General features: G+C 63.2%; 36 protein-coding genes and 2 pseudogenes. 26 read left to right on the top strand and 12 right to left on the bottom strand.

The window, feature by feature from the left end; translation table 11 throughout:
- Positions 1–84: 84 nt before the first annotated feature.
- Positions 85–1,605 (bottom strand): acetaldehyde dehydrogenase ExaC, encoded by a 1,521-nt coding sequence (gene exaC, locus CCD76_RS05415; RefSeq protein ID WP_087718498.1) that lies wholly within the window; start codon positions 1,603–1,605, stop codon positions 85–87.
- 147 nt (positions 1,606–1,752) lie between these two features.
- On the opposite strand from exaC, the gene CCD76_RS05410 reads away from it, so the two are divergent.
- Entirely contained in the window at positions 1,753–2,670 is a 918-nt protein-coding gene (locus CCD76_RS05410) for an AraC family transcriptional regulator (RefSeq protein ID WP_179208855.1), read from the top strand.
- Positions 2,671–2,701: 31 nt separating this feature from the next.
- On the opposite strand, the gene CCD76_RS05405 is transcribed toward CCD76_RS05410, so the two are convergent.
- From CCD76_RS05405 to CCD76_RS05390, 4 genes are all read right to left on the bottom strand, one after another.
- A complete protein-coding gene (locus tag CCD76_RS05405) occupies positions 2,702–3,499 on the bottom strand; it encodes an aspartyl/asparaginyl beta-hydroxylase domain-containing protein (RefSeq protein WP_087718496.1) in 798 nt (265 codons plus the stop codon).
- A gap of 100 nt (positions 3,500–3,599) precedes the next feature.
- Positions 3,600–4,571: a hypothetical protein gene (locus CCD76_RS05400; RefSeq protein WP_087718495.1), complete on the bottom strand. Its 972-nt coding sequence runs from the start codon at positions 4,569–4,571 to the stop codon at positions 3,600–3,602.
- Positions 4,572–4,597: 26 nt separating this feature from the next.
- Positions 4,598–5,590, bottom strand: coding sequence for a diacylglycerol/lipid kinase family protein (locus CCD76_RS05395; protein WP_087718494.1), 993 nt, complete (start codon positions 5,588–5,590; stop codon positions 4,598–4,600).
- Positions 5,591–5,600: 10 nt separating this feature from the next.
- On the bottom strand, positions 5,601–6,803 hold the full coding sequence (locus tag CCD76_RS05390) for a CDP-alcohol phosphatidyltransferase family protein (protein WP_071230013.1): 1,203 nt from the start codon (positions 6,801–6,803) through the stop codon (positions 5,601–5,603).
- Positions 6,804–6,849: 46 nt separating this feature from the next.
- On the opposite strand from CCD76_RS05390, the gene CCD76_RS05385 reads away from it, so the two are divergent.
- Together CCD76_RS05385 and CCD76_RS05380 are read left to right on the top strand one after the other, a co-directional pair.
- A complete protein-coding gene (locus tag CCD76_RS05385; protein WP_179208854.1) occupies positions 6,850–7,839 on the top strand; it encodes a metallophosphoesterase family protein in 990 nt (329 codons plus the stop codon).
- Between the two features lie 305 nt (positions 7,840–8,144).
- A complete protein-coding gene (locus tag CCD76_RS05380) occupies positions 8,145–8,930 on the top strand; it encodes a phosphocholine cytidylyltransferase family protein (protein WP_087718492.1) in 786 nt (261 codons plus the stop codon).
- Positions 8,931–8,990: 60 nt separating this feature from the next.
- Here CCD76_RS05380 and CCD76_RS05375 read toward each other — a convergent pair whose 3' ends face one another.
- Both CCD76_RS05375 and CCD76_RS05370 read right to left on the bottom strand, forming a co-directional pair.
- Positions 8,991–9,797, bottom strand: a complete 807-nt coding sequence (locus CCD76_RS05375; RefSeq protein WP_087718491.1) for a nucleotidyltransferase family protein — start codon at positions 9,795–9,797, stop codon at positions 8,991–8,993.
- On the bottom strand, positions 9,781–10,980 hold the full coding sequence (locus tag CCD76_RS05370; RefSeq protein ID WP_218776966.1) for a hypothetical protein: 1,200 nt from the start codon (positions 10,978–10,980) through the stop codon (positions 9,781–9,783). Before CCD76_RS05370 ends, CCD76_RS05375 begins: the two co-directional genes overlap by 17 nt.
- 351 nt (positions 10,981–11,331) lie before the next feature.
- On the opposite strand from CCD76_RS05370, the gene CCD76_RS05365 reads away from it, so the two are divergent.
- The 15 genes and pseudogenes from CCD76_RS05365 (at position 11,332) to CCD76_RS05300 (ending at position 29,580) form a co-directional block, all read left to right on the top strand.
- The gene (locus CCD76_RS05365; protein ID WP_218776965.1) at positions 11,332–11,784 is read left to right on the top strand and encodes an HIT family protein; all 453 of its coding nucleotides are present in this window, start codon (positions 11,332–11,334) and stop codon (positions 11,782–11,784) included.
- 198 nt (positions 11,785–11,982) lie between these two features.
- Positions 11,983–13,773 carry a fatty acyl-AMP ligase gene (locus CCD76_RS05360; protein WP_218776964.1) on the top strand — a complete coding sequence of 597 codons (1,791 nt, stop codon included), beginning with the start codon at positions 11,983–11,985 and terminating at the stop codon, positions 13,771–13,773.
- The gene (locus CCD76_RS05355; protein ID WP_218776963.1) at positions 13,770–14,699 is read left to right on the top strand and encodes an NAD-dependent epimerase/dehydratase family protein; all 930 of its coding nucleotides are present in this window, start codon (positions 13,770–13,772) and stop codon (positions 14,697–14,699) included. Before CCD76_RS05360 ends, CCD76_RS05355 begins: the two co-directional genes overlap by 4 nt.
- A 71-nt stretch (positions 14,700–14,770) precedes the next feature.
- Positions 14,771–15,019, top strand: a complete 249-nt coding sequence (locus CCD76_RS05350) for an acyl carrier protein (protein WP_087718489.1) — start codon at positions 14,771–14,773, stop codon at positions 15,017–15,019.
- Positions 15,019–16,218: a serine palmitoyltransferase gene (gene spt, locus CCD76_RS05345; RefSeq protein WP_087718488.1), complete on the top strand. Its 1,200-nt coding sequence runs from the start codon at positions 15,019–15,021 to the stop codon at positions 16,216–16,218. Before CCD76_RS05350 ends, spt begins: the two co-directional genes overlap by 1 nt.
- 36 nt (positions 16,219–16,254) lie before the next feature.
- Positions 16,255–17,967: an ABC transporter ATP-binding protein gene (locus CCD76_RS05340; protein WP_087718487.1), complete on the top strand. Its 1,713-nt coding sequence runs from the start codon at positions 16,255–16,257 to the stop codon at positions 17,965–17,967.
- 27 nt (positions 17,968–17,994) lie between these two features.
- Positions 17,995–20,859 (top strand): ankyrin repeat domain-containing protein, encoded by a 2,865-nt coding sequence (locus tag CCD76_RS05335; RefSeq protein WP_087718486.1) that lies wholly within the window; start codon positions 17,995–17,997, stop codon positions 20,857–20,859.
- Positions 20,860–20,890: 31 nt separating this feature from the next.
- Positions 20,891–24,415, top strand: a complete 3,525-nt coding sequence (locus tag CCD76_RS05330) for an SNF2-related protein (protein WP_179208853.1) — start codon at positions 20,891–20,893, stop codon at positions 24,413–24,415.
- Positions 24,416–24,610: 195 nt separating this feature from the next.
- Positions 24,611–25,597, top strand: coding sequence for an aldo/keto reductase (locus CCD76_RS05325; protein ID WP_087718484.1), 987 nt, complete (start codon positions 24,611–24,613; stop codon positions 25,595–25,597).
- Complete coding sequence (locus tag CCD76_RS05320) at positions 25,594–26,418, top strand: SDR family NAD(P)-dependent oxidoreductase (RefSeq protein ID WP_087718483.1); 825 nt, start codon at positions 25,594–25,596, stop codon at positions 26,416–26,418. The genes CCD76_RS05325 and CCD76_RS05320 overlap by 4 nt, the downstream gene beginning before the upstream one ends.
- Before the next feature lie 455 nt (positions 26,419–26,873).
- The gene (locus tag CCD76_RS20620) at positions 26,874–27,032 is read left to right on the top strand and encodes a lipid A-modifier LpxR family protein (protein ID WP_373419400.1); all 159 of its coding nucleotides are present in this window, start codon (positions 26,874–26,876) and stop codon (positions 27,030–27,032) included.
- Entirely contained in the window at positions 26,965–27,450 is a 486-nt protein-coding gene (locus CCD76_RS05315) for a lipid A-modifier LpxR family protein (protein ID WP_204352983.1), read from the top strand. The genes CCD76_RS20620 and CCD76_RS05315 overlap by 68 nt, the downstream gene beginning before the upstream one ends.
- Before the next feature lie 30 nt (positions 27,451–27,480).
- Positions 27,481–28,128: pseudogene (locus tag CCD76_RS05310) on the top strand (transposase); the annotation flags it as partial.
- 144 nt (positions 28,129–28,272) lie between these two features.
- Positions 28,273–28,929, top strand: a pseudogene (locus CCD76_RS05305) (glycosyltransferase); the annotation flags it as partial.
- A gap of 45 nt (positions 28,930–28,974) precedes the next feature.
- Positions 28,975–29,580: a glycosyltransferase gene (locus tag CCD76_RS05300; RefSeq protein WP_306298792.1), complete on the top strand. Its 606-nt coding sequence runs from the start codon at positions 28,975–28,977 to the stop codon at positions 29,578–29,580.
- Here the strand turns inward: CCD76_RS05300 and CCD76_RS20570 are convergent.
- Positions 29,502–29,882, bottom strand: coding sequence for a hypothetical protein (locus CCD76_RS20570; protein WP_306298791.1), 381 nt, complete (start codon positions 29,880–29,882; stop codon positions 29,502–29,504). The two genes, CCD76_RS05300 and CCD76_RS20570, sit on opposite strands and share 79 nt — an antisense overlap.
- Positions 29,879–31,180: a glycosyltransferase gene (locus tag CCD76_RS05295; RefSeq protein WP_087718480.1), complete on the bottom strand. Its 1,302-nt coding sequence runs from the start codon at positions 31,178–31,180 to the stop codon at positions 29,879–29,881. Before CCD76_RS05295 ends, CCD76_RS20570 begins: the two co-directional genes overlap by 4 nt.
- 145 nt (positions 31,181–31,325) lie before the next feature.
- Here CCD76_RS05295 and CCD76_RS05290 point away from each other — a divergent pair, with 145 nt between their 5' ends.
- From CCD76_RS05290 to CCD76_RS05280, 3 genes are all read left to right on the top strand, one after another.
- Positions 31,326–33,725, top strand: a complete 2,400-nt coding sequence (locus tag CCD76_RS05290) for a mitochondrial fission ELM1 family protein (protein WP_087718479.1) — start codon at positions 31,326–31,328, stop codon at positions 33,723–33,725.
- The gene (locus CCD76_RS05285; RefSeq protein ID WP_087718478.1) at positions 33,722–34,723 is read left to right on the top strand and encodes a glycosyltransferase family 2 protein; all 1,002 of its coding nucleotides are present in this window, start codon (positions 33,722–33,724) and stop codon (positions 34,721–34,723) included. Before CCD76_RS05290 ends, CCD76_RS05285 begins: the two co-directional genes overlap by 4 nt.
- A gap of 76 nt (positions 34,724–34,799) precedes the next feature.
- Complete coding sequence (locus CCD76_RS05280) at positions 34,800–35,516, top strand: hypothetical protein (RefSeq protein WP_087718477.1); 717 nt, start codon at positions 34,800–34,802, stop codon at positions 35,514–35,516.
- A 5-nt stretch (positions 35,517–35,521) separates the two neighbouring features.
- Here CCD76_RS05280 and CCD76_RS05275 read toward each other — a convergent pair whose 3' ends face one another.
- From CCD76_RS05275 to lptF, 3 genes are all read right to left on the bottom strand, one after another.
- Complete coding sequence (locus tag CCD76_RS05275) at positions 35,522–36,592, bottom strand: AarF/UbiB family protein (protein WP_087718476.1); 1,071 nt, start codon at positions 36,590–36,592, stop codon at positions 35,522–35,524.
- A 215-nt stretch (positions 36,593–36,807) separates the two neighbouring features.
- Positions 36,808–37,866 carry an LPS export ABC transporter permease LptG gene (gene lptG / locus CCD76_RS05270; protein ID WP_087718475.1) on the bottom strand — a complete coding sequence of 353 codons (1,059 nt, stop codon included), beginning with the start codon at positions 37,864–37,866 and terminating at the stop codon, positions 36,808–36,810.
- On the bottom strand, positions 37,863–38,945 hold the full coding sequence (lptF, locus tag CCD76_RS05265) for an LPS export ABC transporter permease LptF (RefSeq protein WP_087718474.1): 1,083 nt from the start codon (positions 38,943–38,945) through the stop codon (positions 37,863–37,865). Before lptF ends, lptG begins: the two co-directional genes overlap by 4 nt.
- Positions 38,946–39,146: 201 nt before the next feature.
- Here lptF and CCD76_RS05260 point away from each other — a divergent pair, with 201 nt between their 5' ends.
- From CCD76_RS05260 to CCD76_RS05240, 5 genes are all read left to right on the top strand, one after another.
- The gene (locus CCD76_RS05260) at positions 39,147–40,664 is read left to right on the top strand and encodes a leucyl aminopeptidase (protein WP_087718473.1); all 1,518 of its coding nucleotides are present in this window, start codon (positions 39,147–39,149) and stop codon (positions 40,662–40,664) included.
- A 268-nt stretch (positions 40,665–40,932) separates the two neighbouring features.
- A complete protein-coding gene (locus CCD76_RS05255; protein WP_087718472.1) occupies positions 40,933–42,033 on the top strand; it encodes a branched-chain amino acid aminotransferase in 1,101 nt (366 codons plus the stop codon).
- Between the two features lie 249 nt (positions 42,034–42,282).
- The gene (locus CCD76_RS05250; protein ID WP_071229977.1) at positions 42,283–43,023 is read left to right on the top strand and encodes an SDR family oxidoreductase; all 741 of its coding nucleotides are present in this window, start codon (positions 42,283–42,285) and stop codon (positions 43,021–43,023) included.
- 294 nt (positions 43,024–43,317) lie between these two features.
- A complete protein-coding gene (locus CCD76_RS05245; protein ID WP_071229978.1) occupies positions 43,318–43,743 on the top strand; it encodes a DNA polymerase III subunit chi in 426 nt (141 codons plus the stop codon).
- Positions 43,744–43,892: 149 nt separating this feature from the next.
- Positions 43,893–46,799, top strand: coding sequence for a valine--tRNA ligase (locus CCD76_RS05240; protein WP_087718471.1), 2,907 nt, complete (start codon positions 43,893–43,895; stop codon positions 46,797–46,799).
- The last annotated feature ends 135 nt before the right edge of the window (positions 46,800–46,934 follow it).

The following is a 46,934-nucleotide window of genomic DNA, read 5'->3' as shown; positions in this document are numbered from 1 at the left end:
TGCCATCCGCAGCCACCTGAATAGTTACGATTTTTTTTCGCTTCGATACGATTCGGGCGCGCCAAAGCGCGCCCGGTGCTTCGCTCAGTACAGCCCCATCGGACTGCGATCGTAGGAGACCAGCTGACATTTGGTCTGCTGATAGTGTTCGAGCATCATCTTGTGGGTCTCGCGGCCGATACCGGACTTCTTGTAACCGCCGAACGCCGCATGAGCCGGATACTGGTGGTAGCAATTCGTCCACACACGTCCGGCCTGGATGCCGCGTCCCAGACGATAGGCACGGTTCATGTCACCGGTCCACACGCCAGCGCCGAGCCCGAACTGTGTATCGTTGGCGATCGCCAGCGCTTCCTGCTCGTCCTTGAAGGTCGTGATCGCCAGCGTCGGGCCGAAGATCTCTTCCTGGAACACGCGCATGTCGTTGCGTCCCTTGAACATGGTCGGCTGAATATAGAAGCCACCAGCGAAGCTGCCCTCCAGTGAGGCCTTGCCGCCACCGAGCAGCAGTTCCGCTCCTTCTTCCTGGCCGATATCCATGTAGGAGAGAATCTTCTCGAACTGCTCCTTGGAGACCTGTGCGCCGATCTCGGTCTCGGTATCCAGCGGGTTACCCTGCTTGAGCGTTCTGGCCCGTGCAATCGCCCGCTCGATCAGCGTGTCATAAACTTTTTCATGGATCAGTGCGCGCGATGGGCAGGTACATACTTCGCCCTGGTTGAGGAAGGTCATCATCAGCCCTTCGACGCATTTGGCGATAAAGTCGTCACCGTAATCGAGCACATCTTCGAAAAACAGGTTGGGAGACTTGCCGCCCAGTTCGAGGGTAACGGGAATGATCTGCTTGGCGGCATTGGCCATGATCAGGCTGCCGACCGGGGTCGAACCGGTGAAGGCGAGCTTGGCAATGCCGGGATGGGTCGCCAGGGCGTTGCCTGCTTCCTCACCGATGCCATGGACCACGTTGATCACGCCAGCAGGCAGCAGATCGCCGATCAGTTCGAGCAGCACGCAGATCGAGGCCGGCGTCTGCTCGGCCGGCTTGAGCACCGTGCAGTTACCGGCGGCGAGCGCCGGTGCCAGCTTCCAGCCGGCCATCAGCAGCGGGAAGTTCCAGGGAATGATCTGGCCTACGACGCCGAACGGCTCGTGGTAATGATAGGCAACCGTGTGTTCGTCAATCTCGCTGATCGCCCCTTCCTGGGCACGAATGCAGCCGGCGAAATAGCGGAAGTGATCGACCAGCAGGGGTAAATCGGCCGCCAGGGTTTCGCGCACCGCCTTGCCGTTGTCCCACACTTCGGCCACCGCCAGCATCTCGAGATTGTCCTCGATGCGATCGGCAATCTTGAGCAGGATGCGCGAGCGCTCGGCGACCGGGGTACGCCCCCAGGCCGGCGCGGCCTGCTGAGCCGCCTTCACCGCCCGGTCGATATCCGCCGCTCCCGAACGCGGCACTTCACAGAATACCTCGCCGGTTACCGGCGTGATGTTCTCCATATAGCGCCCGTCCGCCGGCGCGGCCCACTCGCCGCCGATGAAGTTTTCATAGCGCTGCTTGAAGGAAACGACGGCGTTCTGCTGGCCAAGGTTAGCATAAATCATAATCGACCTCCTGACGTGCGTATGCTTAATGTTATTGGCGTCTCATCAGGATAGAGCGGCGTCTGGCGGCACACTTGCTTCTCAGTCGCAACCGTTTGTCTGCCAGTCTCGTTTATGCCATCAGGATCAAGGGAGGGGATGAATCGTATGTCAGCGCTTTCATCGTGTGCGGCACGGCGCCAACCGCGCCAGCTGATCGAAAACCGCGTATCCTTCGCCGGCCCCAACGCAGAACTGTCGATCTACGACACCTACATGCCGGCCCGCCAGGTGGCCCTCTCATCGGATCAGGTGCTGTACTGCGGCATGCTCACCGGCCGCAAGGTGATGCACGGCGCCACCGACCAGCCGCGCATCTTCATGCCCGGCGAATCGTTCATTCTGGCCCCCGATCAGCAGGTGCGCATCGATTTTCCCGACGCCCGGCCCGATGCCCCCACCACCTGCATGACCATCGATATCGACCCGCGCCGCGTCAGCGACGTCTGCGAACGCCTCAACCTCGACTTGCCCCGCGAGCGTGAGCTCGACCCCTGGCACTACGTACCGCGCGCCCTGCATGTGCCCCATGGCAGCGAAACGCAGGCGCTGATCGAGCGCATCATGCATCTGTTCACCGATCGACATCCCGATCGCGACGCCTTGATCGACCTGGCGGTCAGCGAACTGATCGTCCGCATGCTGCGCACACAAAGCCGTGAGTTGCTGTTGCTGGAAAGCCAGTTGCGTGCACCACGTCACGGGCTTGATGCCGCACTGCAATGGCTGCGCAACAATCCGACAGCGGAAGTGGATGGCCAGCGGCTGGCCGAGGAGGCCTGCATGAGCAAGGCGCGCCTTTACCGTCAATTCAAGCGCGAGGTGGGCTGCACGCCGTGCGAATACCAGCAGCAGCTTCGCATGCAGCGTGCCTGCCAACTACTGACGGCCAGCTCGGCCTCGGTGACCGAGATATGTTTCGAGCTGGGCTACCGCAGCCTGAGCCACTTCGCCCACCGCTTCAAGGCGTTCACAGGCCTCGCCCCGGGCCAGTATCGGCGTCGCCAGCTCAGCGTCGCTTCCTGACCTGAGCAGGCACAGGCCGCTTGCGTCCCGTTCAGCGTGCCTGTGCCTGACGCTGGCGCTGCAGCCAGCGCTTCTGGTTGCGGCGTGCACGCTGTACATAGGGCGACAGACGAATCAGCGTAAAGGCCATGCGGTTGACCAGCGATGCCGGGAAGCGCATCGGGCGCACCACATCCATGAACAGCACGACCCGCACGCCATCGGTATCATTCCAGACTTCATGATTGTAAGTATCGTCAAACAGCATGCTCTTGCCTTCTTCCCAGTGAGCCACTTCGTGTCCGACGCGGATGCGGCAGCGCTCGCGCGGCTCGGGCACGCTCAGCCCCAGGTGATAGCGCATTACCCCCTTGTAGGGGCCGCGGTGGGCGGGAATATGCTTGCCAGGTGCCAGAATCGAGAAAAAAGCCGTCTTCATGCCCGGCACACGCTCGACCAGCCGGGTTGTCTCGGGACAGCGCACGCAGTTTTCTTCCATCTTGTAGCCGTAGCCATAAAGGAAGAATGTCTTCCACTGATTGTCCTTGCTCAGGCGCTTCTGGTCTTCGGAGATATCCTGAAAATTGGGCAGCGCATCGCGCTCGCGCAGAATCTCGTCAAGCTCGGCGCGGACCACCGGCCAGTTCGCCTCCAGCTCACGCGTCCAGGCAAAGTCAGCCGGATCGAAAAACGCCGGATCGCCGACCAGCGAGTGGCGCGCAATGAAGCGGTCTACCCCCTTGAGTACCTTGCGGCCCATGACGATATACCAGGGCTTCTTCTTTTTCGGCGTGCGCGGCGGTTGCTCATTTGGCGCAGTGGCCGGTGAGGAGGAGGGTTGTTCACTCATGCGCTGTTTGGACCTCTCGACGTAACAGGAAACAAGTCTAGCGGAACTGGCTGACAAGCAAGCAACGATAAAGGCAACGGCCCATGTTCACACGCCCGACTCAGCGCAGCACACGCTCGCGCAGCAACCGCCACAGCAGCGGCCAGCCGAACAGCAACGGATGGCGGCGCAAGCGGTCGCTGACGGGAATTCGCCGGCCACTGTGGCGCTCCAGCTTCCAGACCACGTAATCGACACCGTTTTCAAAGGTCAGAACCGCCTTCATCAGTCTGGCAATATGCAGGACATGGCCCTGTCGGCGTCGCCAGCGCCAGGCGCGTCGTCCCCGGCGGCGCTGCGCCGCGTCCTGGGCATTGCGATAGCGCTCGTCACGACAGTGCTCATCGCCAGTCGCCGACAATCCAGGCAGCGCCTCGGTCGCCGCCGCCAGCCGCCGCCGGTACTCCGCCTCCTGCCCGGCCAGCAGCGAGGCCGGGCGCGATGCGCCTTCGGGACGCAGTTCGACACCGTAACTCAGCGCGAGGGCCTGCTGCCAGCCCTCGGCGGCCTCGAAGGTGTCCGGCAGACAGGGCAGCGCGGCACGCCACAACGCGAGCACCGCCCCGGCCAAGGCGTCGTTCACCCGCATCCGGGTGACTTCATCGCGGCAATAGGCCAGGCGACAGGGCTGGGCGAAGCGCCCCCACAGATAGCTTTCGAACCAGCGTGTCGCTCCCTGTGCGAAGTCATCGAGGGTGATGACCGCGCACTTGGCGCGCAGGCGCCGCCCCTGGGCATCCTGTGCCTCGAGATAGAACACGTTGGGTGGCAGCCAGGCGTTGACCAGCCGCAGCAGACGGCGATCGTAGACGGCGGCGTAGCGGTCGACCAGCGCATAGAGATCGACCACGCCATCACCCGGATCGTGGCTACGCAGGCAGGAGCCGTAGAAGAGCACCGCGCAGGTAGCCTGACCAAAACGCTCCTGCACGCGGGCCACCAGCGGTGCCACCCCCTCAGGCTGCGGACGGGCGGCCTGTTCGGCCACCTGAGCGACCAGCGCCGCGGGCGGAGATAAATGGAGGGTTCGCATGGGGCCTCGGAGGATGGACGAGAAAATCATGGGAAGACGAGAAAGTCGATCGCCGGCGTCGCCGACAGTTCGATGGCCTCGCCAGGTTCGGCGCGGAAGCGTTCACCGTCGAGGATGCCGCCGGCATCGAGCTCCAGACGCAGCGACGTCAGGTTGCGGCTGACATAGCCTTCCCCGTCGCGTACGGCGCGGCCGCCACGCCCGCGCAGAATGGCCGGCAAGCGCCGCCACAGGGCGCGCGGTGGGTAGCGTACCGCGGTAAAATGCAGCGGCGCGGACTGTTCTCCCCAGAACGGTCGCGAGCCCAGCAGCAGCCGCTCGAGGGTCGATACCAGTACCAGCAGGTAACGGCCTTCCAGCACCTCGTCGCGATCCAGCACCAGCCGGCACGACGCAGCAGGCAGCAGCGGATGGGGCCGGCCACGCAGCATCGACACCATCACCCGCAGGAAGGCCAGGCGTGGCCCCCAAGCGCCCGCTACCGGACCGCAACGTACCCGGCTGTTGAAGTAGTCGACGCCGGTCTGGATCGCGCCGCTACCGAAGAACAGGCCATACTGCACCGCCTCCGGGCGCCCCAGCGCCAGGCGCACGAGTGGGCGGGAACAGCAGTGCGGCGCCGGGCCCCTGCGTTCGAGCCAAGCCGCCAGCCTGGTCAGCGCGACAGGCGGCTGGCAGCGCGTGCCGAGATCGGCGGCGCTCATGTTGGTCGTGCCACCGCCAATTACCAGCAGCTTCGGCAAGGTCTCGGCCGGTAGTGCCAGGTCGCGCAGCAGGCCGGTCAGGGCCGCCTGCAGCGTGCCGTCACCCCCCACCACCGCTATCAGTTCGACACGTTCGGCATGAAACGCACGCAACGTCTCGACAATCGCCTCCGGCGTCGTGGCCTCGTGATAGACGAACAACGCCGCCTGCTGCTCGGCAATGCGGCGGATCGCCTCCAGATGGCGGCGGTTGCGCCCGCTGTGCGGATTGCACAATACGCCAACCCGGCGCGGGAGATCAGCGGGATGAAGCATCGGAGGTACCCTACCCGCCCGAGCGGATGGCGGGAAAGGTGAACCAGCGTACCATCAGCGGATGGCGTCCGGCGCGCGGGTCGTCGCTGTATAGCCAGGCCCGAGGCGGCTCGCCCTTGGCGCGGGCCAGCAGCCCTTGCGCGAGGCGCACCGCCAGGACCAGTGTCGAGAGCAGTGTCCAGAGCGTGACCAGGACCAGGCCGATATAGGGCAAGCCTGCCCACCAGGCCAGCGTCAACAGGATCAGATTGGGGTTGCGGCGCGCGGTGACCAGGCGGTTGACCGAGTCGAAGGGGCGCCAGGTGAACATCGAGAATGGCGCCGCGAACTTGAACCCTCCCTCGCACAAGCGTCCGCCGACATAGCCGATCACGGTCAGCCACAACAGCATCGTCACATCCGCGGTGCCGGCGGCCAGGCCAACGCCCCAGGCGATGTACCACAACGGCGGGTGGACCAGGTCCAAGGCGTGATCGAAAACGTTGCCGAAGCGGCTCGACGTCAACGTCACGCGGGCCAGCTTGCCGTCCACCGTATCGAGGAAGGTCATGATCCAGCCGGCGAGCAGGCCGGCGCCGAACTCGCCGTACCCGAACAGCACCCCGGCCAAGATCGCCAGCACGTAGCTCAGCGACGTCACGTGATTGGGCCGCAGCCCCCAGCGCACGCATAGCCGGGTGACGGCGCGTGCCGGCAGCGGCCAGGCCCATTTGGTGACGAGATCGGTCACGCCCTTGTAGGCGGCACTGAACAGGGCGTTTTCGAGACGTCGGCGTGCCGACGCCGACACCCGGGCCACCCAGGGCGTATCGAACTTGCGCAGTTTCGACTGCTCGCTGCTGGCCACGGCGGGAGGCGCCAAGCGTTTCAACGCCGACAATGGCCCATTGGCCAGGGAGGGGCGCGTATTCGGCGGCCACTGATCGGCGCATGCCCGTACGGCGACTACGCTGTCATCGCTGGGGTCAGTGAGCGCGAGTTGCCCGGTTTGGCTATCCAGCAGGCCATTCAGCACGCGTTGATCGTAAATGTAGTCGGCGCGCAGAACGAGGATATCGGTGCCGGGCTGATCGCTGCCGGACCCGGGGGACGTGGCGTCATCCGCGAGGATCACGTTGGACAGCGGTGCCAGCGATTTCACCAGCCGCTGACGAGGCGTCAGACCCCATAACTGGACAGGCGAATCCTCTTCGAAATATACGCGTATCGTCATCATGCCACCAATGATCCTTTTCCTTTCAAAATCCTGCGATTATATTATGCCGATGACGACGAAGGCACCCCCGATTTTCGCTGGGCAAGATATGTCGCTGTGCCTGGCGCATCTCTCCGACCCCCATCTGACCTCTTTCGACATGCCGCCATGGAAAGAGTTGTTCAACAAGCGTGCCTTAGGATACTGGGCTTGGCGACGCAAGCGCCGGCACGTGCATCGGGCGGAGGTGCTGGCGACGCTTGTCGACGACCTGCGCGGTGCGGCGCCCGACCACATTGCCGTGACCGGCGACCTGACGCATCTTGGCACGCCTGCCGAATGTCGTCAGGCGCTGACGTGGCTACAAGCGCTGGGCGCACCGCATGACGTCTCCGTCGTCCCCGGCAATCATGACGCCTATGCACCGGCGCCATGGGCCGGCACCGTCGGGCTGTGGCGTGACTACATGCATGATGAAATGCGTGAAACGATGGGCGACGCAACGGCACCGAGTGATGCACCGCTTGTGCCGCGCTTCCCCTTCGTTCGCTATCGTGGACCGGTCGCGTTGATCGGCGTCTCTACGGCGATACCCACGCACTGGCCTTTGGCTACCGGCGCGCTTGGTGATGCACAGCTCGTGCGCCTGGAGCGCTGTCTGCACCGGGCGGGGCGCGAGGGTCGCTTTCGTATCCTGTTGATCCATCATCCGTTACAGCGCAACGCCGTGAACTGGCGCAAACGCCTCACCGATGCGCCGGCGCTGCGTCGCGTACTGGCACGCGCGGGCGTCGAGCTAGTCCTGCACGGTCACGCCCATTGCCGCATGGACGCCTGCCTGCCCACGCCGCACGGGCAGGCAGCGGTGTTCGGCGCGCCCTCGGCCTCGCTGCTGCCGAACGACGACGTGACGAAGGCGGCCGGGTACACGCTGTTCCGCATCGCGCGCCAGGTGGATCGCTGGACCCTGACGGCCACGCACCGCTCCCTGAGTGAAGCCGGACGCTTGCGCCTCTGTTCGAGCGCAACCTGGCACTGGGCTTCGGACCCGTAATGGGCTAAGAATTCGGATAGCGGCAGGTCGGGTTGAAAGTGGATCCGACTCAATAACCGCGTTGCATTCAGAAGCTGCATCCACCTGGTAAGCCTTTGTTCAGGTCAAGGTGATACATTCAAAAGTGAATGGGCAGGGCAGAATTGTTAAAGTGGAGTGCCGCAACCAAAGAGAGGTAACGTTCGGCTCTCAGAGACTTGACTCTCGGATACCTGGCTCTCAGTACCAGAGGAGCCCGCGCTGGCCTTCATGCACAGCACCACCTATTCATGCACACCACCATACAGACGAGATATCGAATCACCATGCAGCCATCGAATCCTTCGCGGCCACGCCGAGCCATCCTTCTCAGCGCCGGCCAGGGCAAACGTCTATTGCCTTACACCGAACATCGTCCCAAGTGCCTCATTCGCCTTGGCGCTAAGACCGTCATCGAACATCAGATCGATCACCTGCTCGCCGCCGGTTTCGAGCGGATCACTGTTGTACTCGGCTATGGCATCGAATATGTGAGGCAATGCCTGCGTGATCGCTATGCAGACGATCTGGTCGATATCGTCTTCAACCCCTTCTATGAAGTTGCCGATAACCTGGCTAGCTGCTGGATGGCGCGCGAGGCGATGCGGGAAGATTTTTTGCTGCTCAATGGCGATACCCTGTTCGACCTGCCGGTGGTGGAACGCTTGTTGGAGGCGCCGCAGCAGCCGGTCACCCTGGCCATCGATCGCAAGGCACGCTATGACGCCGACGACATGAAGGTCAGTCTGCACGGCGATCGCCTGGTGCGGGTCGGCAAGACGCTCGACCTCGATACGGTGAACGGCGAGTCGATCGGCATGATGACTTTCCGCGGCGCAGGCGCGGCGCTGTTCCGCGACACGCTGGAACGCATCATGCACGACCCTGAGGCGCTCAAGCGCTGGTATCTGAGCGTGATTGACGAACTCGCGGCAAGCGGCAACATTTTCGTCCAGTCCATCGAGGGGTTGCGCTGGGCGGAACTCGACTTTCCCAAGGATCTCGAGCAGGCGCGCGATCTGGTGACTCGCTGGCAGACCCGTGACGCGGCGGTGGAGGCCGCGCGCGGCTGAACGTCTTCTCTCCTTCTCGGACCCGTCGGCTTTTGCGAGCGCTGCCAGGCTCCTAGCCGGTCAGCGTTCGCCGGCGAGAATCGCTTCGACCAGTTGCCGGTCGGCAGGCGTGTCCACGTCGACGGCCGCCTCGGCGTGATCCAGCACTACGGCCCGGATGCGTATGCCGAGCCGGCGGGATAGCCTGTCCAGGGCCTGCTCGAGCGTCAGACGTCCGAGCAGGTAACGCAGCACCGCCCCCCAGCCCAGCGCTCCGCCGATGACCCGCCAGGGCCGCTTGCGTTGCTGCTCGACCTGGCGCCAGAAGTCGGCGAGCGCGCGGCCTTGCGGCGTGGTGAAGACAAACAGGTTGCAACCGCAGTAGGGACCGTCGGACAGGCGTATCGCCGTGCGTCGCGTACCGGGAAAGCGCCTCGTTACAGTCTCCAGGCGTGCCACGCCCACCACGAAATCGCCGTCGCTGGCCAAGGCGCGATCGACAAACGCAGTGACAAGGGTCGGCGTCAACAGGGCATGATCGGCGGTGGTCACCATGACCGGCATATCATCGGGCAGCGACCGCAGGGCGGCGCCGACGCTGGCGCTGGGCGTCGCGGCATTTTCCACCCAGTTCACATCGTCGCGGTCAAGCAGCTCGCCAAGCACCGGGGCGTGTTCGATGATCGCCGCCGACGGTCCGGCTAGGCAGATACGCGCGATACGTGTACTGCCGTCGAGTGCGCCGAATACGCGGCGTAGCATCGGTACGCCGGCGACCGGGGTCAACGCCTTGCAAGCGACGCCGGCCTCCCGCGCAACCGGGTCGTCGGCGCCGCGATCCGCCGCCAGCACCACGGCGCCAATCTGCCCTTCAGAGATGCTTTTCATAGAGACGGTAACGTTTGTAGAGGTCGGTTCCGATATGCTCGAGGATATTTCGCATGCCGGCGTTGTCCTCGAGTATCCAGGACATTTCCACGGCTTCGATGCCATGGCGGATGAGCGACGCCTGGATCGACTCGATCAGCACCAGGGCAAGCGTCGGCCCGAGGCGACTGAACTGGTATTCACCGCGCACCCCCATCAGCGGCACGCGCCCGGTCTTTGGCCTGCGCACCTTGAGTCGCCATAGCAGACGCAGCCAACCCATCGGCCACAAGCGTCCGTGCAGTGGTGCGATCGCCTCGTTGAGGTTGGGCAAGCCGACAATGAAGGCGACAGGCTTGGCGTCGATTTCGGCGATCTGAATCAACTCCGGCGGCACCAGCATCTTCAGGCTAGTGCCCAACTCGTGGAATTCGGCGTCGGTGAAGGGCACGAATCCCCAGTTCTTAGCCCAGGCGTCGTTGAAAATGTCGCGTAGAATGTCGAGCTCTTCGTCGAAGCGGTCGCGACGCAGGGGGCGTAAGTGAATTCGGTCGCGCCAGCGATCGACCATGCGCCGCATCGCTGGCGTAAAATTCACCCCATGCGTCGACATCCAGTAGGCGAGCAGATCCTTGGCGGGCGTATAGCCCTGCGCCTCGACGTGGGAGGCATAGTAGCGCCCGGCATGCCCCATCATCATCGAAGGCGGCCACTCGAAACCGTCGATCAGCAACCCGCACTCCTCGTTGATGGTCAAGTTGTAGGGGCCGGTTATGTGCCGTGCGCCACGCTCGTGCAGCCAGGCCTCCGCAGCGGTGAATAGCGCCGCGAACACATTGGGGTCGTCAATGGCGTCGAGCATGCCGAAATGGCCAGTATCGGCGCCGTGGTACTGGCGGTGGAGGCTGTCAGTCTGGGCACTGATACGCCCCACCGGCCTGCCCCCCGACCAGGCGATAAATCCTTGCCAGGTGACATGGTCGAAGGCCGGGTTTTTGGTCAAATGCAGGCGTCGCTCCAGGTGCAGCGGTTCAACCCACTGCGGATCGTCCTGCAACAGCTCGCCCGGCAAACGCACGAAGGTGGCCAGATCCCGGCGCCCTTTGACCGGCCTGACGTCGATGTCGGCACGCGAGTGGCGGAGGGCGGCGTGACGAGAAGTGTCGGAAGAGACATGCACTGCGGAAGGAGCGTTACTATTCACGTGAAGCCTTTAAGCATGCCATCGCCTCACACCGAGCAGCATGATGCCTCGCGACAACGGTATTCGGCGGGATGGAAGGCGATCTCAAGCCGTAGCCAGACAAGCGGATCGCTTTAGGAATTTTGCATCGGATGCCGCATCATAGGTATCTTCATGCATCACTGCAACGCGAAGGCGTCTGCGATGACCATGGAAGGTGCCTACGATCGCCATGAAAAGGGAAAATTGCCATGAAAAAGGAAGACGGTTGCCTGATGATTTCTAGTAACCTGCTAAATATGTTAAGACATCATTAAGGTTTTGTTCGTTATACTGGGAATACTATAAATAAGCAGAGGTGAGACAAGGATCGTGAATACGCAACCACAAGCCGAGCTGAACTCGACGATGGTGAAGTTCGGCGCTCCCGACAATATTCTGCGTGACTATCGCCACTGGAGTGTACTGTTTCGCGATGCCCAAGTGACCTTGGGTGCGCTGGTGATGATCGCCAGAGGGCCGGAAACCGCCTTTCCCGACCTGCCCCGCGAGGCATTTACCGAGTTGGCCGAGGTGACCGCCGACCTCGAAGCCGCTCTGGGCCAGGCTTTTGCCTACGACAAGATCAATTACCTGATGCTGATGATGGTTGATCCTCACGTCCATTTTCATGTCGTCCCGCGCTACGCGACGCCGCGAACGCTCGATGGTCATGAGTTCGCCGATGCCGGCTGGCCCGGCCCCCCCAGACTGGATGCCACCAATACCAGCGATGCTGCGCTCAATACGCGGATATGCTCAGCAATCATGCAGTATTGGGTATGACCATCGCATGACACGCCGCTACTTTCAGTGTCGACGCCGTCAGATGGCATGTCGGTGCGACACCACGCGCAGGGATAAAGATATATCGAGCCGGTCAGAGCCATCCGGGACGCTGCCATTGATTACGGCGCTTCAAACTGGCACGCATTGTCTTTATAACAACCCCCTCTGCTTCGATGATCGAGACTCTCCTCAATAATGACCGAACTCTATATCACCAAAACGTCAACACGGAACCCGCTTCCCCAGCGGCTGGCCGATTTCACCACTCTGGCCGAAGCGCTCGACTATGCCGCGCAGGGTGTGACGGGCTACAACTTCCACGATGGCCGCGGACGCCTCACCGCTCCCTTGCGCTACGCCGAGCTGCGTCAGCGCGCCCTGGCGGCGGCTTACCGTCTATGTCGCCTGGGGTTGAAACGGGGCGACAAGGTGGCCATTATCGCCGACACCAGCCCACTGTTCATGGAGATCTTCTACGGTTGCCAGTATGCGGGCTTCGTTCCCGTACCGCTGCCGATCAACATGAGCCTTGGCAACCATGCCAGTTATGTCGAACGCCTCGCGCGCCTGCTGCGCAGCTGCGAGGCTCGCGTTGCGGTTGCGCCCGCCGAGATGCAGTCTTTCCTGGCGGAGGCCGGCAGCGAACTCGATCTGCTGTTCAGCGGGGGCAACGAGGCATTTCTTAGGCTCGATGCCAATGTGCACGCTCTAGAGCCTTCGCGTCCGGATGAGCTGGCCTATTTGCAGTACACCTCGGGCAGTACCGGCTTTCCGCGCGGCGTGATGATCGACCAGGCCACCGTAATGGCCAACCTGCGCGGGATCGTCACCCACGGCCTGGGGGTGCGCCCGGGCGATCGTTGCGTCTCGTGGTTGCCGTTCTACCATGACATGGGGCTGGTCGGTTTCGTTCTCGGACCGATGGCATCACAGCTGTCGGTGGATTACCTCGGTGCCCGTGAATTCGCCATGCGACCGATGCAGTGGCTGACCCTGCTCAGCCGCAATCGCGGCACTATCGCCTTTGCGCCGCCTTTTGGTTACGACATCTGCGCTCGCCGCCTGCGCAGCGGCGATCTCGAACGCCTCGATCTGTCGAGCTGGCGTGTCGCCGGCATCGGCGCAGAGCCGGTACGTACCGATGTTCTAGAACGTTTCGCCGAATGCTTTGCGCCTGCCGGCTTCGATTCGCGGGCCTTTCTGCCCTGCTACGGTCTGGCGGAATGTTCCTTGGCAGTCAGCTTCGCGCCACTCAGGCAGGGCATCGCCATCGAGCGCATCGACCGTGCCCATCTCGAGCATCATGCTCACGCCCGCCTGGCATCGGCATGTGGGGATATGGCTGTCACTAGCTTCGTCAACTGCGGTCACGCGCTGCCTGGCCATGAAATCGTGATTCGTGATCAGCAAGGCAACCCCCTGCCCGAGCGTGCGGTGGGTCGCGTCACCGTGCGCGGCCCTAGCGTCATGTCGGGGTATTTCCAGAATCCCGAAAAGACTCACCGGGTGCTCCGTAACGGCTGGCTCGATACCGGCGATCTGGGCTACCTGACCCCGGATGGGCTGTTCATCACCGGGCGTCATCGCGACCTGATCTTCGTCAACGGCCGCAACATCTGGCCCGAGGATCTTGAGCATCTCGCCGGGCATTACCATGGCGTCCGGCACGGCGATGTCGTCGCATTCACGGCGGCAGCGGACGACGAGGAGGCGGTTGTGATGTTGGTCCAGTGCCGTCTCAGCGACGCGCAACGCCGACACGAACTGATCAATGAGCTGACCAGCCGGATACGCAGCGATTTTGGTGTCGCCTGCCGGGTCGTCCTGCTGCCCCCCCCGCTCGCTGCCGCGCACGTCTTCCGGCAAGCTTTCGCGCAGCGAAGCGTCCAAACGTTACCTGCAGGGGGGCCGCGAGTCGCTGGGCCTGGCATCGCCAGCCGAGTCGCCGGTCGGGACCGGTGCTGCATCCTGATCCTATGGCCATGAGTGTCGCGCTTACCGGAGCCACCGGCTTCATCGGCCGCCGGCTGCTCGCCCGGTTGGTCAAGAATGGCGTGCAAGTGCGTGCCTTGACGCGGCGCATGCCAGCCGAACCGGAAGGTCCGCATATCCGCTGGATCAGTGGGTCGCTCGATGACACGGCGGCACTCGAGCGGTTGGTCGAGGGGACGGACACGGTCATCCATTGCGCCGGCGCGGTGCGCGGTGCCAATCACGCCACGTTCCATCGCATCAATGTCGAGGGCAGCGGTCGGCTATTCGAGGTGGCGCAGCGTCAGCAATGCGCCCGCCTGCTATTGATGTCGTCGCTGGCCGCGCGCCATCCCGAACTCTCCTGGTATGCCGCCTCCAAACGCCAGGCCGAGCAACGAGTCGCGTCGTCAGCGCGGCCGGCAGTGACGGTATTTCGTCCGACGGCGGTCTATGGACCGGGGGATCGCGAGTTACACCCCCTGTTCGAGATGCTGATGCGCGGCTGGCTGCCGACGGCCGGCCCGCAAGAGGCGCGTCTGTCGTTTCTGCATGTCGACGACCTGGTAGCCGCAGTGATGGCCTGGCTGTGTCACACTCCGGCCGGCGCCCTCGTCGACAGCGGGCCCTTCGAGCTTCACGATGGCTACCCGGGCGGCTACACTTGGCCGCGCATCGCGGCGATCGGCGCTGCCGTGCGCGGTGGGCCGGTACGTCGCCTGCCAATTCCCGCCGGCGTATTGCACGGCATGGCGCTGGTCAACCTGATGCTGGCGCGCGGATTGCATCGTTCGCCGATGCTCACACCCGGAAAGTTCCGCGAGCTGAGACATCACGACTGGACATGCCATAATGGCCCGCTCACCCGCGCGACCGGATGGGTACCGCAGATTACGCTGGAGCAGGCACTTGGCGATCGCCGGCAGTGGGCGGCGGACTGACTTACTGCCTGCGGACATACTCTTTCATCACAATGATCTGGCGCACGTCGCCAGCAACGGGCATAGCACGCATGACCCAACACAAACAGATTCTCGAGCGGTTGATGGTACATCTCGAACGCCTGGCGCCGCCGGACAGCAATCTTCGTCCCGACATCGACCTGGTTAGCGAGTTGGGGCTCGACTCGGTCAAGGTAATGGACCTCATGCTGGATGCCGAAGACGAATTCAATATCTCCGTTCCCCTGAACGTCCTCGCCGATATCCGCACACCCAACCAGTTGGCCCAGGCGATCAACAAACTGCTCGAGAGCCGATGATGTCTCTGTTCGATAAATTCCAGTCCCTCAGCGATGCGCGCCACGCCTTGATCCAGACGGAACCCAGCCCGATTGGCACACGCATCGACGAAATCCTGTCGTCCACCGAAGGGCGCGTAGATGGCAGGTCGGTAATCCTCGCCGGCACCAATAACTATCTGGGGCTGACTTTCGATCGTGACTGCATCGCGGCGGCACACGACGCTCTCGATCGCGAAGGCACCGGCACCACCGGGTCGCGCATGGCCAATGGTAGCTACGCCAGCCATACCCGCCTCGAGGAAGAACTGGCACATTTCTTCGCGCGCCCTTCCGCAGTCGTGTTCTCCACGGGTTACGTGGCCAATCTCGGCCTGATCGGCACCCTGGCCGGTACCGACGACGTCATCGTGCTCGATGCCGATTGTCACGCCAGCATCTACGATGCGTGTCGTCTCACCGGCGCCGACATCATTCGCTTTCGTCACAACGACGCCAGTGATCTCGAGAAACGCTTGCGCCGTCTAGGCGAGCGCACCACCAATGCCCTAATTGTGGTGGAAGGCATCTACAGCATGCTGGGGGACCAGGCACCGCTGCGCGAGATCGCTGCCGTCAAGCGTCGGCATGGGGGTTATCTGCTGGTCGACGAAGCCCATTCGCTGGGGGTGCTTGGTGCCCACGGCCGCGGCCTGGCCGAAGCCGAGGGCGTCGAGGCCGATGTCGACTTCGTGGTCGGCACTTTCAGCAAGAGTTTGGGCGCCATTGGTGGTTTCGCCACCAGTCATCACCCGCAACTCGACATGATCCGCTACGCCAGCCGTCCCTATATCTTCACCGCCTCATCCTCCCCGGCGACGATCGCATCGGTACGCACCGCCCTGCAGATCGTCGATTCGCGAGGCGAACTCCGCCAGCGTCTGTGGGCCAATGCCGAGCGTCTGTATCATGGACTGTCACGGCTCGGTTTCGAGCTCGGGCCAGAGCCCGGGCCGGTCGTCGCCACCCTGCTGGGGTCGCCTCAGCAGGGTGTCGCCTTCTGGCACGGGCTGCTCGATCATGGCGTCTATGTCAATCTGGTCTTACCACCCGCCACGCCGGGCGGCCGGGCGCTGCTGCGCATCAGCGTCAGCGCAGCCCATGACACGACCCAGATCGATCAAATCATCGCCGCCTTCGCCGCCTTGAAACCCATGCTCGACCATCACGAGCAAGAGTGAGCACCGGCGGTCGTCGAGACCGCCCACGGATCGCACATGCGTCTGCTTTTTGCCTTCTTCCGTCTCTATCCCCAACGCACGATCATGATGTTGATCTGCCTGCTGTTTGCAGGCATTGCCGAGGGAATCGGCTTGACCACGGTGTTACCGCTGCTATCGGTGGCGCTGGGTCAGGACGAGCACCCTAACGCCTTCTCGCAGAAGGTGCTTGCCATCATGGACGCGATCGGGTTACCAACCACTGTCGGCGTAATCCTGTCGATCATCGTCATCGGCATGACGGTCAAGAGCGCCCTGGTCCTGCTCGCCAACCGCCAGGTCGGCTATACCGTCGCTCGGGTCGCCACCGATCTGCGCCTGGAACTGATCCACTCGCTGCTGGCCAGCCGCTGGGAGCATTACCTGCGCCAGCCCGCCGGCGGCATGGCCAACTCGGTGGCCACCGAGGCCACCCGCGCCGCCACCGGCTACGAACACTGCGCCAACGTCATTTCACTGTTCATCCAGGTAGTCGTTTATGCCATCGTCGCACTGATGATCGGCTGGCAGGCAACGATGGTTTCGCTCGGACTTGGCGTACTGATGTCTGTCATGCTGTATCGGCTGGTCCGCGCCTCCAAGCGCGCTGGCAAGAAACAGACCCGGCTGATGCGCGAACTGCTGTCACGCCTGACCGATACGCTGGGCTCGGTCAAGCCGCTCAAGGCGATGGCACGCTACGATGTCGCCGACGCCCTGCTCAAACGCCAGACCCACAAGCTCAACCGCGCGATGGAGCGTCAGGTACTGGCTCGCGAGGGGATGAAGGCCATTCAAGAGCCGATCCTGACGCTGTTCATCGCAGTGGGTCTCTATCTGGCTCTCGTCGTGTGGGGACTTTCGCTGCCGTCGGTAATGGTGATGGTATTTCTGCTGGCGCGCGTGGTCATGCAGCTCAACCAACTGCAGCGGCGCTATCAGCAGATGCAGACTCAGGAGAGCGCCTACTGGGCGTTGAAGGACGCGGTCCAGGCAGCACGCGACAATGCCGAGCCGGTCAGCGGTGATCTGCGCCCGACCCTCGAGCGTGAGATTACCTTCGAGAAGGTCCGTTTCCACTACGGCGACCAGGCAATCCTGAACGTGACCGACCTGACCCTCCCGGCGCGCTCGTTCACTACCCTGATCGGCCCCTCCGGCGCTGGCAAGACCACCCTGCTCGATATCCTGTGCATGCTGCTCGAGCCCAGCGCCGGCCAGGTGCGGATCGACGGTGTACCGATCGACCGGCTCGACCGGCTCGCCTGGCGCCGCCTGATCGGCTATGTGCCGCAGGAGACGCTGCTGCTGCACGACAGCGTGCTCGCCAACGTGACGCTCGGCGATCCCACGCTGACCGAGGCGGACGCCGAACGCGCCCTGCGCCAGGCCGACGCCTGGGCATTCGTCAGCCAGATGCCCGAGGGGATTCATGCTTCGGTGGGCGAGCGCGGTTCACGACTGTCGGGCGGTCAGCGTCAGCGCATCGTCATTGCCCGCGCCCTGGCCCACCGTCCCAAACTGCTGATTCTCGATGAAGCGACCAGCGCGCTCGACATGGAAGCGGAGGCAGCGATCAGCAAGACCCTGCAAGGCCTGAAGAGCGAACTGACCATCGTCGCCGTGTCCCACCAGCCGGCGCTGATGCGCGCCGCCGACCGGGTCTATCGGCTCGAACGGGGGCAATTGGTGGCGGTCGAGAAAAGCGAACTGTCTCGCCTCCCTGCCTGACCGCCGTCGACAACAAGGTACCTCTTCATGCGCATACTGCTTTACAACGCTCTCGAGACGCACCGCATTGCCGGTTTCGACAAGGTCCGTCAGGCCCTCGAGCGCGACGACTTCACCCAGGCGGACGTGCGCAAGGTGGGTGATAACCTCTACCGCGCCCGGCTGAACAAGCGTGACCGGCTGCTGTTCAGTCTCTATCGCCATGGCGACGAGACCTGCTGCCTGATCCTCGAGCACATCGCCAACCATGCCTACGATCGCTCGCGCTTTCTGGCCGGCAACGCGTCGATCGACGAGGCCAGAATCCCGGCGCTCGAGACGCCGGCAGCCGGCGAGGTGCCGGAGGCGCCCTATCTGCACCCCGAGCGCGAGCGCTTTCATCTGCTCGACAAGATCCTCTCCTTCGACGACGACCAGCAGGCGATCTTCGAGCTACCGCCGCCGCTGGTCATCGTCGGCTCGGCGGGCAGCGGCAAGACCGCGCTGCTGCTCGAGAAGATGAAGGAGGCCATCGGCGACGTGCTCTATGTCAGCCTGTCGTCCTATCTGGTCCACAACGCCCGCGACCTCTACTACGCCCACGACTACGACAATCCCGATCAGGAAGCCACCTTCCTCTCCTTCCAGGAGCTGCTCGAGAGCATCCACGTGCCGGCGGGGCGCGAAGTGACGCTGCGCGACTTCCAGGGCTGGTTCGAGCGTCACCGCCGCGGCAGCCACCTGAGCGATGCCCACAAGCTCTTCGAGGAGTTCCGCGGCGTAATCACCGGCCCGCTCAGCGAGGGCGGCTGGCGCTCGCGTGAGGCCTATCTCGAACTCGGCGTCAAGCAGTCGATCTTCGCCGAGGAAGAGCGGCCCAGGGTCTACGACCTGTTCGAGAAGTACCTGGCCTTTCTCGACGAGGCCGGGCTCTACGACCCCAATATCGTTGCCCACCACCACCTCGCCCGGGTCGCGCCGCGCTACGATTTCGTGGTGGTCGACGAGGTCCAGGACATTACCACCGTACAGCTCTACCTGATCCTCAAGACGCTGCGCGAGCCCGGCGCCTTCCTGCTCAGCGGTGACTCCAACCAGATCGTCCACCCCAACTTCTTCTCCTGGGCCAGCGTCAAGTCGCTGTTCTTCCAGGAGCAGGCGTTGACCGGCCACGGCGAGATCGTGCGTGTGCTGCACACCAACTACCGCAACGCCGCGGTGGTGACCGAGGCCGCCAACCGCATCCTCAAGCTCAAGCAGGCGCGCTTCGGCTCGGTGGATCGCGAAAGCCACTACCTGGTGCATAGCGTCAGCCGCCAACCCGGCCAGTTGCAGCTGCTCGCCGCCAGCGACGCCGTCAAGCGCGATCTCGACGCACGTACCGCCCGCTCGACGCGATTCGCAGTGATCGTCATGCACCCGGAGCAAAAGGCCGAAGCCCGGCGCTGGTTCAGCACGCCGCTGGTGTTCGCGATCCAGGAGGCGAAAGGGCTCGAGTACGATAACGTCATTCTCTACGACGTCGTCGGCGGCGAGGCGAAGGCCTTCCGTGACATCGCCGCCGGCGTCGATCCCGCCGCGCTGGAGCGCGACAGCCTCGACTATGCGCGGCCGCGGGACAAGCGCGACAAGTCGCTCGAAGTTTACAAATTCTACATCAACGCCCTCTATGTGGCGCTGACCCGCGCGGTGCGCAACGTCTACCTGGTCGAATCCGACCCCGCGCACCCGCTGCTCGGACTGCTCAAGCTCGAACACCTCGACGACACGCTCAGCCTCGAACAGAGCGAGGAATCCTCGGTCGAGGAGTGGCAGCAGGAGGCGCGCCGGCTCGAGCTGCAGGGCAAGGCCGAGCAGGCGGAGGCGATCCGCAGCCAGGTACTCAAGCAGCAGCCGGTGCCCTGGCAGGTGCTCGACCGCGCCGCCTTCGCCGAACTGCGCACGGCGGCGCTGGCCGACGACGGTGGCAAGAAGGCGCGCCTGGAAGCGCTGGAATACGCCCTGATCCACCACCACCGGCCGACGCTCAACGCCCTCGAGGCGGCCGGCTTCAAACCGGCGCTGAGCAGCGAGGCGAAGGCCGTGAGCCAGCTCAACCGCAACCGCTTCATGGCCTACGCGTTCAGCCAGCCGCGCGCGGTGTTCAAGGAGATCGAGCGCTACGGCGTCGATCACCGCACGCGCTTCAACCTGACGCCGCTGATGATCGCCGCCCGGCTCGGCAACGCCGAACTGGTGGCGGCGCTGCTCGAGCGTGGCGCGGATCCGACGCTGCGCGCCAACAACGGCTTCACGGCACTCCACTTCGCCCTCGAACAGGCATTCATCGACGAAACCTTCGCCCGCCAGCGGCTGGCCTCGCTTTATCCGCTGCTGGCACCGGCAAGCGTCTCGCTGCAGGTCGATGAACGTCTGGTCAAGCTCGACCAGCGGCTGATGGAGACCTTCCTGTTGCACGTGATGACGGCCCTCTTCTACCGCTATCTCGGCCCGGCGCAAGCGAGGGGCAACGCCTACACCGCCAAGCAGCTCGCCGACTGGCTGGCCGGGCTGCCTGAGCGCGTGCTGCCGGCGCGGCGCAAGCAGCGCCCCTATATCAGCAGCATCCTGTCCAAGAACGAGGCCGATGGGCGCGATCCCTACAACCGCAAGCTGTTCGTGCGGCTGCAGCGCGGCCACTACATCCTCAACCCGCGCCTCAAGCTGCGCGACGGCGAGCAATGGCGGCCGCTTTACGCCTGCCTGCCACCTGAGGATCTGGGCATCGTGCGCACCGCGCAGGACATGTCGACCCTGGGACGCAGCGCTCCCGAACAGAAATCCCAATCCTTGGTGGACACTCTCGACGCCCACGGCGAGCGCCGGCTCGGTGATTTCCGGGCGACGCTCGCCAGGCTGGCGGAAGAAGGGTAGAGAACGGGACATGCTTGTTCCCGGACGGAAGATGATGCATTTCGGACGCACCTGGTGGGGCCAGCAGTGGCTGGCCGCTCTCGACGACATCGATTTCAGCAACCGCTTGCCTCGGGGCCGGCGCTACGCGGGCAATGGCTCGGTGCGTTCGATTGCGATCGACGATACGGCGGTCACCGCGCACGTAAAGGGTAGCCGGCCTTCGCCGTACCGGGTCGAGGTAGCGCTGACGTCATATTCCGAGTCACAGCGACAGTTCGTACTGGAGGTGGTGGAAAGCAGCCCGGTATTGCTTTCGCGCCTGCTCAATCGCCAGCTCCCCGCGCCGGTGCTGACGCTGCTCGAAGAGCGCGGGATACGGCTGTTTCCGGGCAGTTGGCAGGACATGACCGCGCGCTGCTCCTGTCCCGATGTCGCGCTGCCCTGCAAGCATATTGCGGCGGTGATCTATCTGATCGCCAACGAGATCGACAAGGACCCCTTCCTGGTGTTCGCGCTCCACGGCCTGGATCTGCCCAGGGCGCTGGCGGCGCGCGCTGGAGTCCGGCCGGCGGCGCTGGCGACCCTGCCGGCGGTTTCGGCGGGCTGGTCCGAGGCATCCACCATCGCCGGTTCCGAGCCACCGGACAGCGACGCCTTCACCGGCATCGACCTCTCCCGCGTGCCGGCACTCGAATCGCGTATCTTCACCATCCTGTCCGCCCAGCCACTGTTCCATGCCAAGGATTTCCGCGCGATTCTGGCGACCCAGTATCAGCGCGCGCGCCGCGCCGCCCGCGCCTTCGACAAAGGCGCCGATACGCCCTGGTTCGAGGCCGAGCAGATCGTGGACTTGACCGCGGTCATCGATGACAGCGGGACCCTCGTCGAACTGCGCGGCGATGGCAAGCGACTGTTCACGGCGGGCCACAAGCAAGATGACGCCGATCCGTTCGCGGCTTACCTGGCCGGCCTGCATGCGCTGCCCGCCGAACGCGAGCCGCGGCTGGCGCATAGCGTGCTGCTGTGGCGCGTGCTGCTGCGCTTCGCGCTCAAGCTCCTCGAGCAGGGTGCTTACGTGCCCTGGGCGGGCGAGAACAATGCTGGCGAGACGCTGATTCAGTGGCGCCCGGCGCGGCTGGACGCCAGCGTCGACGCCCTGTTCGCGCGGCTGTGTGAGCTATGTCCGTCGGATCTCGTGCAGCTTCGCATCACAAGCGGGCGGCGCGAGTATGCCCATGGCGACGCGCCGACGCAGCTCATGGCCGCGCTGCATCTGCTGCTGGGACTGTTCATGCGCAGGGGCTTCGAGAACACCGCAGAGGCGCACGGCGATGATGCCGTCAAGCGGCTGTTCTTCGCCGGCCGGCCGCTGCACTTCAAGCGCTTCGAAACACAGCAGACACCGCAGCTCATCGCCCATTGGCTGCGCCGGCTCACCCTCGGCGAGCGTGCGCACCGGCTGCATCTGATGGTCGGCGAGCGTGGCGGCGACGCCTTGAGTGTCGCGCTGAGCATCGAGTGCGACGACGGTTTCGAGCCCGTCGCCGACTGGCTCGTCCGGGCCGAGGGCGGCCAGGCCAAGGCGGCGGTGCTCGCCGATCTGGCGGTGCTCGCCGATTATTTTCCGGATGTAGAGCGCCTGTATGGCCACGCTGATGCGGGCAGGGCCAATCATGAGCTTGTCTACGCCCTGGATGCCTTCACCCCCATCCTGCGCGAGGTGTTGCCGGCGCTGCGCATGCTCGGCATCGGCGTGATCCTGCCCAAGGCGCTGCACAACCTGGCGCGGCCGCAGGCGAGCCTGTCGTTGTCGCGCTCGGGCGACGCGGCACCGGTGTCCTATCTCAATCTCGAGCGGCTGCTGGACTTCGATTGGCAGGTGGCGATCGGCGATCAGCGTATCCCGGTCGATGCGTTCCGGCGTCTGGTCGACAACGCCTCGGGGTTGGTGCGGGTGCTGGATCAGTACGTCCTGGTCGACGAACGCGAGGTACGCCAACTGCTCGACAAGCTGGCCACGCCGCCGGCCGAGCTCTCACGCGCCGAATTGCTGCAGGCGGGGCTGGCCGGCGAGCTCGACGGCGGCGAAGTGGCCCTGCGGGACGACGCACGGGCGCTGTTCGACCAGCTGATCCGGCCCGAGGCGCCGCCAGCGATACCGGAGACGCTCAAGGCCCAGCTGCGGCCGTACCAGCAGCGCGGCTTCGCCTGGCTGGCCGGCAACGCCCGGCTGGGGTTCGGTTCGCTGCTGGCCGACGACATGGGCCTGGGCAAGACGCTGCAGGTGATCACGCTGCTCGCCCATCTCAAGGCCCAGGGCCGGCTGAACGGATCCTGTGCACTGATCGTGGCGCCGACGACGCTGTTGACCAACTGGCGCCGCGAGATCGAGCGCTTCGCGCCGGCGCTGACGGTACAGGTGTTTCACGGAACGCAGCGCAAGCTCGATCCCGACGCCCACGACGTGGTACTGACCAGCTACGGCCTGGTGCGCAGCGACGCGAAAACCCTGACCAAGCCGCGCTGGGGCGCGCTGGTAATCGACGAGGCACAGGCCATCAAGAATCCCGCAGCCGCCCAGACCAAGACGGTCAAGCGCCTGAAAGCCGATATCAGGATCGCGCTGTCCGGCACGCCGGTGGAGAACCGGCTGCGCGAGTACTGGAGCGTGTTCGACTTCATCAATCCCGGCTATTTGCGCAGCCAGAAACGCTTCGCCGAGGCGCTCGCCACACCCATCGAGCGCGAGCGCGACCAGGCCGCGCTGAAAACATTCCGCGCCATCACCGCGCCGTTCATCCTGCGCCGTTTGAAAAGCGACAAGTCGATCATCGCCGACCTGCCCGATAAGATCGAGGCCAACCGTTACTGTGCGCTCACCGCCCGCCAGGCTGCGCTCTACCAGAACACCGTCGACACGATCATGGACGAGTTGGCCAACAGCGAGGAGAGCGTCGCGCGCCGCGGGCTTATCTTCAAGCTGCTCAATGCTCTCAAGCAGATCTGCAACAGCCCGGACCAGTACCTGGGCCGGAGGCAGGTCGACATCGAGGCCTCCGGCAAGCTGGCGGCGTTCGTCGACATCATGCGCGAGGTCGAGGCGGCGGACGAGAAGGCCCTGATCTTCACTCAATACACCGACATGGGCGAGCTGCTCGTCGCGGCACTGCGCAATGCCTTCGGTATCGAGGTGCCTTTTCTGCGCGGCGGGCGCACCCGCAAGCAGCGCGACGACATGGTCGCCGCCTTCCAGCACGGCCGCGGCCAGCGCGCCCTGGTGATCTCGCTCAAGGCCGGCGGCACCGGGCTCAACCTGACCGCCGCCAGCCAGGTCATTCACTACGATCTGTGGTGGAACCCGGCGGTAGAGCAGCAGGCCACCGACCGCGCCTACCGCATCGGCCAGCGCCGCAACGTCACGGTACACCGCCTGATCACCGAGAACACCTTCGAGGAACGCATCGACGCCATGATCCAGGCCAAGAAGGAACTCGCCGAGCTCACCGTGGCCGACGGCGAGCGGTGGATCACCGAGTTCTCCGACGCCGAGTTGCGCGAGCTGGTGAGCCTGTGAGGCGGGCGGAAACCGAGTCCGACAGAAAAAACATGACCGTTGGCAAGGCCATCGTCAGCTCTGATCTGCCCGTATTGTCTGGCCGAACTGGTGCTCTGGCGGGTATATTGAGAGCGGAGTCACTGATTCAGGCATGACAGAGCTGCTTGAAAACAGAAGTAGCCTTTTTGAAGGCACCGGAGAGAGGAGTCATTCATGAAGACGCGAAAGCTGGGATCTGAGGGGCTCGAAGTTTCCGCGCTGGGCCTGGGCTGCATGGGCATGTCCGAGTTCTACGGGCACAGGGATGAGGCCGAGTCGATCGCCACTATCCACCGCGCGCTCGACCTCGGCATCAGCCTGCTGGACACGGCCGACATGTACGGCCCGTTCACCAACGAGCAGTTGGTGGGCAGGGCGATACGGGATCGCCGCGATCAGGTCGTGCTGGCCACGAAGTTCGCCAACGTACGCGGCGAGAATGGCGAGTTTCTCGGTATCCGCGGTGATGCCGACTACGTGCGGCAGGCCTGCGATGCCTCGCTCAAGCGCTTGGGGGTGGATCATATCGATCTCTACTACCAGCACCGCGTGGATCCCAACGTGCCGATCGAGGAAACGATCGGTGCCATGGCCGAACTGGTCAAGGCCGGCAAGGTACGCTACCTGGGCATGTCGGAAGCGGCCCCGGAGACCCTGAGCCGTGCGCATGCCGTGCATCCGATCAGCGCGCTGCAGACCGAGTATTCGCTGTGGAGCCGCGACGTGGAGGACCGGGTCCTGCCGACGGTGCGCGAGCTGGGCATCGGCTATGTCGCCTACAGCCCGTTGGGACGGGGCTTTTTGACCGGGCAGATCAAGCGGTTCGAGGACCTGCCGGAGGATGACTTTCGCCGTCACTCGCCGCGCTTCCAGGGTGAGAACTTCCGGAAGAACCTGGACCTGGTTGCCGAGGTCGAGCGTATGGCGGCCGAGAAGGCTTGCAGCCCGGCGCAGCTGGCGCTGGCCTGGGTGCTGGCGCAGGGAGACGACATCGTGCCTATCCCCGGCACCAAGCGGCGCGAGCGCCTCGAGGAAAACATCAAGGCGCTGGACGTGCAGCTCAGCCCCGAGGATCTTGCACGCATCGACCGCATACTGCCGCCGGGTGCGGCTGCCGGCGAGCGCTACGATGCCTCTCAGATGCAGGCGTTGAACAAATGAGTGGCGTGACTGATGCTGCGCTCGATGGCCGCGTGGCAATCGTTACCGGCGGCGGACGCGGCCTGGGTCGGGCAATGACGCTCGGCCTAGCTCGAGCCGGGGTACGAGTGGTTGCCACTGCGGCACGTGAATCGGCGGAGATCGAGCAGGTGGCGGTCGAGGCATGCGCCGAATGCGGCGAGGAGCGCGTCCTGCCGCTGGTCGCAGATGTTACCCAAGAGGCCGATTGTGAGCGGGTGGTGGCCAGCGCGCTGGAGCGCTGGCAGAGGCTGGACATCCTGGTCAACAATGCCGGCCGCGGCATGAAGTACGTCAGCGAGCGTTTTCTCACCGAGCCCACTCACTTCTGGGAGGTGACTCCCGAGACTTGGCGCATGGTTATAGAGACCAACGTCAACGGGCCCTTCCTAATGGCGCGCGCAGCGGTACCGCATATGCGTGCCGCCGGTTGGGGCCGCATCGTCAATATGTCGATGAACCACGAAACCATGCGGCGACGGGGCTTTTCGCCGTATGGACCATCGAAGGCGGCGCTGGAATCGGAGACCGTGATCTGGGCACATGATCTCGAGGGCACCGGCGTCACCGTTAATGCGCTGCTGCCGGGCGGCGCGACGCTGACCGGCATGATTCCGCAGGACCTGGATGAACACTTCCGTGCACAGCTGCTCGACCCGCAAGTCGTGGTCGCGCCGCTGCTGTGGCTGGCTTCCCCGGCAGCCGACCATATCAACGGTCAGCGCTTACTGGCCAAGTGCTGGCGTGACGACGATCCGGCGGCGGCGTTCGGAGATGCCGGCTGGGGGCACACTGATCGTTAGGGGCTGTTGACGTTTCATGCACGGCCGCGCCGGAGCCAGTTTTTGTGCGGGGCAAGGCGTGAGGAGTGTGATTTGTTCAGTACATCCCTGTACTTCACCCCTTCGGGGCTGACGCGCAAAAACGCTCCAGGCGTTTTTGTGGTCATTCCAAATGAGCGACGAATAACGCAGCACTGTGCAAAAACTGGCCCGGCCCTTCGGGTTGCGCGGCAAATGGCGCCATGCGGCGTTGCGGGATTGGAAAAGGGAACCACCCTTTTCTGCATCCCGCGCCTGGCCTGGCGCCATTTGGCGCAGCAACGCGGTTCGCGCTGAAACGTCAACAGCCCCTAGGTCGCCCCCGTTTGCCCCAGGTGGAAGTGCCGGAAGGAGCCCTCTTCCTTGAGGCCAGGGGCACCTAACTTGGCAGGCCCAACCGGTCCTTGGCCAGACATTCTATAGTGAGGCTCGAATATATGACGACTCAATGGTGCTGGGGTCTATTGCTCGGCGCTCTCGCCACAACGGTTTCCGCTGAGGGCCTGCTCTCTCTGAAAGTGGAAAACGATGCATTCTCTGCTGGTGGCGATCGCCACTACACCAACGGCATCGAGGCAGTCTGGGCTTTTTTTTGAACCTGTTGACGGGCACTGGGCCCGACATTTCGCAGAGGCGCTTCCGGGATGGCCGGCAAGCAGCCTGGAGGTTGTGGCTTACCGATTAGGGCAACAGGTTTATACAGCGGAAGATATCGAGGTCGAAGCGCTCATCAAAGATGATCGCCCCTATGCCGGCCTGCTCATTGGCGGAGTCTCGCTTTTGAACAATCACCAGCATGACAGATGGCGACTGGCAGAAAGCCTACACGTCGATGTTGGCATTGTAGGGCCGGCTTCCGGAGCAGGGAAGCTACAGAGAGAATTCCACAAGTGGATTGCCACGGACGATCCAAAGGGCCGGGATAACCAACTTCCTGAATCCGTGACTTCGCACGGCTCGAATTGCCGCTCAAGCCTGCAACGACAAGGCTTCGGACGGTATAACAGCACCTGACATCCATTCACCCAGTCAGTGCATTGGCCCATGCGCACCTTCACTCTCCAGCAATCCAAGACCGAAGTCTACACACCCCATGGCGGACTGGCCCTGGTGGGCCACTGCCTGAACCGGCACACGTCATTGACCCAAACCGCGCGAACCGTGGTTAAACGCCACGGCATTCCGAACATCGAGCTGATCCGGACCTATCTGGGCCTGATCACGCTGGGCAAAAGCGACTTCGAGGCGGCGGAGCCAGTGCGGATCGATCCGTTCTTCAAGTCCGCCATGGGCATCAAGCAGTCGCCGTCGTCGGCCCGGTTGCGGCAACGCTTTGATGAAGATGCCAAGGCGCTGACACCCTTGCTGGACGATGCCAGTTCCGAGTTTTTGAAGTCCGTGCAAGCTCCGGTTTCCCCGCGGGGCATGGGCCATGTGGCTCTGGATATCGATGGCTTCCCCATGGACAACAGCCAGACGAGCCAGGAAGGTGTCAGCTACACCGACAAGGGCTACAACGGCTATGCGCCCATTGCCGCGTACCTGGGCCAGGAAGGCTGGTGTATGGGTTGTGAGTTACGCCCCGGTAGCCAGCACGCCAATAACGGCTTTCTGGAAACGCTCAAGCGCGTGTTGCCTCGTGCCCGAACGCTCACCGCTTCGCCGATCCTGTTGCGCCTGGACAGTGCCCATGCTGGATACGCTTGCAGCTCCTCTGCCATCCCAATTGTTGATGCAGCGTGCTAATATGTTCAGCTTAGAACGCAGCGCCAATGAATTTCTTGAGATTCTGTTGCCCGATCATCCATCGATTCACGTTGAGCATGGAATGACGCCATGACAATCCCTACTCCACCCTCCTCGCATCATATGTCCAGCCAGAATACGGGGCAGGAGCGCATCGCGATATTCATGCCTTCACTCGATGCAGGAGGCGGAGAGCGGGTAGCGCTGACATTGGCCAGGGCTTTCAGTGAGCGCGGCCATACCGTAGAGCTGATCGTCACCGATACCAGTGGCCCCTATCGTTCCCATATTCCTGAGAACGTAAAGCTGGTAGAGCTTATACCCTCTACGAGATCAAGGGCCTACTGGCAGATAATGCGTAATGAATGGCGGACGCTTTTCACTACTCTTCCACCGCTTCTCCTGCCGGCGCCAAGATTTAAACGACTGATGCCTTATTTACCAGCGCTTGGTGAATATCTTGAGCGCACCCCGATTCACTCATTGCTGGTGTTCAATACTTATTCCAATATCTTGGCTATATGGGCGCAGCGCTGGGTAGGCCGCTCCATTCGCATAGTACTAAGCGAACGCAACGCCTTCTCCGAATGACTCAAACTTGGCCGCTCATGGCGCAGACAACGCCTCTTGAAGCCCCTAGTCCATCAGACCTATCAACGCGCTCATGCCGTGGTCGGGGTCAGCCAGGCTATCAGCGAGGAGCTCGTGCACCATGCGCGACTCCCCTCCGACCTCGTTCAGACCATCTACAATCCGATCTACGATGAATCGTTATTTGCCACTGTCCACCGGATGCCATCACCTCATCCATGGCTGGATGACGAACGGATGATCCCGGTGATTCTCGGTGCCGGCAGACTGGTGGCGCAGAAGGATTTTATGACCTTGTTGCGGGCCTTTGCCCATGTCGGTGAGCGGCGTAGTGCACGATTAATCATTATCGGTGAAGGTGAGCAGCGGGCAGAAATCGAACGTGAAGCACGAAGCTTGGGGGTTAGCGAATCTGTACTTTTACCGGGATGGATACAAGATCCCTACGTCTGGATGAGTCGAGCCAATCTCTTCGTGCTTTCCTCGATCCATGAAGGTCTGCCCAACGTACTGATCCAAGCCATGGCCTGTGGATGCCCGGTGGTCAGTACCGACTGCCCCCATGGCCCCAACGAAATCCTTGCTGGCGGCCAATATGGTCCACTGGTTCCGGTAGGCGATGTAGAAGCACTGGCAGATGCCATGATCAGACAGCTGGATACACCGCAACCGGCGGAGTACATGCGCTCACGGGCCAGCGCGTTCAGCGTTGACCGTTCGGCACAACATTATCTGCAACTCCTGCACACTGGCCCGAAAGAGCTCCCGCCAAAGGCCAAGATGTTCGCCGCAGCCACGTCACTGTAGCCCAGCGTCTCGCGCATGTAGTGGATACCTTCTGCATCTATATCCACGCCGAAACAGCGTGTGGCCGCTTGGTCGAGCGCCTGGTGCAGCCATCTGCCGCGCTGCATTTTCTTACGGATGCCGGCCGAGCCGTGATCAACACATCCCACGTGAATGACTTGCTTGTCGGCCACCCGTTCGGTGAGCACATCGAAACGCGATCGATACTCGTAATCTGCCGGTTCCAGGTCGAACGTCGCAACCAGATCGTTGGAAAAACATTTTCCTCGCAAAAAGCCAGAGGTGTTGTCGCTAAGTTTCATAGGTTGTCACGTCCGTGGTGAACCGAATTCGAGTTGTTCATAGAGGCTGAGGCTATTCCGGTGTGCGGACCACCTGCGGCATACGCTGAACCTGAACGCCCCGGCAACAATAGATCGAGGTAGCGTCCGGCGCTGCGCTGCAGGCTAAAAGCGGCGCCGCGGCGGCGCAGCATATCCGTCGGCAGCGGCGCATCGAGCGTGCGCGTCATGGCCGCGGTCAGCGCCTCGATGTCATCTACCGGCACCAGTTCGCCAAAGCGCCCGCCTTGCAAGATTTCCGTCGGACCGCTGGGGCAGTCCGTGCTCACCACAGGGCAGCCGCAGGCCAGCGCCTCGATCAAGACATTGCCTAGCCCTTCGTAATCGGAAGAGAGCACGAACAGCGCCGCCCGGGAAAAGGCCGCATAGGGGTTATCCACGAAGCCGGGCAGTGCCACATCGCCACTTACTCCCAGCGTATGGGTCAGTACTTCAAGCCGGGGCCGCTCGGGCCCCTCGCCCAGGATTATCAACCGCACCGCACGCTGTTCACGCAGCCGGGCGAAGGCGTTCAGCAGCAACGTAAAGTTCTTCTGTGGCACCAGTCGCCCCGCCGCCACAATGACCGGTGATCCATCATCCTCCAGCCACGGATGCGGTGCCGGCGCGGCGGCACGGACCGCCAACCCCGGCGTGACCACTGGATTGTAGACGGTATCGATGGCGCCGCGCGGCAGCCCGGCGGTAATCGCCAGATCATCGGCGACACCATCGGAAACCGCAGTGATCGCATCGGCCCGTGGGTAGGTGCGTGCGATCAGCGGCGCAATATGACGCCAGCGCCACTTGCGGCTGAGCGTGATGGACCGAGAAAGCTGAGTATGCTCGCTGATGACGACACGGGTGGGCGCGCCGCTCAAGCGCCGAGCCCACAGCGCCAGCAGATTGGTGGGCGTCTTGGCGGCGAGCAGCGCCGCCGGACGCACGCCGGCCAGATAACGAGCCAGATCGGCCAGATAGGGCTGAACAGGCGCCGGACGCCGCGTCAGCAGCACCGGGCGCGCCAATGCAGTGAGGCCGGCGGGGTCCATGCGAACGAGCTCCAGCCGTGTGACTAGACCGCTCCGTGGCTGTAGCGTCACGATGTTGACGCCTGCCGGTATCGCCGATAGATAAGGGCCTTCGGCACGACACAGCACCAGATCCACCGGATGGCCGGCAGCGCAAAACGCTTCAGCCAGATGAAGTATCGAACGGCCTACGCCACCGGCAGCAAGCGAAGGCAATAGCAGGGCAATCCTGGGGAGTTGTTGTGTCACGCAAAAACCGGGCTCATGGTCGAATCGGCGCCAACGCTGCTTTTTGATTTATCGTAGTGTAGCATGCCAACAAACCGCTTTAGGCGCGCTTAATGAAGGGGATTTTCCGTTGACAAGCAATGCTTCATGTCTCAACGAGGAGACCTTGACCATCGCCGCCCGACCGATTCGAGTCGAGCGCGCCGATACCTCGCATCAGCCCCACTGCGTGATACTGCCGGCGTTGACCTCAGCACCCTCGCCGCGTCCTCCGGTGCGCATTTTCCTGGGCACCGAGAAAGCCCAGGTAAGAGCCCAGCGCATATTCTTCTATTCGGTCGAACGCGTACGCGATCCTGCACGGGAATACCGCATCTACCTGATGAAGGATATCGCCGGTTTCGATCAGTCGACATGGCGCACCGGCTTCACCAATTACCGCTTCGCGATTCCCGATTTCGCCGGCCGCGAAGGGCGCGCCATCTATAACGACGTCGACCAGATCTACTTCACCGATCCCGCCGTGCTGTTCGACCTGCCGATGGCCGAACATGGCTATCTTGCCATCTCGGCCAAGGACACGTCGGTCATGGTGATGGATTGCGCCCGCATGGCGCAGTGGTGGAACCTCGATCAGGCCAGGCAGGCCGCCAAGAAGACGCTGACCGACACGCCGGCCGAACAGCCCGGCCTGTGGGGCGAACTCGACGGCCACTGGAACGCCCGCGACGAGGAGTACGAACACAACCGGACCCATGTGCTGCACTATACCGCGCTGCACCAGCAGCCCTGGCAGCCGACGCCGAGGATCTACTCTTATCATCCCAACGCGCTGGGCGATTTATGGCACCGCCTGGAGCAGGAAGCGGATGCTCAGTATTACGGACCCTTTTCCCGCCAGGCGCCAAGCCCCTGGTTCGAGCAGGCGCTGCAAGCGCTCGACACGCCTGATGATAGCGATGAAGCATTGCGCAGCAGCCCCCGCGCCGCACAGCTGGCAAGCGAGTGCGACGCCGCCTCGCTGTTATGGTGCCGGCCCGCTCGGCAGACCGCGCCGCCCTCGCCGCTCAATCTGGAAGCGAGCCAGCTCTGGCATCCTGAGCGCGACGCTGCGGTGGATGCCGCCTTCGATGGTGTCGCCGTCACAGGGGTGCTCGAACATCTTCCCGCCGAAGACATCCATTGGTTCATGGGAGAATTGGCTCAGCGCGCCCGCTGTTTACTCTATGTCGGCATTCAGCTCCCCGATCCCCGGCGCGTCGACGATCAGCCGTTCTACCGTACCCACTGGTGGCGCGAACAGCTGCGCCGCATCAGCGGGGCCTATCCCGATCTCGTCTGGCATCTTGATATCCAGCGCACGGGAACCGGCATGAGAGAGTGCGTCCAGTCCGGACTGAGCGGCGCACGCCAGGGGCATGGTCGCGTTCCACGGGTATGGCTGTTGCTGGGCCGGCATCACGGTGACAATGCGCAGCTGTCGCTGCTGGCACAGCGACTGGGCTGGCCCAGCGAGGAAAAACGGCTGAACTTCAAACCGTCTGCGCCAAGACCCGCGCTGTTCAGCCGCCCATCTCTTGCCAACATCGATCTGACCCAGTCCGATCGCCTCGAGCCCCCCTGGCCGGATCTGATCCTGAGCACGGGCCGGCGCAGTGTCGGCGCAGCACGCTGGGTCAAGCAGCAGTCAGGAGGACGCACACAGCTGATTTTCCTCGGCCGCCCGCGCGCGCCATTGGACTGGTTCGATCTGATCATCACCACGCCTCAGTATGGCCTGCCGGCACGGGACAATGTCATCCATAACCTCCTGCCTCTCAACGCGCCCGACCCTGCGGCGCTCGATCAGGCCGCCGCGGATTGGCAAGCGCGCTTCGACGATCTTCCCCGGCCCCGTATCGGCGTGCTGGTCGGCGGCGCAACGAAGACGCAGCACTTCGATGCCACCGTTGCCCGTGCGATGGCTCAGGCCGCCTGTCGCCTGGCCAAGGCTCGCGGAGGGTCACTGCTGATCACCACCAGCCCGCGCACGCCACCCGACGCGGCGGACGCCTTTTTCGCTGGCATCGATGTTCCCAGTTATCGCTACGCCTGGCACCACGAAGACGGTGCAGACAACCCCTACCGGGCCTATCTGGCCTTGTGCGACGCATTCGTCGTGTCAGGCGACAGCGTATCGATGCAGGCCGAAGCCATTCGGACCAAAAAACCGGTGCATGTCTTTCCGCTCGCATTGCCGCCGACATCATGGAGTCGTTTCGGGCATCGGTTTGAGGCGTTCATGCACGGGCGCACACAGGCGACCGGAACCCGCGGCACCCATCGCCAGCAGGATTGGAAAGGTCGGCTCTACGATCGCGCCTTCTGCCTGGGCCTGGTGCCCGCACCGCGCAGTGCCGAGCGCCTGCACAAGGTACTTGCCATGCGCAACCTGCTTGAGGATATCAGTATAGTGGACGATGCGGCGCCAGGCCGGCAGCGCCTCGAGATTGCCGACGAGGTGCAGCCCACGGTAGAAAGCATTCGCTTGCGCGCCGGCGAGTACTACTGGCGGGAGCGCCGATGAGCACGCCGCGCGTCACGGTCTTTATTCCGGTACATAACCGCCAGCTTTACATCACGACGGCTGTCGACAGCATCCTGGCGCAGACATTCGAGAACTTCGAACTGCTGATCGTCGATGATGGCTCGACCGATGCCACTCTCGAGGTCCTGTCGCGCTACCGGGATCCACGCATGCGCGTGGAGGGCAATGCGCGCAATCTGGGCATTCCGGCAACCCGCAACCGCGGCCTAGAGCTGGCGCGTGGAGAATATATCGCCCTGCTCGATAGCGATGACAAGTCATGGCCGAATCGGCTCGCCCGCCAGGTCGAGACCCTGGACCGCCATCCGGAACTGGCGCAGGTCGGCAGCGCCTGCGATTTCATGGACGATCAGGGACAGCATCTCAAGCGCGTGCGGCGCCAGCCGTTAGCCGCCGATGACGTCGCCGCCAGCCTGGCGTTCTACTGCGCACTGACCAACCGTACGATCATGGCGCGCACGGCTATTTTGCGCGAGCATGGCTACAGGGAGGATTTTCCGCGCTGTCAGGACTACGAGTTGCACCAGCGACTGTCGCGGACGCAGCGGATGGCCAACCTCGCTGACATCCTGGTCTGCGGACGCGAACACAGCGGACGCTTCACCAAGCAGACCGATGCATTAGGCCGTGAGCGCAAGCGTGAGATCTGTCGCCGGGCGCTCATCGAGACGGGACTCGTCCCGAGCGAGGCAGATCTCGATCGCCACTATGCGCTGGCGCGACCCAAGAAACTCGGCGCGGCGCTGAACGAAGAATATCTCGGCTGGGCCGATCAGTGGCTGGCTCGGCTCGACGCCGCCAACCGGCGTAGCCGACGCCATGTGCCCGAGGCGCTGACACGGGTCATGACCGAACGCTGGATAGACCTGTGCTGGCATGCACGCCGCCAGCTCGGGTCCGCCGCCTATCTGCGCCTGATACGCTCACCGCTGGCCAGGCGCTTACCCGCGACGCTGTTGCGCCGCCTGGCATCCTGAGGCCGCACGTTCAAGTTCATGGCTGATTCGCCAGCAGACAGAAACTGATCATCAGTGATTATTGAAGGAACATGTCATGCGTTATCTGGATGTCGACGCACTGGAGCACATGGATGCCAAGGCGTTCCAGCAACGTCCCCCTTATCCATGGGCCAACCCGGCGGGTCTGCTGACCGAGGAAGGCTACGCGGCATTGCGCGACAGCCTGCCCGCCGCCGAGCACTTCGAGGAAATATTCGGCAAGACGCGTCGTTACGGTCAGCAACCCCACGACCGGCTGGCGCTGGAATACTCGCCGGACATAGAACTGTCGCCGCACTGGCAAGCCTTCATGCAGGAACTGCACGGACCGCACTATCGGCAGTTCATGGCACGCATGTTAGGCACCCAGGCCTTCAGCTTGCGCTTTCACTGGCACTACACGCCGGCTAGCTGTTCGGTCTCGCCACACTGTGACGCCCGCGAAAAGCTGGGCTCGCACATCTTCTACTTCAATGGCGAAGACGACTGGCAGCCCGTCTGGGGCGGGCAAACCGTGGTGCTCGATGACAATGGCCGCTTCGACAGCAAAAGTGCGCCAGCCTTCGAGGATTTCGACAGCGCTACCGAATCCCATGCGATGGGCAACTACAGCTTGCTGTTCACCCGACGTGGTAATTCCTGGCATGGTGTACGCGAGATCAGTTGTCCGCCAGGGCACTACCGCAAGGTCTTTATCGCGGTCATCAACGAACGCCGCCCACTCAAGCAGTTTACCAAGAGGCTCAAGGGGCTGTTCGGACGCGCGGCCTGATCGGTTCAAGGCGCCATGGTCACCACGTCCTCGATAGACGCAATAAGCCGTAACTCCTGCCGACTGCCGATAGACGATGCGTGGGCAACCTGGGCAGGAAGACTGCGACTATGGGAGAGGGCCTGCAGACGCGTCTCGATGATGCTGGTATCGAGCCGTTCTCGTCTGCGCTGCAGCAGCCGACGTCTCGAGAACGGCTTCTTGCTCGAATAGCGCACGAGCAGCGACACCAGCCGCTCGGCGCCAGCAAACTCGGCTTCGCCACCTACGAGACGGTACAGCAGCGTTCGGGCACCCTCTTCTAGCTGCGGTGACGGCAAGAGACGCTTGCCATTGAGTTCATGCAGGAACACGCCAAGATGCATAGCCGCCGAGATGGCGGGATCGTCCGCCATGCTCATCTGCCCGCAGTCGATTGCGCGCAGCGGTGCCAGCGGGTCGGGCGATACCATGACATTGCCGGGATGAAGATCGAGATGAGTGATGCCGGTATCGCGCAACGACGCCAACATGGCGATCAACTTCGACAGTAGCGCGTGGCGTCGGGTTGCCTCGTGCTCATGCGCCTGCCAGACGACGTTGAACGGCTGCCAACCGAGCAGATACTCCTGCAGCAATACCTGCTGTACGGGCAGGCCGTGGCGGAAGCGCTCGCCAAAGGCCAAGGTCCGGACACCATGCACCGTTCGCTCGTGCAATGCCAGGTTATGAGCGAGCTCCGCCGTGCCGTGGCTGAACCCGAGCAGTGCATTGCTGCACCCCAGCAGCGCTCCCAGCCTCTTGCGCGGCGATACCGCCATCTGTTTGACGAAGTGACGCGGTGTTGCCGGCAAGCTCGGCGGCGCAAGAGAATAAAGTCGACGCGACCTCGCGGCTTTCTCACGTAACAGGGTAACGCCGGACCCGGCGCCGGCATGAAAATGATGATCGATCGTCTGCGCTGGCCGATGCGCCTGCCCCTCGCCAAGCCACCACTGCCATCCCGAGTTGGAGAAGGCTACCGGCCCGTCGAAGCGGGCAGTCAGGAACTGCGGTCGGCACCGTTGCATACCTCCCCGCTGGACGCCAAATGCCATTGCCCTGCCCCTTCGCCACCTTTAATAAAATTTTAATATTTCCTTAATATATCGGAATAAGCGCAGACGGGCACAACGGAATATGAAAATTCCAGGCACAAGGGAGTTCAGCATGCCGCTAAGGAAAGCGTCCAGCGAGCCCACCACCCAAGGTGACACTCGCTGGCCAAGGCTAAAAGGGATGGGAAATTACAGGGAATGACACGCTAACACCCTCATTCCGCTCTCCTGAGCAGGAAAAACCCGACCAGGAAACAGGCCAGGGTGGGCGTCAGTACCGCCCAGACCGGCGAGAAACCGAAGATCGTCGAGGCTGGGCCAAGCAGGTCCTGCAGGTATTTGAACGACAAGCCGACGAGGGTGCCGTAGAAGACCCGCGTGCCGGCGGCAGCGGTTCTGAGCGGCCCAAACACGAACGAAGCAGCGACCAGCATCAGCCCTGCCAGCACCAGCGGCTGCAGCAGCTTCTGCCAGAAATACAGCCAAGTATCGGTGGCGTCGGTGCCCTGAGCATTGAGATAGCGGCCATAGCGCCACAGATCGGAAATCGACTGGCTGTCCTGGTCGGTGATGATCTGCTTGAGTAGTTTCGGATCGAGCGATGTCCGCCAGGGCTCGCTGGCATAGGTGTCGGTTACGGTACGGTCTGGCTCGAAATGGGTCTCCTGTACGTTCTGCAACTGCCATCCGCCTTTCATCGGCACGGCGCGCTCGGCATGCAGGGCACTCTCCAGGCGTTGGCCGTCAAAATGGTAGCGTAGGACGCCGATCACGGTATTATCGGAGCGCATCGAGGCGAATCGGTAGAAATCGTTGCCTTCACGCTGCCACCCGCCATCCTGTTCAGCCAAGCCGTTATCCCCTTGGCGCTGCTCCGCCCGCCATGACTTGGCATACTGCTCGGTACTCGGTGCAACGTATTCGCCGACCACCATGGTCAGCAGGATCACCACTCCGAGCGGCTTCATCACCGCCCAGATGATGCGTGCCAGCGACCATCCCGCCGCGCGCATCGTGGTCAGCTCGTTATTCGATGCCATCGCACCCAGCCCGATCAACCCGCCGAGCAGGACACCCACCGGTGCGTATTGATAAAAGCGCCACGGCAGCCGCATGAGGGTGTACAACAGCACCTCGAAAGCACCGTAATGGTTTTCCACGTCATCGAGCCCGGAAATGTAGTTGATCACCAGATCCAGCCCCATCAGAAGGACCTGAACGACCAACATCGCGGCAAGCACATTTCGCGCAGTGTAGCGGTCGATAAGGTTCATAGGACACGTCTCCTGCGTGGACGTCGGCCTCGGTTCAGCCATAAACCGAACGCGAGAAAAGCGATATGGATCGGCCATACCCCCAGCGTCGCCGACAACTGCTCCCTGGCGATGGCGCTCTGTGCCGCCAGCAGCAGGCTCATGTAGCAGATGTACAGAAAGATCGACGGCAGCAGCTTGGCAAAACGCCCGTGGCGTGGATTGGCGCGTGACAGCGGAAGCGCGATCAGGGTCAGGATCAGTACCATCAAGGGCAGGCTGGCGCGCCACTGAAGCGCCCCGCGGGCCTCCGGATCGTCACTGGCAAGCAGGGAGGGCGTGGATAATAGTTCGACGTCGTCGTATTGCGGCGTCGTAGCGGCGCCGGCGAGGCGAATGGCATAGGTCTCGAACTGAAGGCGGTCACTCGCCGCACTACCCGGCACGACGCTGTAACGGTAACCGTTCTTGAGAACCAGATAACGGCTGCCCGTCTCCGGGTCGGTCGCCTGATAACCGCTACGAGCACGCGTGATGACCTGTCTCGGCGGGCCGTTGGCCTGCTCCTCCTGTTCGGCGATGAACAGGTCCTGCATGCGGCTGGCGTCGTCGCCGAGCGACTCGGTGTATGCCGTACGATCGCCAAGCTCCTGGAAACGTCCGGGCGTCAGTGTACTGAAATCGGCGTTCTGCTTTTGATCATCCAGCATGCTCTCGTTATGCACCAGGCCGGCCGGTGTCAACCATAGACTGCAGACACCTACCAGCAGGGCCACGACCGCGGCGGGCCATAATGCCGCATGCAACAGCTTGCGCGGGCTGACGCCACAGGCCGCCAGCACGGTGATTTCGCTGTTGAGATAGAGCTGCCCGTATGCCAGCAGGATAGCCAGAAAGAATGCCAGCGGCAGCAGTAACTGCATGAAGTTCGGCAACTGATACAGCATCAAGGTGCCGAGCAGCCTGGCGGGAAAGTCCCCTTGCGCCACATCGGTAAAGTAGCTGATGAAGCGGTTGCCCATGATCACCAATAGCAGCACGCCGGCAACGGCGGCCATGGTGGTGAGTATCTCGCGAGTCAGATAACGAAAAATAATCAAAAGTGTCTCCCGAAATGGCTTCCTTGCTGGCCTGTCTTCCTATCGACGCCGGTTGCCGGTCCATGCAATACGGCACCGCTTTGCGTACACTGAGAAACGTTCGAGGCTGGCGACGTGCCAGCATTATCCAGAAACCGCTCGCCCTTGTCTCTTCGTGAGATGTCGGTGGTGTGGATGAAGCCTCTGTCGTGTGGAGATGTCATGGAATTTTCCGTACTGACCGTCAATCCAGCCAAGGTCGAAACAGCCTGTCTGGTCGTACCGCTGTTTGAGGATGGCGACCTGCTATCCGCCGCCGCCAAGCTGGATGACGCCAGCGAACGCTTGATCGCGCAACTGGTCGAGCGCGGCGATTTCACCCCGGAGCTCGCCAATGTTCAGCTGATTCCGTTCGCGCCGGGTCTCGCCGCCGAGCGTCTGCTGCTGGTGGGGCTCGGCAAGCGGGATACATTCAATGAAGGTGCCCTGCGCAAGTCGCTCGATGCCGCCTTCACCGCGCTGGCCAAACTGCCGGTCGACAGTGCCGCCGCGGCTTTCACGGACGCCATGGTCGAGGATCGCGACGCGGCCTGGAACGCGCAGATGACGCTGGAAGCCGCCACGCGAGCCGTCTATCGCTTCACTCAATGCAAGTCGACTCAGCCACCGGTGCCACAGCTGCGCAATGTCGAGCTGCTGGTCAGCGATGCCAGTCAGGCGGATAACGCCAAGGCCGGGGCTCGCATCGGCGCGGCACTGGGCGATGGCGTCAATCTGGCCCGTACTCTGGGCAACCTGCCCGGCAATATCTGCACGCCCACCTACCTGGCCAATCAGGCCGAGACGCTGGCAGGAGAATCCGCCGGCTCGCTGAGCGTCGAGATTCTCGACGAGGCCGAGCTGGAAGCGCTGGGCGCGCACTCGCTGCTGGCGGTGGGCCGCGGCAGCGCGGAACCCTCCAAGCTGATCGTGATGAAATATCAGGGTGCGGAGGATCCCGAAGAGTCGCCCCATGTGCTGGTCGGCAAGGGCATCACGTTCGATACCGGCGGTATCTCGCTCAAGGCGGGGGCCGGCATGGACGAGATGAAGTTCGACATGTGCGGCGCCGCCAGCGTCTTCGGCACCATGAAGAGCGTGATCGCGCTGCAGCCCAAGCTGAATGTCGTGGCGATCGTCGCCAGTGCCGAAAACATGCCGGATGGCCGCGCGATCAAGCCCGGCGATATCGTCACCACGCTCAAGGGGCTGACCGTCGAGATCCTCAACACCGACGCCGAAGGCCGCTTGGTGCTGTGCGACGCGCTGACCTACGCCGAGCGCTTCGAACCGGCCAGCGTCGTCGATATCGCCACCCTCACCGGCGCCTGCGTCATCGCACTGGGCGATCATGCCAGCGGCCTGTTCTCCAATGACGACGACCTCGCGCTGGACCTGCTCGAAGCGGGTGAGTCCTCCTGGGATCGCGCCTGGCACATGCCGCTGTGGGACGACTACCAGCAGCAGCTGGACTCCAACTTCGCCGATCTCGCCAACATCGGCGGGCGTCCGGCCGGCAGCATTACCGCCGCCTGCTTCCTGTCACGCTTCGCCGACAAGTATCCGTGGGCGCATCTCGATATCGCCGGCACCGGCTGGGACAGCGGCAAGCAGAAAGGCGCCAGCGGCCGCCCGGTAGGATTGCTGACGCGCTATCTGCTGGACCGCGAGAGCGAGCTGATGGTCACACCGGAGGCCTGATCATTGTGGAGTTTGGCCGTGGAGAGCGGCGGCGCCACGCGGGAAAATATCAGCTCGCCGCAGGCAGGCGCTGAAACTCGCAGGCGCCGGGACAGGCGCGGAATCGGGCGCCAGAGATAACCGCCGCCGCCCTCTTCGCAGCCTACGATTTGCATGCTAATTTAAATGTTCCGCTGCCCGTCGGCCGGGCAGCCCCCAACCGAAGTCATCGACCGCCTGCCGCCCCGCTCGCGTCGTCAGGCATCATGGACTGTCAGGAGAAGTCGCAGTGTCCACTTCAGGTTTCGAAGCCCACCTTTCATCCAATCCACTCGATGCTGCTCTGCGCAACGAGATTCTTGCCAACCCGGGCTTCGGCCGCTACTTCACCGACCACATGGTACACGTACGCTGGACCAAGTCGGGCGGCTGGCAACGCGGCGAGATCCGTCCCTACGGGCCGCTGCTGATCGACCCGGCCTCTCCGGTGCTGCACTACGGCCAGGAGATCTTCGAAGGCATCAAGGCGTATCGCCATGCCGACGGTTCGGTCTGGACCTTCCGCCCCGCGAAGAACGCGGCGCGTTTCCGCGCTTCCGCTCGCCGTCTGGCGTTGCCGGAGCTCGATGACGAGACTTTCCTCGGCTCGCTCAAGACTCTGGTGGCGCAGGACGTCGACTGGGTGCCGACGCCGAAGAACGATGCCGAAGAGTGCAGCCTGTACCTGCGTCCGTTCATGATCGGCAACGGCAAGTCGCTAGGCGTCAAGCCGGCGGCGGAGGTCGATTACTATCTGATCGCCTCGCCGGCCGCCTCCTACTTCAAGGGCGGCGGCAAGCCGGTCTCGATCTGGCTCTCCCAGCACTACAACCGCGCCGCACCGGGCGGCACCGGTTTCGCCAAGTGCGGTGGCAACTACGCAGCGTCGTTGCTGGCCCAGGCCGAAGCCGAAAGCCATGGCTGCGATCAGGTCGCGTTCCTCGACGCGGCGGAAAACAAGTGGATCGAAGAGCTGGGTGGCATGAATCTGTTCTTCGTCTACCGCGATGGTCGCCTGGTGACGCCGGCGCTGACCGGCACCATCCTGGAAGGCGTCACTCGCGACTCGATCCTGGAACTGGCTCGCGACGCCGGCCTGACGCCGGAAGAGCGGCCGATCAGCATCGACGAATGGCGCGACGGCGTAGCCAGTGGCGAGATCGTCGAAGTGTTCGCCTGCGGCACCGCCGCCGTCATCACCCAGATCGGCCAGCTGGTGACCGAAAGCGACCGTATCGTCACACCGGAGATCGAAGGCGAAGCGGTCAGCGCCAAGCTGCGCAAGCGCCTGCTCGACATCCAGTACGGCCGTAGCGAAGACACTCGCGGCTGGCTGATGCGACTGGCCTGATGCGACTGACCTGATGCCCTCAGGGTCTGAAGTGCGGGGTCTCTGATACGACAGGGCCATGATACGACAGGGTCTGGATACGACAGAGCCTAGATACGACAGGCCCTGGTGCGCTGGCCCTGGTTCCGTCCTACGCTGAAACCGTGCAAGACGCTGAGCTCGGGATCGCATCCCGAGCCCGGAACGACCGCCCACCGGCGGTCGCTTCGTCTTGCGATTCTCGCGACCCACTCACGAAAGGATGATGTGATGAAACCCGTGATGATCATTACCGGTGCCGGACGCGGCATTGGCGCCGCCACCGCCCTCATGGCCGCCCAGAAAGGCTACGCCGTCGCCGTGAACTACCGCAGCGACAAGGCGTCCGCGGACAAGGTCGTGGCCGAGATCGAAGCCGACGGCGGCCGCGCGATCGCGGTCCAGGCCGATGTCGTCGACGAAGCCGCCATCGTCGCCATGTTCGAGACCGTCGACCGCGAGCTGGGCCGGGTCGAAGTCCTGGTCAACAATGCCGGTGTGGTCGACCAGATCAGCCGCGTCGACGAAATGAGCTTCGAGCGCGTCGACCGGATGATGAAGATCAACGTCGTCGGCCCGTTCATCTGCGCCCGGGAAGCGATCAAGCGCATGTCGACCAAGCACGGCGGCAAGGGCGGCGTCATCGTCAATGTCGGTTCGGCCGCTTCGCATCTCGGTGGCGCGGGGGAATACATCGACTATGCCGCCTCCAAGGGCGCCATCGACGTAATGACCGAAGGGCTCTCGAAGGAAGTTGCCGGCGAAGGCATTCGCGTCAACACCGTCCGCCCCGGCGTCATCCGCACCACCATCCACGCCAGCGGCGGCAACCCGGACAAGCCAGAGGTGGCCGGCTCGGTGATCCCCATGGGCCGCATCGGCGAGCCGGAAGAGATCGCCAACGGCATCCTGTGGCTGGCCGAGGCAGGATTCACAACAGGAGCACTCGTCGACATCGACGGCGGCGTCTAGGAGAGGTCGGGCCTGCGCGAGCGATTGGCGTTGTTGCACGACGCGCGCGGGCCTCGCCTAACCCCGTGTTATGTCTCGTTCCTTGCGCGCCGTGCGCCTAGCCACTCATCTCGCTCGGCGCCGACTCGAGCCCGTAGACGAGCCGCCAAGGACAGAATTCGATATCCTGCGACTTTTTTCACGACGTCGTAGCCCGTGACCCGTAGCCCGTAGCCCGTAGCCGGGATTGGCTTTTCTTACCGCGTCCAGGCGCGAAGCGCCGCTCTTGCTGCTTACCGCTCCCCGAAGGGATTTATGACCAAGGTCGATTTCTACATTTTGCCCGATACCACGCTGGAAGCCCGGCTCGACTTCGCCTGCCGGCTGGCGGAGACGATCTATCGCAAGGGGTATCAGTTGCACATCCATACGCAGGACGAGGCCATGGCCCGCGAGCTGGACGAGCTGCTGTGGACCTTCCGCGAAGAGAGCTACGTCCCGCACCGGGTGGCGGGCGATGCGATGGAGCCGCCACCGCCGGTGACGATCGGCTGGGAAACCGTGCCGGAACCGGGTGTGCAGGCCATGTTGAATCTGCACGACGAGATTCCCGAGTGGTTCTCGCGGGTGGAGCGGGTCGCCGAGATCATCAACCAGCATCAGGACGTGCTGCGTACCAAGCGCGCCTGCTGGAAGACCTACAAGGATCGGGGATACCGCGTCGAGGCGCACAAACTCTGATCCGGGTAATGGCTGACACCCAGCCTTCGTATCCCACATACCGACCTGACTCCATGGCCGTCGACAAGGTATAATCCCCGCCATTTTTCGCTACGCGGCATTTCGCCGTGCCGCGTGTCGTCGTCACCGATTCGAGCCCGATAGTCGCCATGGACAAGACCTACCAACCCGATCAGATCGAAACCCGCTGGTATGAAAGCTGGGAAGCCGACAACCGCTTCGCGCCGAGCGGAGAAGGCGAACCCTTCTCGATCATGATTCCGCCGCCCAACGTGACCGGCAGCCTGCACATGGGTCACGCGTTCCAGGACACGATCATGGACACGCTGGTGCGCTGGAAGCGCATGCGCGGCAACAACACGCTGTGGCAGGTCGGCACCGATCATGCCGGCATCGCCACGCAGATGCTGGTGGAGCGCAAGCTGGCTGCGGAAACCGGCCAGACGCGCCACGATCTGGGTCGCGAGGCGTTCATCGACAAAATCTGGGAGTGGAAGGAAGAGTCCGGCGGGCACATTACCCGCCAGCTGCGCCGCATGGGGGCCAGCGTCGACTGGAGCCGCGAGCGCTTCACCATGGACGACGGCTTCTACAAGGCGGTGCAGGAAGTCTTCGTTCGCCTGCATGACGAAGGGCTGATCTATCGCGGCAAGCGCCTGGTCAACTGGGACCCGACGCTGCACACCGCGATCTCCGATCTCGAGGTGGAAAACCGCGAGCAGCAGGGCCAGTTCTGGCACTTCCGCTATCCGCTGGCCGATGGCGCCAGGACCGCCGACGGCAAGGATTACCTGGTCGTCGCCACCACCCGCCCGGAGACACTGCTGGGCGACACTGGCGTGGCGGTCAATCCGGAAGACCCGCGCTACACCTCGCTGATCGGCAAGTTCATCGAGCTGCCGCTGGTCGGCCGTCGTATTCCGATCATTGCCGACGAACACGCCGACATGGAAAAGGGCTCGGGCTGCGTCAAGATCACCCCGGCTCACGACTTCAACGACTACGAGGTCGGCAAGCGCCACGATCATGCGCTGATCAACGTCTTCTCGAAAGACGCGACCATTCTCGAACGCGCCGAAGCGTTCGATCTGCAGGGGCGGCGGCTGCCCGATGTCGACGATACCCTGCCCGCCGCCTATGCCGGCCTGGATCGCTACGTCGCGCGGGAGCGCATCGTCGCCGACATGGAGGCCGCCGGCCTGCTCGAGCAGATCGAGACGGTCACCAACACCCTGCCCTACGGCGATCGCTCCGGTGACGTCATCGAACCGCTGTTGACCGACCAGTGGTTCGTCGCCGTCGAGAAGCTGGCCAAGCCGGCCATCGAAGCCGTCGAGAATGGCGATATCGAGTTCGTGCCCAAGAACTACGAGAACATGTACTTCGCCTGGATGCGCGACCTGCAGGACTGGTGCATCTCGCGCCAGCTGTGGTGGGGTCATCGCATTCCGGCCTGGTACGACGCCGACGGCAACGTGTTCGTCGCCCGCACCGAGCAGGAAGCCCGCGAAAAGTACCAGCTCGCCGCCGATGTGACGTTGACCCAGGACGACGACGTGCTCGATACCTGGTTCAGCTCCGGACTGTGGACCTTCGGCACCCTCGGCTGGCCGGAAAAGACACCGGAACTCGAGACCTTCCACCCCACCAGCGTGCTGGTCACCGGTTTCGACATCATCTTCTTCTGGGTCGCGCGCATGATCATGCTGACTGGCCACTTCACTGGCGAAGTGCCGTTCAAGACCGTCTATGTCCACGGTCTGGTGCGCGACGCCCAAGGTCAGAAGATGTCGAAATCCAAGGGCAACGTGCTCGACCCGATCGACCTGATCGACGGCATCGACCTGGAAACGCTGGTAGCCAAGCGTACCGGCAACATGATGCAGCCGCAGAAGGCGCGCGCGATCGAGAAAGCGACCCGCAGCGAGTTCCCGGAAGGAATCGAGGCCCACGGCACCGACGCGCTGCGCTATACCTTCCTGTCGCTGGCGACCACCGGGCGCGACATCAAGTTCGACATGGGCCGCCTCGACGGTTACCGCAACTTCTGCAACAAGCTGTGGAACGCTTCGCGCTACGTGCTGATGAATGCCGAGGGTCAGGATGTCGGACTTGGTGGCGAGCCCGTCGAGCTGTCGCTGGCCGACCGCTGGATCATTTCGCGCCTGCAGCAGACCGAAGCCCAGGTCACCAGGGCGCTGGAAGAGTACCGCTTCGATCACGCTTCCCAGGCGCTCTACGACTTCGTCTGGAACGAGTATTGCGACTGGTATCTGGAGCTCTCCAAGCCAGTGCTGTGGGAGGATGACGTACAGGGAGGTACTAATGCCGCGGGAGACAGGATGTCGGGAGCGGCCGAGCTGGAAAAAAGAAAGCGCGGCACTCGCCGCACGCTGGTCCGCGTGCTGGAGGTGATCCTGCGCCTGGCGCATCCGATGATGCCGTTCATCTCCGAGGAGATCTGGCAACGCGTCGCGCCGCTGGCCGGCACGCTTGCGCAAACGGCGGATGCCGGCAGCGCAAGCCTGATGAACCAGCCCTGGCCGGAAGCCGATGCATCGCGCATCGACGAGCAGTCGATTCGCGACATCGAATGGCTCAAGGGCGTGATCGTTGCGGTGCGCAACATCCGCGCCGAGATGAACATCGCGCCCGGCAAGCCGCTGGATGCGCTGCTGACCAAGGGCGAAGCCGGCGATCGCGATCGCCTCGAGGCCAACCGCCTGTTCCTCTCCAAGCTGGCCAAACTGCAAAGCGTCAGTTGGCTCGACGATCCGGCACAGGCACCGCTGTCGGCGACGCAACTGGTCGGCGACATGGAAGTGCTGGTGCCGATGGCCGATCTGATCGACAAGGACGCCGAACTGCAGCGTCTGGCCAAGGAGATCGACAAGCAGGACAAGTTGATCATTGGCATCGAGAAGAAGCTCGGCAACGAAAGCTTCACCGCCAAGGCGCCGGAAGCGGTCGTCGAGAAGGAACGCGGCAAGCTCAAGGAGTATCTGGCGGCGCGTCAGGTACTGGTCGAGCAGCGGACCAAGATCATGGATTTGTAAGTTAGCACGCCACGTTCGATGGCTGTCCATCCAGGACGGCGCTGCGCCCAGGGATGAACCTGGGCGCAAGCCGCCAGCCATCGCTTGGCTTGCCCAGTCAGCGTGACTTGCCCGGCAGCGTGGCTATTGCGCTTG

It is taken from the genome of Salinicola salarius, assembly GCF_002179555.1.
Classification (GTDB): domain Bacteria; phylum Pseudomonadota; class Gammaproteobacteria; order Pseudomonadales; family Halomonadaceae; genus Salinicola; species Salinicola salarius_A.
This window is presented reverse-complemented; position numbering and strand designations above follow the sequence as displayed.

Excerpts from the sequence above, each read along its gene's own strand:
- CCD76_RS05335 (WP_087718486.1), top strand. The coding sequence starts at position 17,995 with ATGCGCATACTGCTTTACAACGCTCTCGAGACGCACCGCATTGCCGGT.
- CCD76_RS20570 (WP_306298791.1), bottom strand. The coding sequence starts at position 29,882 with ATGAAACTTAGCGACAACACCTCTGGCTTTTTGCGAGGAAAATGTTTT.
- CCD76_RS05245 (WP_071229978.1), top strand. The coding sequence starts at position 43,318 with ATGACCAAGGTCGATTTCTACATTTTGCCCGATACCACGCTGGAAGCC.
- CCD76_RS05340 (WP_087718487.1), top strand. The coding sequence starts at position 16,255 with ATGCGTCTGCTTTTTGCCTTCTTCCGTCTCTATCCCCAACGCACGATC.
- lptG (WP_087718475.1), bottom strand. The coding sequence starts at position 37,866 with ATGAACCTTATCGACCGCTACACTGCGCGAAATGTGCTTGCCGCGATG.
- CCD76_RS05385 (WP_179208854.1), top strand. The coding sequence starts at position 6,850 with ATGCCGATGACGACGAAGGCACCCCCGATTTTCGCTGGGCAAGATATG.
- CCD76_RS05355 (WP_218776963.1), top strand. The coding sequence starts at position 13,770 with ATGAGTGTCGCGCTTACCGGAGCCACCGGCTTCATCGGCCGCCGGCTG.
- CCD76_RS05320 (WP_087718483.1), top strand. The coding sequence starts at position 25,594 with ATGAGTGGCGTGACTGATGCTGCGCTCGATGGCCGCGTGGCAATCGTT.
- CCD76_RS05280 (WP_087718477.1), top strand. The coding sequence starts at position 34,800 with ATGCGTTATCTGGATGTCGACGCACTGGAGCACATGGATGCCAAGGCG.
- CCD76_RS05405 (WP_087718496.1), bottom strand. The coding sequence starts at position 3,499 with ATGAGTGAACAACCCTCCTCCTCACCGGCCACTGCGCCAAATGAGCAA.
- CCD76_RS05260 (WP_087718473.1), top strand. The coding sequence starts at position 39,147 with ATGGAATTTTCCGTACTGACCGTCAATCCAGCCAAGGTCGAAACAGCC.
- CCD76_RS05360 (WP_218776964.1), top strand. The coding sequence starts at position 11,983 with ATGACCGAACTCTATATCACCAAAACGTCAACACGGAACCCGCTTCCC.
- exaC (WP_087718498.1), bottom strand. The coding sequence starts at position 1,605 with ATGATTTATGCTAACCTTGGCCAGCAGAACGCCGTCGTTTCCTTCAAG.
- spt (WP_087718488.1), top strand. The coding sequence starts at position 15,019 with ATGTCTCTGTTCGATAAATTCCAGTCCCTCAGCGATGCGCGCCACGCC.
- CCD76_RS05300 (WP_306298792.1), top strand. The coding sequence starts at position 28,975 with ATGCCATCACCTCATCCATGGCTGGATGACGAACGGATGATCCCGGTG.
- CCD76_RS05240 (WP_087718471.1), top strand. The coding sequence starts at position 43,893 with ATGGACAAGACCTACCAACCCGATCAGATCGAAACCCGCTGGTATGAA.
- CCD76_RS20620 (WP_373419400.1), top strand. The coding sequence starts at position 26,874 with ATGACGACTCAATGGTGCTGGGGTCTATTGCTCGGCGCTCTCGCCACA.
- CCD76_RS05410 (WP_179208855.1), top strand. The coding sequence starts at position 1,753 with ATGTCAGCGCTTTCATCGTGTGCGGCACGGCGCCAACCGCGCCAGCTG.
- CCD76_RS05275 (WP_087718476.1), bottom strand. The coding sequence starts at position 36,592 with ATGGCATTTGGCGTCCAGCGGGGAGGTATGCAACGGTGCCGACCGCAG.
- CCD76_RS05285 (WP_087718478.1), top strand. The coding sequence starts at position 33,722 with ATGAGCACGCCGCGCGTCACGGTCTTTATTCCGGTACATAACCGCCAG.
- CCD76_RS05315 (WP_204352983.1), top strand. The coding sequence starts at position 26,965 with ATGCATTCTCTGCTGGTGGCGATCGCCACTACACCAACGGCATCGAGG.
- CCD76_RS05250 (WP_071229977.1), top strand. The coding sequence starts at position 42,283 with ATGAAACCCGTGATGATCATTACCGGTGCCGGACGCGGCATTGGCGCC.
- CCD76_RS05350 (WP_087718489.1), top strand. The coding sequence starts at position 14,771 with ATGACCCAACACAAACAGATTCTCGAGCGGTTGATGGTACATCTCGAA.
- CCD76_RS05380 (WP_087718492.1), top strand. The coding sequence starts at position 8,145 with ATGCAGCCATCGAATCCTTCGCGGCCACGCCGAGCCATCCTTCTCAGC.
- CCD76_RS05330 (WP_179208853.1), top strand. The coding sequence starts at position 20,891 with ATGATGCATTTCGGACGCACCTGGTGGGGCCAGCAGTGGCTGGCCGCT.
- CCD76_RS05325 (WP_087718484.1), top strand. The coding sequence starts at position 24,611 with ATGAAGACGCGAAAGCTGGGATCTGAGGGGCTCGAAGTTTCCGCGCTG.
- CCD76_RS05390 (WP_071230013.1), bottom strand. The coding sequence starts at position 6,803 with ATGACGATACGCGTATATTTCGAAGAGGATTCGCCTGTCCAGTTATGG.
- CCD76_RS05375 (WP_087718491.1), bottom strand. The coding sequence starts at position 9,797 with ATGAAAAGCATCTCTGAAGGGCAGATTGGCGCCGTGGTGCTGGCGGCG.
- CCD76_RS05400 (WP_087718495.1), bottom strand. The coding sequence starts at position 4,571 with ATGCGAACCCTCCATTTATCTCCGCCCGCGGCGCTGGTCGCTCAGGTG.
- CCD76_RS05395 (WP_087718494.1), bottom strand. The coding sequence starts at position 5,590 with ATGCTTCATCCCGCTGATCTCCCGCGCCGGGTTGGCGTATTGTGCAAT.